The following is a 54,443-nucleotide window of genomic DNA, read 5'->3' as shown; positions in this document are numbered from 1 at the left end:
GCAGTGGGCGCCGCGTCTGGCACTGGGCCACGACGGCCTGACCGCCTCGGCGATCGCCGGCAAGAACGCGATGCCCCCGCGCGGCGGCGCCGCCGACCTGACCGACACCGAAGTGGCGCGTGCGGTGGCCTACCTCGCCAACCTCGCCGGCGCCAAGTTCACCGAGCCGCCGGTCGAACAGTAAGCGCCGGGCTGCGTCCCGGCAGCCGATCGGATCAGCAAAGGCAGCCCGCGCGGCTGCCTTTTTGTTGCCGGTCGCCAGGCCTGCAAACGCGGCCTCAAGCCTTGCCGCGGTTCTCGAACATCGCCATCAGGTTCGCCAGCCGCGCCTTGCCTTCTTCCTTCGACACCGGCTGCGCGGTCTTGCGGTCGTTCATGCGGATGTCGCCGCCCATCTCGGCGATGAAGCGGCTCGGCTCGCAGGGGCGGAACTCCTTGCCCGACTTGCGCCGCTCGCACCAGGTGAGGTTGAGGCTGCGCTGGGCGCGGGTGATGCCGACGTACATCAGGCGACGCTCCTCGTCGACCTTGTCCTCGTCGACACTGCTCTGGTGCGGCAGCAGCCCTTCCTCGACGCCGACCAGGAACACGTGCGGAAACTCCAGCCCCTTGGAGGCGTGCAGGGTCGCCATCTGCACGCCGTCGAAGTCGGGGTCTTCCTTGTCGAGCATGGACATCAGCGCGATGGTCTGGGTGAGCTCGAGCAGGTTCTTGCCGTCCTCCTCGCCCTTGCGGCCGAGCCAGCCGACGAAGTCGCGCACGTTGCTCCACTTGGATTCGGCCTCGCGGGTGTCGCAGTGCTCGAACAGCCAGGCCTCGTAGCGGATCGCGGCGAGCAGGTCTTCCAGCAGCTGCGCCGCAGGCTCGCGCGGGGCGCGGTACTGCAGGCGGTTGATGTAGGCGGCGAACTCCTGCACCCCTTGCAGCTGCTTGGCATTCAGGTGCTGGGTGAGGCCTTCCTCGAACACCGCGGTGAACAGGCTGCTGTGGCGGTGCCCGGCGTAGGCGCCGAGCGCCTCGATGGTGGCGGCGCCGATGCCGCGGCGCGGGGTGGTGATGGCGCGGATGAAGGCGAGGTCGTCGTCTTCGTTCACCAGCAGGCGCAGCCAGGCGATCAGGTCGCGGATCTCGGCCTTGTCGAAGAAGCTCTGCCCGCCCGACATCACGTAGGGGATGCGGTTGTTGCGCAGCTGCTGTTCGATGAGGCGGGCCTGGTGGTTGCCGCGGTAGAGGATGGCGTAGTCCTTGAAGCGGGTGCGGTGCTCGAACTTGTGCGCGGCGATCTTGGTGGCCACCCACTCGGCCTCGTGCTCCGCATCGCGGCAGTTGGTGACGACGATCTGCTCGCCCTGGCCGTGCTCGGACCACAGGCGCTTGTCGAAGAGCTTCTCGTTGTTGGCGATGACGGTGTTGGCGGCCTCGAGGATGCGGCGCGAGGAGCGGTAGTTCTGCTCGAGCTTGATGACCTTGAGCTTGGGGTAGTCCTGCTGCAGCAGCTTCAGGTTCTCGACGTCGGCGCCACGCCAGGCGTAGATCGCCTGGTCGTCGTCGCCCACCGCGGTGAAGGCGCCGCGCACGCCGGAGAGCAGCTTCAGCAGCCGGTACTGGGCGCGGTTGGTGTCCTGGTATTCGTCCACCAGCAGGTAGCGCAGCTTGTTCTGCCAGCGCTCGCGCACCTCGGGGTGCTCGTCGAACAGGCGCACCGGCAGCGAGATGAGGTCGTCGAAATCCACCGCCTGGTAGGCGCGCAGCGTACGCTCGTATTCCTTGTAGAGCTTGGCGGCGACCGAGGCGATCTCGTTGTCGGCGAGCTGCGCGGCCTCCTCGGGCGTGATCATCGCGTTCTTCCACGACGAGATCTGCCACTGCATCTGCTTGGCGATGCCCTTGTCGCTGTCGCCGGCGACGTCGGAGACGATCTGCACGGTGTCGGACGCATCGAGGATGGAGAACTGCGGCTTGAGCCCGCAGTGCTTGGCCTCCTGGCGGATGATGCGCACGCCGAGCGCATGGAAGGTGCACACCGTGAGCCCGCCCGGTGCCCGCCCGCCCATGATGTGGGCGACGCGCTCCTGCATCTCCTTGGCCGCCTTGTTGGTGAAGGTGATGGCGGCGATGTTGGTCGGGCTGAGCCCGCACTCGTTGATCAGGTGCGCGATCTTGTGCGTGATCACCCGCGTCTTGCCGCTGCCGGCGCCTGCCAGCACCAGGCAGGGGCCGTCGAGATAGCGGATCGCTTCGCGCTGCGGGGCGTTGAGGAGGGCGGACATCGTGGCCTGGGATCGCAAAAAACAAAGCCGCCCTGCCGGGCGGCGTGGAGGCCGATTCTATCCGATCGGGTGGCCGTGCCGTCGGCCCGGCGTGTTACTCAGAGGTGTTCCTTGCGCCGCAGCACGAGCGGACGGCCGTCGTGCGCCTTCTTGACCAGCCAGGTGGCGAGCGCCGAGTCCATGTAGTCGGCGTGGCCGGGGAACCAGTCCATCAGCGCCTGCGCGAGCTCGCGCGCAATCTCCACCTCGCCCTGGGCGACGAGCTCCTGCACCTCGCGCACCGAGGCCATCACCTTGGCGTGCTCGCCGATGTGGCATTCGCCGCCGCCAGGAAAGTCGGCCGCTGCCAGCCACTTGTTCTCCTGGGCGAAGTGGGACTCGGCGTGGCGCGCGAAGGCCTCGAGTGCGGCGGGAATCTCCGCGTCGCTCGCCCGCAGCAGGGCATCCACGCAGTCGACGAACTCCCTGTGGGTCTCGTCGATGGTGCGATGGCCGAGCAGGAAGCGGTCGCTCCAGGAAAAAACGGGCTGGCTGGTCATTGCGGTGGAACCTCGGCTTGAATGTATCGAAAGGGCGGCAGCGATCGGGACGCGCCAGCCGGATGGGCACAGTCTAGCAAGCCGGGCACCTTCGGCGACAGCGCCGGTCCGAAAGCCTGCACGTGACAAGCCCCGCGTGCGCCCTCAAAATCGCCGCGCAACCTGGCCAGCAGCCCCTCATTCACCCCTTTGCGGAATCCGCCATGAAATTCAAGATCGTGGCCGCCGTCGTGGTCATCGCCCTCGTCGTCGGCGCACTGTTCATGTTCACCCAGAAGCCCCCGGCGCCCGATGTCGCGTTCTCCACGCTGCAAGGGGAGCGCTTCCGCACCGCGGACCTGCGCGGCCAGGTGGTGCTGGTGAATTTCTGGGCGACGAGCTGCGGCGTCTGCATCGAGGAGATGCCGGCGCTGAAGGCGACCCAGGAGAAGTTCGAGGCGCGCGGCTACCGGACGGTCGCGGTGGCGATGGATTACGACCCGCCCGCCCGGGTGTCCGCCTTCGTCGCCCGCAACCCGCTGCCCTTCACCTTCGTGCACGATCGCGACGGCAGCATCGCGCGCGGCTTCGACAAGGTGCGCCTGACGCCGACCAGCTACCTCATCAACCGGCACGGCGAGATCGTGCACAAGTTCCTCGGCGAGCCGGACTTCGACAAGCTTCATGCGCTGATCGACCGCCTGCTCGCCGAGGCGGCCTGAACACGCCGTGCGGAACCATCCGCCCCCTCGCGCCCTCGGTAACTGAGACCGACCTCCCTTCCGCGGCCTCCACCATCAGGACAGTCAAGATCCAGACCATGCCCACGACCCGCATCGAGCCGTCCGCCATCCTGGCGGCCGCCCTGCTGCTCGCCCTCGCCCTGATGCCCCGCCCCGCCGACGCCCAGCGCGCCGGCAACATCGGCGGCTGCGACATCCGCCGCGGCACGCTGTGCACCAACCTGAACCTGAACGGCGCGGCGCTCGAAGGGGTGAACCTGGCCAACTCGCAGTTCACCCGCTCCGACCTGTCGGGGGCGAACCTGCGCGGCGCAACGCTGAACGAGGCGAACTTTTCGCAGGCGGAGATGGCCGGCGCCACGCTGGACGAGGCCTCGATGCTGCGCACCAACCTGCGCGGCACCCGGCTCACCGGCGCCAGCCTGAAGGGCACGAACCTGCGCAACGCGATCCTGCAGAACGCCGACCTCCATGACGCCGATCTGTCGGCGGCGCAGCTCGGCGGCGCCGACCTGACCAATGCGCGCGCCGAACGCAGCCGCTTCGACGGTGCCGACCTGCAGCGCACCAACCTGCGCGCGGCCAAGCTGTCGGGCGCGTCCTTCGTCGGCGCCAACCTGCAGGGCGCCAACTTCACCCGCGCGCAGCTCACCAACGCCGACCTCACCGGGGCGAACCTGGAACAGGCGATCTTCCTGAACGCGCAGACCGAGGGCTGCAAGGGCTGCCCCTGAGCCGAAACGGCGGGCGTAAACGCACGGGAGCGGGCAAGCCCGCTCCCGTGCCAGCACCGCGATCAGCCGCGGCGGATGCGGTCCAGGTTCAGACCACCCCGGCGCCGTGCGCCTGCTGGTCGGCCCAGTAGCTCGAGCGCACCATCGGCCCGCAGGCGGCGTTCTTGAAGCCCATCTTCAGCGCCTCGGTCTCGAACATCTTGAAGGTGTCCGGATGCACGTAGCGCAGCACCGGCAGGTGGCCGCCGGAGGGTTGCAGGTACTGGCCGATGGTCAGCATGTCGACGTCGTGCGCGCGCAGGTCGCGCATGACCTCGAGGATCTCCTCGTCGTTCTCGCCCAGGCCGACCATCAGGCCGGACTTGGTCGCGACCTCGGGGTGGCGGGCCTTGAACTCCTTCAGCAGCTTCAGCGAATAGGCGTAGTCCGAGCCCGGGCGCGCCTGCTTGTAGAGGCGCGGCACGGTCTCGAGGTTGTGGTTCATGACGTCGGGCGGCGCGGCATCGAAGATGTCGAGCGCGATCTCCATGCGACCGCGGAAGTCCGGCACAAGCACCTCGATGCGGGTCTTGGGCGCGGCGGCGCGGGTCTCGCGGATGCAATCCACGAAGTGCTGGGCGCCGCCGTCGCGCAGATCGTCGCGGTCCACCGAGGTGATCACCACGTAGTTCAGGCGCATCGCGGCGATGGTCTTGGCGAGGTCGCGCGGCTCATCCGGGTTGAGCGGCTCGGGACGGCCGTGGCCGACGTCGCAGAACGGGCAGCGCCGGGTGCAGATGTCGCCCATGATCATGAAGGTCGCCGTGCCCTTGCCGAAGCATTCGTGGATGTTCGGGCAGGAGGCTTCCTCGCACACGGTGTGCAGCTTGTGCTCGCGCAGCGTGTCCTTGATCTCGTTGAAGCGTTCGGCTTCCATGCCGGCGCCGAGCTTGATGCGGATCCACTCCGGCTTCTTCAGGCGTTCGGCGGGAACGATCTTGATCGGGATGCGGGCGGTCTTGTCGGCGCCGCGCTGCTTGCGCGCAGGGGTTTCCATGGTCGCTGTTCTCAGTGGGTTTCCGGGTGGGAAAGGTGTTCGAGCCGGTCGTGGGCCAGGGACGCGATTATGAACCGGCGCGGGCCGCTGCGGCAGGCCCGGCCGGCGGATTCGCGTTATCGGTTTCCCCAATGTCCGCTGCCAGGGCCGGCAGCAGGCGCTGCAGGTGGCCGAGAAGGCATTCGCCGACCGCGTCCACGCTGGCGTCGATGCCGAAGTCCTTCATGCGGATCGTCTTCAGGCCCTCGTAGCCGCAGGGGTTGATCCAGCCGACGGGGGCGAGGTCGGCGTCCACGTTGATCGCCAGGCCGTGATAGCTGCAGCCGTTCCTGACCCGCAGGCCGAGGGCGGCGATCTTGTCGCCGGCGACGTAGACGCCCGGCGCGCCGTCCTTGCGCTCGGCCTCGAGGCCGTAGTCGGCCAGGGTGTCGATGATCGCCTGCTCCATCAGCCACACCAGCTCGCGCACCTTGAGCTTGCGCCGGTGCAGGTCGAGCAGCAGATACGCCACCAGCTGGCCGGGGCCGTGGTAGGTGATCTGGCCGCCGCGGTCGACGTGCACCAGCGGGATATCGGCCGGGTTCTGCAGCAGGTGCTCGGGCTTGCCGGCCTGGCCGAGCGTATACACCGGCGGGTGCTGCAGCAGCCAGATCTCGTCAGCGGTTTCGGCGCCGCGTCCGGCGGTGAACACGCGCATCGCCTCGAGCACCGGCGCGTACTCCACCAGGCCGAGGCGCTTGACGATCACAGCACCACCTTGACCATCGGATGCGCGGTCAGCTCGCGATACATCGCATCGACCTGCACCTGCGAGACCGCACGGAAGGTGCAGGTCACCGCGAGGTAGTTGCCCTTGCTCGACGGCCGCATCTCGGCCCCGGCGGGCTCGAAGTCGGGCGCGTGGCGCAGCACGACCTCGATCACCGCCTGGGCGAAGCCGTCGACGCGGGCGCCCATGACCTTGATCGGGAAGTCGCAGGGGTATTCGATCAGGGTCTGGCGCGTCTGCGCCTGTTGCGTGTCAGCCATTGCGCATCACCGTGTTCTTGAATGCCTGGTACCAGGCGTACATCTGCCGCCCCATCGGGCCGGGCCTGCCATCGCCGACCGGTCGCCCGTCGAGCGTGGTGATCGGCAGCACTTCCTTGGTGGAGGACGCCATCCACAGCTCGTCGGCGCCGCGCACCTCGGCCTCCAGCACCTCGCGCACCGCGTGCTTCATGCCGTGCTCGCGCGCGAGCTCGAGCACCACGTCGTAGGTGATGCCGGGCAGCATCAGGTGGCTCTTGGGCGGCACCAGCAGCACGCCGTTCTTGCACACGAAGATGCTCGACGCCGAGCCCTCGGTCAGAAAGCTGTCGCGGAACAGCACGGTCTCGGCGCAGCCGTGGTCGATCGCGTGCTGGCGCAGCAGGCAGTTGGCGAGCATCGACACCGTCTTCAGGTCGCAGCGCAGCCAGCGGATGTCGGCGGCGCTGACCGCCGCGATGCCGGTGGCGAGCTGCTCGGCGCTCGGGGTGACGAGCGGCTCGCTCATCAGGAACACCGTGGGCTTCACCTCCGGACCGGGGAAGGCGTGGTTGCGCCGGGTGTCGGCGCCGCGCGTCACCTGCAGATACACCGACTGGTCGTCCCAGGGATTGCGGGCGACGATCTCGCCGATGATCGCCTTCCATTCCTCCGCACCGTGCGGATTGGCCAGGCGCATCGCGGCCAGGGTGTTCGCCAGCCGCGCGACGTGCTCGTCGACGCGGAAGCAGCGGCGCGAATACACCGGGATGACCTCGTAGGCGCCGTCGCCGAACAGGAAGCCGCGGTCCATCGGCGACACGCGCGCTTCCGCGAGCGGCAGGTAGGTGCCATCGACATAGGCAGTGATCACGTCCGCGCCTCCCATCGGCTTACAGGCTCTTGAAGAACATCACGATCGCGTCCCACAGGCGGCCGAAGAAGCCGGCGATCTCGATCTCCTGCAGCGCGACCACCGGGTACTGGCCGAAGGGCTTGCCATCGACGGTCAGCGACAGCGTGCCGACGGGCTGGCCCTTGCCGATCGGGGCGACCAGCGGCTGGCGGCTTTCGAGCGTGACCTGGATCTTGTCCGCCGACTCCTTCGGCAGCGACAGCACGAAGTCCTGGGTGAAGCCGACCGGCAGCTCGTTGAGCTTGCCCTTCCACACGCGGAACTGCGACAGCGCCTGGTCCGCGGCATACAGCTTCACCGTCTCGTAGAACTGGAAGCCGAAGTTCAGCAGCTTGAGCGACTCCTGCGCGCGCACGGTGTCGGAGGCGGCGCCGAGCACCACCGAGATCAGCCGGCGCTCGCCGCGCTGGGCGGTCGACACCAGGCAGTAGCCGGCGCTGCTGGTGTGGCCGGTCTTCATGCCGTCGACCGTCGGATCCATGTACAGCAGGCGGTTGCGGTTGGGCTGCTTGATGCCGTTGTAGGTGAATTCCTTCAGCGAATACAGGTTGTAGTACTCGGGGAAGTCGCGAATGATCGCGGCCGCGAGGATGGCCAGATCCTTGGCCGAGGTGTAGAGCTGCGGATCGGGCAGGCCGGTGGAGTTGGTGAAGTGGGTGTTGCTCATGCCCAGGCGCTGGGCCTCGCGGTTCATCAGCGCGGCGAAGGCCTCCTCGCTGCCGGCGATGGTCTCGGCGAGCGCGACGCAGGCGTCGTTGCCCGACTGCACGATCACGCCGCGGATCAGCTCGTCCACGGTGACCGGCTTGTTGGGCTCGATGAACATGCGCGAGCCTTCCATGCGCCAGGCCCTGGTCGACACCGGCACCACCTGATCGGGCTTGATCGTGCCCGCCTTCAGCGCGGCGAAGGTCAGGTAGGCGGTCATCAGCTTGGTCAGCGAGGCGGGCTCGATGCGGGCGTCAGGATCCTTGCCGGCCAGCACCTGGCCGGTAGCGTGGTCGACCAGTACCCAGGCGTTGGCGGCGAGCGCCGGCGGCGGCACCGACTGCGCCAGCGCGCTCAGGGAAAACAGGGAAACGAGTACGGCAATCAGAAAACGCATTGGGAAAACCTGGGGAGAATTGAGGAAAGGCGGGAGTGCCCGATTATAGGCGCCACCCCCGGACGGACCAAAAACCGAAAGCCTTTGTTGCAACCCGGCGCCGGCCGGGTCCGGCTCAGCGCACGATCACCACCGGCTTGAGCTTGAGCAGCGTGCCCATGCGCGCGGCGGCGCTGCGCGCGGCATCCATCGATTCGTAAGGACCGGCATGGAGGCGGAAACGTTCGCCGTCGGCCAGCAGTTCGAAGCGCTCGGCCAGCGAACCCGCCCGGCCCTGGACGGTGTCGCGGAAGCCCTCGGCGTTGGCATAGGACGAGAAGGCGCCCAGTTGCAGGAAGATGCCCGCGCTCGCCGAGGCGATCGGCGGGGCCAGGCCTTCGGCGGCCCCGCAGGCCGGGACCGGACCGCATTCGACCGCCGGCGCAGCCGCATCCGCCACCGCGGCTTGCGCGGCCGCGGGCGCATCGGCCGCGGCCTGGGCGAGCGGCGGCAGCGCCCGCGCTTCCGGCGGCGGCGCATCGGCCGCCACCACGCCCTCGTTCGCGCGCGCGCGCAGCGGCGGCACCTCGCGCGTGGCGACCATCAGCGGCGCCTCGGTCGGCAGGATCTGCTCGACCTCGACCTGCGCGCTGCCGGCATTGACGTAGCCGAGCTTGTGCGCGGCGGCGTAGGACAGGTCGATGACCCGCCCGCGCAGGAAGGGTCCGCGGTCATTCACCCGCACCACCACCGAGCGCCCGTTGCCGAGGTGGGTCACGCGCACATAGCTCGGGATCGGCAGCGTCGGGTGGGCGGCGGTCATCGCGTACATGTCGTAGGGCTCGCCGCTCGAGGTCGGATTGCCGTGGAAGCGGCGGCCGTACCAGCTGCCATGACCGCGCTGGCGGAAGGGGCGGACCTCGGTGGCGGGCACGAAGCTCTGCCCCATGACGTGGTAGGGCCGGTTGGCGAAGCGGTGCAGCGGTTCCGCGCGCGGCTCGGCGTCGGGGATGTCGTCGAGGTTCTCGGGCACGACCTCGTCCGGGCCGTCGTCCTTGTAGTAGCCGCCGCCACGGCGCGTGCCCGGCGGACGCCCGCCTGCCTGCGCGCTCGCCTCGCCGGCGGGCGCGCCCGCCTGTTCCGCGTCGCGCTTCGGCGTCGAGCCGCAGGCGGACAGCAGCACCGCGGCGCAGCCGAGGCCGAGGGCGAGGGCGAAACGGCGCAGCAAGGGGTTGCGATCGATCAGGCGCACGTCGCGGCGTGCGACCGGCGGTGTGGAGTGCTCGGGATTCATGCGGTTCTCGGGCCTTCAGTTCTTGTCGGCGAAACGACTGCGCTGGATGCTCATCAGGATGCCGATACCCAGACAGAGCGTGACGAGCGCGGTTCCGCCGTAGCTGATGAAGGGCAGCGGCACGCCCACCACCGGCAGGATGCCGCTCACCATGCCCATGTTCACGAAGGCATAGGTGAAGAAGATCATCGTGATCGCGCCGGCGAGCAGGCGCGAGGCGTGGGTGGGCGCGTTGGCGGCGATGTGGAAGCCGCGCAGCAGCAGCACGACGTAGGTCGCGAGCAGCACCAGCGCGCCGACCAGGCCGAACTCCTCGGCGAGCACGGCGAAGATGAAGTCGGTGTGGCGCTCGGGCAGAAAAGCGAGGTGGGTCTGCGTGCCGTCCATCCAGCCCTTGCCCATCACCCCGCCGGAGCCGATCGCGATCGTGGACTGGATGATGTGGAAGCCCTTGCCGAGCGGATCGCGTGTCGGATCGAGCAGGGTGCACACGCGCTGCTTCTGGTACTCGCGCAGCACCTGCCAGTCCACCTCGGGCTGGCACAGGGTATCGCCGAAGGCGACGATCGAACCCAGCCCGATGATCGCCACCAGCACCAGCGGGATGATCAGCTTCCACGACAGCCCGGCGAAATAGATCACGTACAGGCCGGACGCCGCCACCAGCAGGCTGGTGCCGAGGTCGGGCTGGATCAGGATGAGACCTACCGGCACCACCAGCAGCACGCCGGAGACGAGGAAGTCGACGAAGCGCGTCTGCCCCTCGCGCACCTGGAAGAACCAGGCCAGCATCAGCGGCATCGCGATCTTCATCAGCTCGGAAGGCTGGATGCGCGCCACGCCGAGGTCGAGCCAGCGCTGCGCGCCCTTGGACACCTCGCCGAACAGCTCCACCGCGATCAGCAGCAGCACCCCGAGCAGGTACAGCGGCACCGCGAACGACAGCAGACGCTGCGGCTTGAGCCAGGCCAGCACCCACATGCCGGCGAGCGCGATGCCGATATGGGTGACCTGTGCATCCAGGCGCTCCGGGGAGGCGCTCTGCATCAGCACGTGGGCGTAGCCGAGCAGGACCGCGAGCACCAGCATCAGCGCCGGATCGATCGGGCGCAGGAAACCGCGCACCAGCGCGAGCGGATTGAAGCGGCTCTCGTTCATCGGGCACTCCTCGCCGGCGCGGCGGGCGCCGGGGCAGGCAGCGCGGCAGGCGCACGCGGCGCCGGCACGGGCGGCGGCGCGTCGTCCGCGTGCGCCACGGCAGGGCCCGCCGCCTCGTGGTCGTGGTCATGCGCGCCGGCCTCGTCGTCGCCCTCCACCGCCTCCGCGTCCTCGACCGCCGGCGCGGCCACCGGCTGGTTGAGCAGGTAGTAGTCGATCACCTGGCGCGCGATCGGCGCTGCCGACTGGGCGCCGAAGCCGCCGTTCTCGACCAGCACGGCGAGCGCGATCTTCGGATTCTCCGCCGGGGCGTAGGCGACGAACCAGGAATGGTCGCGCAGGCGCTCGCGCACCCGGCCCTCGACGTAGCGCTGGCCGCGCAGCGAGAACACCTGCGCCGTGCCGGTCTTGCCGCCGACGCTGTAGGGCGCGCCCTTGAACGCGCGCTTGCCGGTGCCGCTGACGTTGACGTCGACCATGGCGTCGAGCACCGCCTTCAGGTTCGCCTCCCGCAGCGGGATCTCGCGCAGCGGCTCGGGCTCGATCGCGCGCCGCTCGCCGGTGCGCGAATCGACCACGTACTTGACCACGTGCGGGCGGAACAGCCTGCCCTCGTTCACCAGCGCGGCGAGCGCGTTGGCCAGCTGCAGCGGGGTGTAGGCGTTGTAGCCCTGGCCGATGCCGACCGAGATCGTCTCGCCGCCGAACCAGCGTTGCTGCTCGGGCCTGCGGAAGCGGCCGCGCTTCCACTCCGGCGAGGGCAGCACGCCGGCGGCCTCGCCCGGGAGGTCGATGCCTGTCCGCTCGCCGAAGCCGAAGGGCGCCATGAAGCCGGCGATGCCGTCGATGCCGAGGTCGTTGGCGAGCTGGTAGTAGTAGGTGTTGCACGACACCACGATCGACTTGTGCAGGTCCACCATGCCGTGGCCGCCGATCTTGTCGTCCATGAAGCGGTGGCCACCGAAGTTGAAATAGCCGACGTCGTACATCGCCTGCTTGGCGCTGCGCTTGCCCGTCTCCAGGCCGGCGAGCGCCATGAAGGGCTTGAAGGTGGAGCCGGGCGGATAGGTGGAGTAGATCGCGCGGTGCAGCATCGGGTGGTCCGGCGAGTCGTTGAGCGCCTTCCAGTCCTGGGTGGAGATGCCGTCGACGAAGAGGTTGGGGTCGTAGGTCGGCATCGACGCCAGCGCGAGCACGCCACCGGTCGAGGGCTCGATCGCCACCAGCGCGCCACGGCGGTCGCCGAAGGCCTTCTCGGCGACCTTCTGCAGCTCGATGTCGAGGGTGAGCTCGAGGTCGTTGCCCGGCGTCGCCGGGGTGTGCGACAGCGCGCGCACCGCCCGCCCGCCGGCGTTGACCTCGACCTGCTCGACCCCGGTCGTGCCGTGCAGCTCCTGCTCGTAGGACTGCTCCAGCCCCGCCTTGCCCATGTGCTGGGTGCCGCGGTAGTTGGCGGTCTGGCCGTCCTCCTCGATGCGCTCGACGTCGCGTTCGTTGATGCGGCCGATGTAGCCGATCACGTGCGAGGCGGTGGTGCCCTGCGGATAGTCGCGCAGCAGGCGGGCCTTCACGTCCACGCCCGGCAGGCGGTAGCGCTGCGACACCACGCGCGCGACCTCGTCGTCGCTCAGCCGGCTGCGCAGCGGGATGCTCTCGAAATTGCGGCTCTCCTCGACCAGCTTGCGGAAGCGGCGCCGGTCGCGGGCGTCGATCGCCACCAGGGTGGCGAGCTCGTCGAGCGTGGCCTCGAGGTCGCGCACCTGCGAGGGCGTGATCTCGATCGTGTAGGTGGCGTAGTTGCGCGCCAGCACCACGCCCCGGCGGTCGACGATGGTGCCGCGATGCGGCACCACCGGCAGCAGCGCGATGCGGTTGTCCTCGGCGCGGGTCAGGAAGTAGTCGTGGCGCTGCACCTGCAGGAAGTGGAAACGGGCGGCGAGCAGGCCGAGGCAGGTGAGCACGAACAGCACCGCCACCACGACCCGCAGGCGGAAGCGGGCGAGATCGACCGCCGGGGCGCGGAACTCGGTCATCGGCCGCCGACCTCAGATCGGGCGGTTGTCATCGCGCTCGACCGGCTGGTACTGCGGCAGCAGCAGCAGGAAGGAGAGCGGCGCCCACAGCAGCGCACTGCTGAAGCTCGACAGGAAGTACGACCAGCCCGGGAACTCCGCCCCGGCGAGCAGGCGCACCGCCACCATCAGCGCCTGGGCGAACAGCAGCAGCGGCAGCACGTGCAGCGCCTGCTGCCAGGCCGGGAACCAGAGCACACGGCGCGCCAGGCTGTTGGCGAGATGGGCGAGCACGACGTAGGCGAGCGCATGCTGCCCCATCGCCGCGCCGAGGCCGACGTCCATCAGCAGGCCGAAGGCGAAGCCCGCGCCCAGGCCGATGCGCAGCGGCTCGCGCACGCACCAGAACGCCAGCACCAGCGCCACCCAGTCGGGCAGGCCGGGCGTGCGCCCGGTGGGGATGTATTCGAGGCCGAGCGCGACGAACAGGCTCAGGTACACGAACCACAGCTTGACCGGCAGCAGGATGCGGCTGGAGCGGTTGGTCGGCTGCATGGGCTCAGCGTCCTCCCTCGTTTTCGGGCGGCGGCGGAGGCGGCGGATAGGCGGCGCGGCCGACCACCAGCACCTGCACGCTGCGCTCGATCGCCGCCAGCGGCTCGCACTCGATGCGGGCGAAGGCGTCGGCATCGCGATCGACGCGGGTCACGGTGGCCACCGGCAGGCCGGGCACGAAGACGCCGTCCAGGCCCGAGGTCACGAGCTGGTCGCCGGGCCGGATGTCGACGTCGGCGAGCACATGACGCATCTCCAGCGTGCCGCGGCCGACGCCGTAGAGCACGCCGCGCACGCCGTTGCGCACCACGCTGACCGGGAGCGACTGGTTGCGGTCGGTCAGCAGCGTGACCTCGGACTGGATCGGATGCACGCGGGTGACCTGGCCGATGACGCCGTGCGCGTCCACCACCGCCAGCCCCGCCTCCACGCCCTGCTGGGCGCCGCGGTCGAGGATGACCTTGCGCGCGAAGGGGTCGGGGGCGTTGTACAGGATGTCGGCGGCGATGCTCCGGGTCTGCACGCGCTGCGACATCTGCAGCAGCTCGCGCAGGTGGGCGTTCTCCTGTTCGAGCTGGGCGAAGCGCAGCAGGCGCTCGCCGGCACCGAGCTGCTGCCGGCGCAGCTCGGCGTTCTCGAGCTGGACGTCGATCAGGGTGCCGAAGTAGCGCGCGGCGTTGCGCACCACGTCGGCGGGCGTCGCCGCCGCCATCTGCAGCGGATAGGTGACCACCGACAGCGCGTTGCGCATGACTTCCAGGTAGCGGAAGCGCAGGTCGGCCACCAGCAGCAGCAGGCAGACGGCGACGAACACGAACAGGCGCGCCAGTGGCGCCGGTCCGCGCTTGAAGATCGGGGGAGGCTGATGGCCGACGAGAGACATCCGCAAAACCAGGGGCCGTCAGATGGGAGGCAGGGTGCCCCGGCGCGGCTGCCGGGGCGGGCCCTCACTCGGAGGTGAAGATGGAGGCGAGCTTGTCCATCTTGTCGAGCGCCATGCCGCAGCCGCGCGCGACGCAGGTCAGCGGCTCCTCGGCCACCACCACCGGCAGGCCGGTCTCTTCCATCAGCAGGCGGTCGAGGTCGCGCACCAGGGCGCCGCCACCGGTCAGCATCATGCCGCGCTCGGCGATGTCGGCGCCCAGTTCGGGCGGGGTCTGCTCGAGGCCGATCTTGACCGCGGACACGATCTGGTTGAGCGGCTCGGTCAGCGCCTCGAGGATCTCGTTGGACGAGATCGTGAAGCTGCGCGGGATGCCTTCGGCCAGGTTGCGGCCCTTGACCTCCATCTCGCGCACTTCGGAACCGGGGAAGGCGGAACCGATCTCCTTCTTGATCTTCTCGGCGGTGGTCTCGCCGATCAGCATGCCGTAGTTGCGGCGGATGTAATTGACGATGGACTCGTCGAACTTGTCGCCGCCGACGCGGATGCTGCCCGAATACACCATGCCGCCCAGCGAGATCACGCCGACCTCGGTGGTGCCGCCGCCGATGTCGACCACCATCGAGCCGGTGGCGTCCGACACCGGCAGGCCGGCGCCGATCGCCGCCGCCATCGGTTCCTCGATCAGGAACACCTGCGAGGCGCCGGCCGCGAGCGCGGCGTCGCGGATCGCGCGGCGCTCGACCTGGGTCGAGCCGCAGGGCACGCAGATGATGATGCGCGGGGATGGCGACAGCAGGCGCGAGTCGTGCACCTTCTTGATGAACTGCTTGATCATCTGCTCGGTGACGACGAAATCGGCGATCACGCCGTCCTTCATCGGGCGGATGGCGGTGATGTTGCCCGGGGTCTTGCCGAGCATCTGCTTGGCCTGGTGGCCGACCGCCTGGATCGAGCGCTTGGCGTTCGGACCGCCTTCGGTGCGGATCGCCACCACCGAAGGCTCGTCCAGCACGATGCCCTTGCCGCGCACGTAGATCAGCGTGTTGGCGGTGCCGAGGTCGATCGCGAGATCGTTGGAAAAATAGGAGCGCAGGAAACCGAACATGAAACCTTCCGAAACCGGTGGAGTGGTCGAGCCGCGTGCCGCCGCGCCTGTATTCCGCGCGGCAACGCGAATACCCCGCCCGCTACCGCGAAGCGGCGCAGCCCCGGGCGGGGCAAAGACAGTTATGATAACCTACAAACCTTTGTGGATTCAGCAGGTTTTGTTACCTCATGTCGCTGTCCAATGAACAAGTCGGGCACATCGCCCGCCTCGCGCGCATCGCGCTTTCCGACACCGAACTGGACGCCACCCGCGCCAAGCTGAACGGCATCTTCGGCCTCATCGAGCAGATGCAGGCGGTCGATACCACGGGCGTCGAGCCGATGAGCCATCCGCAGGAACTCGCCACCCGCCTGCGCGCCGACGTGGTCACCGAGGCCGACCGCCGCGACGCCTTCCAGAAGGTCGCGCCGCAGACCGAAGCCGGGCTCTACCTGGTGCCGAAAGTCATCGAATGATCCGCCCCGCGGCCCCTCGACGCCGTCAGTCCCGACGACCCCGACACCCCGCGGCGCCAACCTGCCTGACCGAAAGATGATCAACGCCTCCCTTCCGGAACTGCGCCGCGCGCTCGACGCGCGGCAGATCTCCGCCGTCGAACTCGCGAGCCTGTTCCTCGACCGCATCGACGCGCTGAACCCCGCACTCAACGCCTTCATCACCGTGGACCGTGAGGGCGCGCTCGCCGCCGCGCGCGCCGCCGACGCCCGCATCGCCGCCGGCAGCGCCGGAGCGCTGACCGGCATCCCGCTCGCGCACAAGGACGTGTTCTGCACCGAAGGCGTGCTGACCACCTGCGGCTCGAAGATGCTGGCGAACTTCGTCAGCCCCTACGATGCCCATGTGGTGAGCCTGCTCAAGGCCGCCGGCGCGGTGAGCCTGGGCAAGGCCAACATGGACGAGTTCGCGATGGGCTCGTCGAACGAGAGCTCGTACTACGGCGCGGTGAAGAACCCGTGGAACCTCGAGCGCGTGCCCGGCGGTTCGTCCGGCGGCTCGGCCGCCGCGGTGGCCGCGCGCCTGGCGCCGATCGCCACCGGCACCGACACCGGCGGCTCGGTGCGCCAGCCCGCGGCCTTCTGCGGCATCACCGGCATCAAGCCGACCTACGGTCTGGTGAGCCGCTGGGGCATGATCGCCTACGCCTCCTCGCTCGACCAGGGCGGCGCCTTCGGCGCCAGCGCCGAGGACTGCGCGCTGCTGCTGGGCGCGATGACCGGCTTCGACGAACGCGACTCCACCAGCCTCGAGCGCCCCACCGAGGACTACGCCGCCGAGCTCGCCGCGCCCGCCTCGGCCAAGCCGCTCGAAGGCCTGCGCATCGGCCTGCCGCGCGAGTTCTTCGCCGAGGGCATGGCCGACGACGTGCGCGCCGCGGTCGAGGCCGCGCTGGCGCAGTACCGCGCGCTCGGCGCCACCACCGTCGAGGTCTCGCTGCCCAACGCCAGGCTGGCGATCCCGGCCTACTACGTGATCGCGCCCGCCGAGTGCTCGAGCAACCTGTCGCGCTTCGACGGCGTGCGCTACGGCCACCGTGCCGCCGACTACGGCGACCTCGCCGACATGTACGCCAAGAGCCGCGCCGAGGGCTTCGGCGCCGAGGTCAAGCGCCGCATCCTGGTGGGCACCTACGTGCTGTCGCACGGCTACTACGACGCCTACTACCTGCAGGCGCAGCGCCTGCGCCGCCTGATCGCGCAGGACTTCCAGGCCGCGCTGCAGCACTGCGACGTCATCGCCGGCCCCACCACGCCGCGTACCGCGTGGGCGCTGGGCGAGATGGCCGACGACCCGGTGCAGATGTACCTGTCGGACATCTACACCATCGCGGTGAACCTCGCCGGCCTGCCCGGCCTGTCGCATCCGGCCGGCTTCGGCGCCAATGGCCTGCCGGTGGGCCTGCAGCTGATCGGCGACTACTTCGCCGAGTCCCGCCTGCTCGAGGCCGCCCACCGCTTCCAGCAGGCCACCGACTGGCACGTCCGGCGGCCGGCCTGCGCCGCCTGAGCCGCACACGCGCATGAACCCGCGCCCGCTTCACGGCCGGCTCGCGACCCTGGCGGCCACGGTGGTGCTGGGCGCCTGCGCGCTGCCCGGCGTGCCTCCCGCCGACGCGCCGGTCAGCGACGAGGTGCTGGCAAGCCCGAGTTCGGCGGGCAAGCGCCTGCGCCCGATGCCCTGGCGGCCGCTCGACGTGCGCGCCGACTGCCGCTTCCGCGACGAGGCCGGCTACGTCACCCGGATCACCCTAGACGTCCTGCAGTCCAAGGTCAGGACCTTCAACGCCGACGTGGACATCCCGCGCCGCGGCAGCTGCCGCTTCGACGGTCCCTTCACCCAGACGCGCGAGAAGCCCAGCATCCAGCTGCGCGCCGCCGACGGCTGCCAGGTCAACATCTGGGAACAGGGCAAGGCCGTCACCGTCGGCTTCGCCAACTGCGCCGCGCGCTGCAGCCGCGGCGCCTTCGACTACCTGTGGCCGATCATCATCGACCGCTCCAGTGGCCAGTGCCATTGAGCCCGGTGAGCGGCCACGCGCAACACGAGAACAGACCATGAGCCGATCCGATTGGGAAGTCGTCATCGGGCTGGAAGTCCACGCCCAGCTCAACACCGCCAGCAAGATCTTTTCCGGGGCCAGCACCGCCTTCGGCGCCGAACCCAACCGCCAGGCGAGCGCGGTGGACATCGCGCTCCCCGGCGTGCTGCCGGTGCTCAACCGCGGCGCGGTCGAGCGCGCGATCCGCTTCGGCCTGGCGATCGGCGCCCACGTCGCCGACAAGAGCGTGTTCGCACGCAAGAACTACTTCTACCCCGACCTCCCCAAGGGCTACCAGATCAGCCAGTTCGAGCTGCCGGTGGTGCAGGGCGGCGAGATCACCATCCGCGTCGGCGAGGGCGAGCAGGCGTACGAGAAGACGGTGCGCCTGACCCGCGCCCACCTCGAGGAAGACGCCGGCAAGAGCCTGCACGAGGACTTCCACGGCATGACCGGCATCGACCTCAACCGCGCCGGCACGCCGCTGCTGGAGATCGTCTCCGAGCCGGACATGCGCTCCTCGGCCGAGGCCGTGGCCTATGCGCGCGCGCTGCACGCGCTGGTGCGCTGGATCGACATCTGCGACGGAAACATGCAGGAAGGCTCGTTCCGCTGCGACGCCAACGTCTCGGTGCGCCGTCCCGGCGGGCCGCTCGGCACGCGCCGCGAAATCAAGAACCTCAACTCCTTCCGCTTCCTGCAGCAGGCGATCGACTACGAGGTGCAGTGGCAGATCGACACCATCGAGGACGGCGGCACCATCCACCAGGCCACGGTGCTGTTCGACCCCGACAGCGGCGAGACGCGCATGATGCGCAGCAAGGAAGACGCCCACGACTACCGCTACTTCCCCGACCCCGACCTGCTGCCGCTGATGATCTCGCCGGAGTGGAAGGCGCGCGTACAGGCGGAAATGCCCGAGCTGCCGGGGGCGATGAAGGCGCGCTTCATGGACGCCTGGGGCCTGTCCGCCTACGACGCGACCACGCTCACCGCCTCCAAGGAAGTGGCCGATTTCTATCAGGCGACGGTGTCGGCGGCCGGCGCGGCGCAGGCCACTCAGTTGCCAAAACTGTGCGCCAACTGGGTCATGGGCGACCTCGCCGCGCGCCTCAACAAGGCCGAGCTCGAGGTCTCCGCCTCGCCGGTTTCGCCCGCGCAGCTCGCCGGGCTGGTGGCGCGCATCGCCGACAACACGATCTCGAACGCCATCGGCAAGAAGGTGTTCGAGGCGCTGTGGAACGGCGACGGCGCGACCGCGGACGAGGTCATCGACAAGCAGGGCCTGAAGCAGGTCACCGACAGCGGCGCGATCGAGGCCATGATCGACGAGGTGCTCGCCGCCAACCAGAAGTCGGTGGAGGAGTTCCGCGCCGGCAAGGAAAAGGCCTTCAACGCCCTGGTCGGCCAGGTCATGAAGGCCAGCAAGGGCAAGGCCAGCCCGGCCCAGGTCAACGAGCTGCTGAAGAAAAAGCTCGGCGCCTGAACCCGCCCACGGCCGCCGCGGGGACGCCCAGGCGGCCGATCCTTCCTGTGCATGCTTGCGCGGGGTCAAAGTCTTCTTCTGTAATTGGTCACATTCTTATATTGTTGAATGAAGACCAGACCCGGCTCATGTCCGGGCACAGGAGGAGACCTTGGAGACGATCGTCGCGTTCGTCGAGTGGCTGGGAGAGGACCGCGGCCTCGCCCTCGGCGGCCTGCTGATCGGCGCCGCCTTCGGCTTCTTCGCCCAGCGCTCGCAGTTCTGCCTGCGCGCCGCGGTGATCGAGGTGGCACGCGCGCAGTTCGGCCCCAAACTCGCGGTCTGGCTGCTCGCCTTCTCCGCCGCCATCCTTCTCACCCAGTCCCTGCAGCTCGCCGGCCAGTTCGACACCGGCGCCGTGCGCCAGCTCGCCAGCCAGGGCAGCGTGTCCGGAGCGGCCATCGGCGGACTGCTGTTCGGCATCGGCATGGTGCTCGCGCGCGGCTGTTCGAGCCGGTTGCTGGTGCTGGCGGCGAACGGCAACCTGCGCGCGCTGCTGTCCGGGCTGATCTTCGCGGTCACCGCGCAGGCCTCGATGAACGGCATCCTGTCGCCCTGGCGCGAGGCGCTCGCCGGGCTGTGGACCATCGACGGCGGCGCGGCGCGCGACCTGCTCGCCCTCACCGGCATGGGACACGCGGGCGGCCTGCTGTTCGGTGCGCTCTGGCTCGCCGCCGGGGTCTGGTTCGCCCGCCGGCACCAGGTGAAGGCCTGGGGCTGGATCGGCGGCATCGGCGCCGGACTGATGGTCGGCGTGGCCTGGTGGTTCACCTGGCGCCTGGCCGGCCTGCTGTTCGTGTCCACGCCGGTGCAGAGCCTGTCCTTCACCGGCCCCTCGGCCGACGTGCTGATGCTGGTGCTGTCGCCCCCGGGCCAGTCCCTGAGCTTCGACCTCGGCATGGTCCCGGGCGTGTTCCTCGGCTCCTTCGTCGCCGCCTGGTTCGCGCGCGAACTCAAGCTCGAGGGCTTCCAGGGCGGCCATGCGATGCGACGCTACATCGTCGGTGCGGTGCTGATGGGCTTCGGCGGCATGCTCGCCGGCGGCTGCGCGGTGGGCGCGGGGGTTTCGGGCGCGGCGGTGTTCGCCATCACCGCCTGGATCACGCTCACCGCGATGTGGATCGGCGCGAGCCTGACCGACTGGCTGGTCGATCGCCAGGGCGCGGCCAGCTTCCGCAACCTGTCCGCACCCGCCGCGCCGTGACGCGCTGAGGGGGTCCGGGCAGGCCCCGCCGCGGCAAGGCGCGCCGCTTGGTTATACTCTCCGTCATTCCCTGTCCGCGCGGAGCGCACCGCCATGTGTCAGTTGCTGGGCATGAACTGCAACGTGCCGACCGACATCTGCTTCTCCTTCACCGGCTTTCGCGCCCGCGGCGGCCTCACCGACCACCACCGCGACGGCTGGGGCATCGCCTTCTTCGAAGGCAAGGGCGTGCGCGTCTTCCTCGACCCCGCGCCAAGCGCGCATTCACCGGTGGCCGAGCTGGTCAAGCACTATCCGATCCGCTCGCTGAACGTCATCGCCCACATCCGCAAGGCCACCCAGGGCGAGGTGCGGCTGGAGAACACCCACCCCTTCCAGCGCGAACTGTGGGGCCGCTACTGGATCTTCGCCCACAACGGCAACCTGAAGCATTTCACCCCGCCGCTGTCGGGGCGCTTCCTGCCGGTAGGCACTACCGACTCGGAGCACGCCTTCTGCCACATCCTGGACGCGCTGGCGACACGCTTCCCGCAGGGCAGGCCGGCGGCGGCCGAGCTCCACGCCGCGCTGCGCGAACTGGCCTGCGAGATCGGCAGCCTGGGCGAATTCAACTTCCTGCTCTCGGACGGCGACTGGCTGTTCGCGCACTGTTCCTCGCGCCTGTCCTACATCATCCGCCAGGCGCCGTTCACGATCGCCCACCTGTCGGACGAGGACCTCGCCCTCGACTTCAACCAGGTCACCCAGCCGCAGGACCGCGTCGCCATCATCGCGACCACCGCGCTCACCGACAACGAGCGCTGGATCGCCATCCCGCCCGGCAACCTGCTCGCCTTCCACGACGGCATGCCGGTGGCGCTCGGCGAGACGCGCACGATCGCCCAGGATTTCCCGCGTCCGCCGTCCGATGCGTAAGAATTCCTCGCCACCCATGAGCGGCCGGGCTAGATTGGGCTGCCGTTTTCACGTTTGCTGAAGCTCGAGACCGAACATGGACTGTCCGCTGTGCGCGCTGCCCCCCGAACACGTCATCTGGGAAGACGACCGCTGCCGCGTCATCCGCGTCGATGATCCCGCCCACCCGGGCTTCTGCCGCGTGGTGTGGGGCGAGCACGTCGCCGAGATGACCGATCTCTCGCCCGCCGACCGCAGCCATCTGTTCGCGGTCGTGATGGCGACCGAGGCGGCGTTGCGCACGCTGCTGCACCCGGCCAAGATCAACCTCGCCAGTTTCGGCAACATGGTGCCCCACCTGCACTGGCACGTGATCCCGCGCTACCGCGACGACCGCCATTTCCCGGAGGCGGTGTGGGGCCCGGCGCAGCGCGAAGGCCGGCCATATCCGGCCGCCGACCCGGTGGCGCTCGCACGCGCCATCGATGCCGCGCTGAACCCCGGCACGCCGGACTGAGCGACGGGCGCGCCCATGGACTACGCCCAGCCCGCGGCCTGCCTCGACCAGTTGCGCAGGCTGCACCCGATCGACTTCAGGGCCACCCACGACACGCTCACGCACATCGTGCACGGGCTGCTCGCCGCGCGGCCGGCGCCCAACCAGCACCTCGAGGTGCTCGAAGCCGCGCGCGACACGCTGGGCTTCGCCCAGGGCGAGATGGCGCGCACCTACACCGCCCGCCCGCTGCCGCCGGGGCGGGACGAGACGCAGGCGCTCGAGCGCGTCGTGGCCCTGTGGCAGGCGATGGCGCGCTCCTACGCCGCGATCGCCGAGGCCGACGCCCGCGCCGGCACGCTCGACGACCAGCGCGCGCTGCTCGCCCAGCGCCGGCTGAGCTACGACGGCCTGGCGCTGATCGAATACTTCCGCGCCCATCGCGAGCTTCCCGCGGGCATGTGGCAGGCCGTGCATGCCGGCTACCGCGACGCGGTGCGCGCCGGGCTCGCCCGCGTGCGCGTCACCGACGGACTCAACGAGGTCTGGCGCGCCCAGAGCCCGCACGAGGCCTACATCGCGGCACTGCTGGTCGAGCTCGCCAACCCGTACGGCCGCAGCGCGCGCGAGCTCGACTGGATCATCCGCTGGGCGCAGCGCTTCGCGCCCTATTGCAGGCTGGATGAAGACATCGAGGGTCAGAAGCCGACCACATACGGGGTCGACACCGCCGGCGACGGCGGCCTGCGTCCTCTCGGCCTGTTGCCGCGTGCACCCACGCTGCTGCGCTTCGACGGCAGCGAGCTGGCGCTCCAGATCCAGTCCGTGCTCGCGCAGTTCCGGCGCGGGGTGACGCCCGCCTCGCTCGGCCTCGGCGAGGACTGCCCGACCAGCGCCAGCGCGCGCCTGCTGCTCTCGCTCTACCGCCCGTGGGGGCTGGCCTCGTCCGGGCGCCGCTTTCCGCGGCGGGCGAAGGGGGGACGGGTCGAGCTCACCGGCGACTGGCTGGCGATCGGCTTCGCCATCAACGGCGAACTCTTCCACCAGCCCCATGGCGGCCCCATCCACGGCCGGCTGAACGAGGACATCTCGCTGCTCACCTTCGGCGAGTCCGCACAGCTGGCCGCGGGCAGCCGGGGCTCGGCGCACGGGCACGGCCTGCATCCGGTCTTCGACACCGAACACTGGGAGGTGCTCGACCAGTCGGTGGCGGGCTTCCGCCTGCAGCACGCAGGCGACGGCGTGCGCCTGGAGCATCACCAGCTGGTCGGGCTCCGCCCGCTCGACGCCGAGCAACTGCTGATCGCGGACCTCAGCTGGCTGATGTATCGCGGCGAGGGGACGCTGGAGATCGGCGTCAATATCCTGCCCGGCATTCCGCGCGTGGTCTCGGTCCGCCCGCCGGTGGCGCCCGGCCGGCGCGAGCCCTTCCATCAGGCCTTCCTGCTGCCGCCGGCGCCGGCGCTGAACTCGGCCGGCGCGCTGGTGCTGCCGGCGATGTGGTTCCAGACCGACCGCGTCATCGAGCTGCGGGAAGGCGAGCGCTCGCGCCACGTGCATCTGCGCAAGCTGCTGCTGCGGGGCAGCAATTTCGACCAGTGCAGCTTCGACGACGCGGCGGAGCTCAGTCCAGCCTGACGCGCGCGGGCGGGAAGCGCATCGCGAAACGGCTGCCACTGCCCAGCTCGCTGTCGACGACCAGTTCGCCCTGGTGACGGGTGACGATGTGCTTGACGATCGCCAGCCCGAGGCCGGTGCCGCCGGTCTCGCGCGAGCGCCCGCGGTCAACGCGGTAGAAGCGCTCGGTCAGGCGCGGAATGTGCACCGCATCGATGCCGATGCCGTCGTCCCTGACCCAGTATTCGCCGCCCTCTTCGCCGCTGCGCCAGCCGATCTCGACATGGCCCCCCGCCGGGGTGTAGCGCACCGCATTGCTGGCGAGGTTGGAGAACGCGCTGTGCAGCTCCTTGCGGCTGCCGAGCAGCACGCCGCCGCCTTCGAGCACGAGGCGGACCTGGTGGCGGCCGGCGGACAGCAGATCGGTCTCGCGGAACACCTCCTCGACGAGCGCAGCCGCATCGACCCGTTCATCGACCTGCGCCGGCGCACCGGTCTCCAGCGCCGACAGGGTCAGCAGCTCCTCGATCAGGCGCTGCATGCGGCTTGACTGCTCGCTCGCCAGCGTCAGGTAGTGGACGACCTCGTCGCGCGAAAAGTCGTCCATGCCGTCGATCAGCGTCTCCAGGAAGCCCCCGACCACGGTCAGCGGCGTGCGCAGTTCGTGCGACACGTTGGCGACGAAATCGCGTCGCATGGTCTCGAGGCGCTCGAGCTGGGACACGTCGCGCGACAGCACCATGCGGCGGTTGCCGGCGAAGGCGATCACCTGCACCTGCAGGGTGCGGTCGCGTCGGCGCAGCGAGCGCATCGTCAGCGGCTCGGCGTAGTCGTGTGCGGCCAGGTAGGCAAGGAACTCCGGCTGGCGGATGAGATTGGGCAGCGGCGTGCGCACATCCTGGCGACGATCGAGGCCGAAATGCTGTTCGGCCATCGGGTTCATCCACTCGATCAGGTCGTCATCGGCGAGGTAGATCACGCCGTCCGGCATCGCCATCGCCGCCTGCTGGAAGCGCCCGAGCTCGGCCGACAGGCGCTCCTTGACCTCGCATTCGCGCTGGAAACGCGTACCGATCTCGTCGAACACGCTGCCCCACAAGCCTTCGCCCTGCGGCGCCGGGGTGCCGATCGGCTGCCGTGCCCAGGCCACCAGCAGGCGAAGGTTGCGTGCGAGCATGATCGCGGTGCCGATCAGGCCGAGCACGATCAGGCCGAGCGCGCCGTCGCTGCCGCGATAGATCCCCCCCAGCACGGCGAGCAGCAGCAGGGCGATCACCGGCACGGCGACGCCGAGGGTGACGTAGGAGAGCGGTCGGTTGATCACATGCGGTCCGTGGCGGCGTGGCGACGACTGACGAGGCGACTCAGGAGGCGACCGCCGACTGCTGGGCGTGCACCGAGAAGCGGTAGCCGCTGCCGCGCACGGTCTGGATCAGGCCGTCGTGGCGGCTGGGTTCGAGCGCGCAGCGCAGACGGCGGATGTGCACATCGACGGTACGCTCCTCGACGAAGACGTGGTCGCCCCACACCTGGTCGAGCAGCTGCGCGCGCGAATGCACACGCTCGGGATGGGTCATGAGGAAATGCAGCAGGCGGAACTCGGTCGGCCCGAGCGCCAGCGCCTTGTCGCTGGCGGTCACGCGGTGGGTGGCGGGATCGAGGCGCAGGCCGCCGAGTTCCACCGCATCCTCGGTGACCTGCGGCGCACGCCGGCGCAGCACCGCCTTGATGCGCGCCACCAGCTCGCGCGGGCTGAACGGCTTGGTGACGTAGTCGTCGGCGCCGATCTCCAGCCCGGTCACCTTGTCCTGCTCCTCGCCGCGCGCGGTGAGCATGATGATCGGGATCTCGCGGGTACGCTCCTCGGCGCGCAGGCGGCGGGCGAACTCGATGCCCGAGGCGCCGGGCAGCATCCAGTCGAGCAGGACCAGATCGGGCAGGGCCTCGCGCACGATGCGCTGGGCGGATTCGGCATCGGAGGCGCGCACGACGTGATGGCCCGCGCGCGCGAGGTTGGCGGCGATCAGTTCCTGAATCGCCGGTTCGTCTTCCACAAGCAAGATGGTCGCTGGCATGCCTGGACTCCCTGTGAGCATTGGCGCGAGTGTATTGCAGGTCCTTGAAGCTTTGATGACACGTCATCGAAGCGCAATACGCACCCGAGGGCGGCCGCCGGGAACGCCGCCACGGCGATTCGGGTATGATTGTGGCCCTTCCCGCGGGACTGATGTCATGGCCGGACTCGACGAAAACACCCCGATCCCCACCGAAATCACCGTACATCGCGCCTCGAGGCGCCTCGAGCTCGCATTCGACGACGGCAGCCGCTTCGAGCTGCCGTTCGAATTCCTGCGCGTGTACTCCCCGTCCGCCGAAGTGCGCGGCCACGGCCCGGGCCAGGAGACCCTGCAGCAGGGCAAGCGCGACGTCGACATCGTCGACATCGCCCCGGTCGGCAACTACGCCATCAAGCCCACCTTCTCCGACGGCCACGACAGCGGCCTGTACTCCTGGGACTACCTGTACGCGCTCGGCCGCGACCAGGAGACGCTGTGGAGCGCCTACCTCGAGGCCCTCGAGCGCGCAGGCGGCACCCGCGACCCCGCCAAGGCGCCGCCGCCCGCCCCCAAGGGTGGCTGCGGCCATCACCACTGAGCACATCATGAGCGACAAGACGACCCACTTCGGCTTCCAGACGGTTGACGAGGAGCAGAAGGAAAAGAAGGTGGCCGAGGTGTTCTCCTCGGTCGCGCAGAAGTACGACGTCATGAACGATCTGATGTCGTTCGGCCTGCACCGGATCTGGAAGCACTTCACGATCCAGATCTCGGGCGTACGCGAGGGCGACCGCGTGCTCGACGTCGCCGGCGGCACCGCCGACCTCTCGCTCGCGTTCGCGAAGAAGGTCGGGCGCAGCGGCCAGGTTTGGCTGACCGACATCAACCACGCCATGCTGTCGCGCGGCCGCGACCGCATGGTCGACCACGGTTTCGCGATGCCGGTGGCGCAGTGCAACGCCGAGAAGCTGCCCTTCCCCGACGACTGGTTCGACTGCGTCACCGTCGCCTTCGGCCTGCGCAACATGACCCACAAGGACGTCGCCCTCGCCGAGATGCGCCGCGTGCTGCGTCCCGGCGGGCGGCTGCTGGTGCTGGAGTTCTCCCGGGTGTGGAAGCCGCTGTCGCCGATCTACGACCTGTATTCCTTCAAGCTGCTGCCGTGGATGGGCGAGAAGGTCGCCAACGACGCCGACAGCTACCGCTATCTCGCCGAGTCGATCCGCATGCACCCCGGCCAGGAAGAATTGAAGGCCATGATGGAACAAGTGGGCCTCGGCCGGGTCGACTACTTCAACCTCAGTGCCGGCGTGGTTGCCCTGCACCGTGGCTACAAGATCTGAACCAGGAGACCCCGACCCAATGAAGAGCTTCATCCTTTCCCTGATCGTCGCCGTGATGTCCTTCGGCTTCGCCGCTTCCGAGGCCGAGGCCAAGCGCCTTGGCGGCGGCAGCAGCTTCGGCATGCAGCGCCAGGCCACGCCGACCACCCAGCCGCGCCAGCCGGCGGCCACGCAGCAGCAGGCGCCGACCGCCGGTGCCGCGACCGCGGCCCAGCCCAAGCGCTCGTGGATGGGCCCGATCGCCGGCCTCGCCGCCGGTCTCGGCCTCGCCGCGCTGTTCTCGTCGCTCGGCCTCGGCGAAGGCTTCGCCAACTTCGTGATGATCCTGCTGCTGGCCGCCGCCGCCTTCTTCGTCTTCCGCCTGATCTTCCGCCGTGGCGCCAATGCCGCAGCGCAGGGCAACCGCGGCCTGCAGTACGCTGGCGCTCCCGCCGGCGGTGCGCAGGCACCGAACCAGGCCTTCCAGGCCAGCCAGCCGCTCGGCGGTGCCTCGGCCGCGCCGGCGAGCGGTGTCGACAAGGCGGTGGCTTCCGGTTTCGACGCCGAAGGCTTCGCCCGCCAGGCCAAGCTGAACTTCATCCGCCTGCAGGCTGCAAACGACGCCGGCAACCTCGACGACCTGCGCGAATTCACCACCCCGGAAGTGTTCGCCGAAATCTGCATGCAGCTCAACGAGCGCCGCGGCGCCGAACAGCGCACCGACGTCGTCGAACTCAATGCCGAGGTGATCGACGTGGCAGAAGAGGACAACCGCTACATCGTCAGCGTGCACTTCACCGGCCTGCTGCGCGAGGAAGCCGATGCCGCGCCGGCTGCCTTCGACGAGATCTGGCACCTGACCAAGCCGCTCACCGGCAATGGCGGCTGGCTGATCGCCGGCATCCAGCAAGCCCGGTAAGTACGGATCGCAGTCTTCCGCAGCACACAGCGGGCCTGTCCGCGACGCCCGATCGGGGCTTCGCCGGCAGGCCCGCTGCGTTCCAGCTTCCCTTCCATCCGCTTCGCCCGGAGTGCAGCCATGATCTCCAGCCTGTTCCTGTCGGCCACCAACCACCTGCTGTCGCAAGCGGGATGGGCACGCCAGCGCCTGCAGCCGCATGCGGGGCGGACCGCGCGGCTCGCACTCGCACCGGTGGTCGAGATCGACTTCTCGGTCGCCGCCGACGGTCAGCTCGCCGAATGGAGCGGCGAGGAGGCGCCGGAGGTCACGCTGCGCCTGGCGGTCGCGGACCTGCCACGGCTGCTCGCGGACGGACTGGAAAGCGCGATGCGCCACGTCCGCATCGAAGGCAATGCCGAGTTCGCCGAGGCCCTCGGCTTCGTGTTCCGCCACCTGCGCTGGGATGCCGAGGAGGATCTGTCGCGGGTGTTCGGCGACATCGCGGCCCATCGCCTGGTGGAGGGCGGGCGCAAGGTCGTGGACGAGGGCCGACGTTCGCTCGCGCGCGCCGGCGGCAATCTGGCCGAGTATCTCACCGAGGAATCGCCGCTACTCGTCACCCGCAAGGCGCTGCCCGGATTCATGGAAGAGGCGGTGGCGCTGCGCGATGCGGTGGCACGCCTCGACAAGCGCGTGGCGCGTCTGGAGAAGGGGCGTTGAGGGGGGTCGATCCGCGGCGCCTGACGGGCCCGAAGGCGAGCGCAACGGGCGCACAAACAAAAAAAGCAGCTCGGCGAGCTGCTTTTTCCTTTGCGACCCCGGGGATCGCTACGCTCAGTGACCGCGCTTGCGCAGGCGCTGGATGGCGGCGAGTTGTGCCACCGCTTCCATGAGCTCGGCCTGGGCCTTGGCGTAGTCCAGACGCGCGGTCTGGTTGGCCATGGCTTCCTCGGCCTTGCGCTTGGCTTCGAGCGCCTTGGCTTCGTCCAGATCCTTGCCACGGATCGCGGTGTCGGCAAGCACCGTCACCAGACCCGGTTGAACCTCCAGCAGGCCACCCGCGACGAAGATCAGTTCCTCCTCGGTCGCGTTCTGGGCACGCACGCGCACGGCACCCGGCCTGATCCGGGTCATCAGCGGCATGTGGCCGGGCAGGATGCCCAGTTCGCCCGCTTCGCCCGGCAATGCGACGAATTCTGCGAGCCCGGAGAAGATCTGCTCTTCCGCGCTGACGATGTCGACATGTACCGTCATAGCCATTGTGTTTCCCCTTGATGTCCCGCGCACCGCCGCAGCGGCGCGCGGGCGACCTCGTTACTGGAGCTTCTTCGCCTTCTCGATGGCCTCGTCGATGTTGCCGACCATGTAGAAAGCCTGTTCCGGCAGGCTGTCCAGTTCGCCGGAAACGATCATCTTGAAGCCCTTGATCGTGTCCTTCAGCGAGACGTACTTGCCCGGCGAGCCGGTGAACACTTCCGCGACGTGGAAGGGCTGCGACAGGAAGCGCTGGATCTTGCGCGCGCGCGCCACCGACAGCTTGTCTTCCGGCGACAGCTCGTCCATACCGAGAATCGCGATGATGTCGCGCAGTTCCTTGTACTTCTGCAGGGTCTGCTGGACCTGACGCGCCACGCCGTAGTGCTCTTCGCCCACGACCAGCGGATCGAGCTGGCGCGAGGTGGAGTCGAGCGGATCGACGGCGGGGTAGATACCCAGCGCGGCGATGTCACGCGACAGCACGACGGTGGAGTCGAGGTGCAGGAAGGTGGTCGCAGGCGACGGGTCGGTCAGGTCGTCCGCGGGCACATACACGGCCTGGATCGAGGTGATCGAGCCGACCTTGGTGGAGGTGATGCGCTCCTGCAGACGGCCCATTTCCTCGGCCAGCGTCGGCTGGTAACCCACCGCGGAAGGCATACGACCCAGCAGCGCGGACACTTCGGTACCGGCCAGGGTGTAGCGGTAGATGTTGTCCACGAAGAACAGGATGTCGCGGCCTTCGTCGCGGAAGCGCTCGGCCATGGTCAGGCCGGTCAGCGCGACGCGCAGACGGTTGCCCGGGGGTTCGTTCATCTGACCGAACACCATCGCGACCTTGTCCAGAACGTTGGAGTCCTTCATCTCGTGGTAGAAGTCGTTGCCCTCACGGGTACGCTCACCCACGCCAGCGAACACCGACAGACCGGAGTGCTGCTTCGCGATGTTGTTGATCAGCTCCATCATGTTCACGGTCTTGCCGACGCCGGCGCCACCGAACAGGCCGACCTTGCCGCCCTTGGCGAACGGGCAGATCAGGTCGATCACCTTGATGCCGGTCTCGAGCAGTTCCACGGAGGGCGACAGCTCGTCGAACTTCGGCGCCTTCTGGTGGATGGCGCGCAGTTCGTCGGTCTCGATCGGGCCGGCTTCGTCGATCGGGCGACCGAGCACGTCCATGATGCGGCCCAGCGTGCCGTGGCCGACCGGCACCGAAATCGGCTTGCCAGTACCGGAAACCTTCATGCCGCGGCGCAGGCCGTCGGAAGAACCCAGCGCGATGGTGCGCACCACGCCGTCGCCAAGCTGCTGCTGGACCTCGAAGGTCAGGCCAGCTTCGGCGAAGGAGTCGGCAGCGTCCTCGAGCTTCAGGGCGTCATACACCTTGGGCATCGAATCGCGCGGGAACTGGATGTCCACCACGGCGCCGATGCACTGAACGATCGTACCTTGACTCATCGTCATATCCTTAAATCAATAATCCGTTACACCGCGGCGGCGCCGCCGACGATTTCCGACAGCTCCTTGGTGATCGCGGCCTGGCGGGTCTTGTTGTAGACCAGCTGCAGTTCGCCAATCACGTTCTTGGCATTGTCGGAAGCGGCCTTCATTGCCACCATGCGCGCGCTCTGTTCGGATGCCATGTTCTCGGCCACGGCCTGGTAGACCAGCGCCTCGACGTAGCGCACCAGCAGCTCGTCGATGACGACCTGCGGATCCGGCTCGTAGAGGTAGTCCCACGAGCTGTCGGGCGTGCCCAGCTTGTCGCCGGTGAGCGGCAGCAGCTGCTCCAGCACCGGCTCCTGCTTCATGGTGTTCACGAAGCGGGTGTAGGCCAGATAGACCGCGTCGAGCTCGTCGTTCTGGAACGCGTCGAGCATGACCTTGACCGGACCGATCAGCTTCTCCAGGTGCGGCGTGTCACCCAGCTGGGTGACGTGCGACGCGACCTTGACGCCCATGCGCTGCATGAAACCCAGACCCTTGTTGCCGATGGCGCAGGCACGGATCTCGGTCACGCCCGAGGACTCCCAGTCCTTCATGGCGTTGACAGCGATACGCTGGACGTTGGTGTTGAGGCCACCGCACAGACCCTTGTCGGTGGTCACCAGGATCAAGCCCACCCGCCTGACCTGGTCCTTGCGGACCAGGAAGGGGTGCTTGTAATCGGTCACATTGGCCTGGGACAGGTTCGCGGCGAGTCGGCGGATCTTCTCGGCAAAGGGACGGGCAGCGCGCATCCGGTCCTGCGCCTTGCGCATCTTGGACGCGGCCACCATCTCCATGGCCTTGGTGATCTTGCGCGTGTTTTGCACGCTCTTGATCTTGGTACGGATTTCCTTACCGCCAGCCATATTCCGTCTCCCTCGCCGGCCTTAGGCCCAGCTCTTCTTGAACTCGGCGATCGCGGCAGCCAGGGTCTTCTCGCCGTCGGCGTCGAGTTCCTTCTTGCTCAGGATCGAGGAGACCAGATCGGCCTGCTTGGTCTTGACGAACTGCAGCAGCGCGGCTTCGAAAGCGAGCACACGACCGACCTCGACGTCGTCGAAGTAGCCGTTGTTCACCGCGTACAGCACGATGGCCATGTCGGCGATCGACATCGGCGAGTACTGCGCCTGCTTCATCAGTTCGGTCACGCGGCGGCCGCGCTCGAGCTGCTTGCGGGTCGCATCGTCCAGGTCGGAGGCGAACTGGGCGAACGCGGCGAGTTCGCGGTACTGCGCGAGGTCGGTACGGATACCGCCGGACAGCTTCTTGACGACCTTGGTCTGCGCGGCACCACCGACGCGGGACACCGAGATACCGGCGTTGATCGCGGGACGGATACCAGCGTTGAAGAGGTCGGTCTCGAGGAAGATCTGGCCGTCGGTAATCGAGATCACGTTGGTCGGAACGAACGCGGACACGTCGCCGGCCTGGGTCTCGATGACCGGCAGGGCGGTCAGCGAACCGGTCTTGCCCTTGACTTCGCCGTTGGTGAACTTCTCGACGTAGTCTTCGTTGACGCGCGCGGCGCGCTCGAGCAGACGGGAGTGCAGGTAGAACACGTCGCCCGGGTAGGCTTCACGGCCCGGCGGACGGCGCAGCAGCAGGGAGACCTGACGATAGGCCCAGGCCTGCTTGGTCAGGTCGTCATAGACGATCAGGGCGTCCATGCCGCGATCGCGGAAGTATTCGCCCATCGTGCACCCGGCGTAGGCGGCCAGGTACTGCATGGCGGCCGATTCCGACGCGGTGGCGGCGACGACGATGGTGTATTCCATCGCGCCGTTCTCTTCCAGCTTGCGCACGACGTTGGCGACGGTCGAGGCCTTCTGGCCGATGGCCACGTACACGCAGTACATGTCCTGGCCCTTCTGGTTGATGATCGCGTCGACAGCGACCGCGGTCTTGCCGGTCTGGCGGTCGCCGATGATCAGCTCGCGCTGGCCACGGCCGATCGGCACCATGGAGTCGACCGACTTCAGACCGGTCTGCACCGGCTGCGAGACGGACTTGCGGGCGATGACGCCCGGCGCGACCTTCTCGATCTTGTCGGTGAGCTTGGCGTTGATCGGGCCCTTGCCGTCGATCGGCTGACCCAGGGCGTTCACGACGCGACCGACCAGCTCGGGGCCGACGGGCACTTCGAGAATGCGGCCGGTGGCCTTGACGGTATCGCCTTCGGTGATGTGCTCGTATTCACCGAGCACGACCGCGCCGACGGAATCGCGCTCGAGGTTCAGCGCCATGCCGTAGGTGTTGCCGGGGAACTCCAGCATTTCGCCCTGCATGACGTCGGTCAGGCCGTGGATGCGGGTGATGCCGTCGGTGACGGAGACCACCGTGCCCTCGTTACGCGACGTGGCGGCGAGCTGCAGGTTCTGGATCCGGCTCTTAATCAGACCACTGATTTCAGAGGGGTTGAGTTGCATAGACATTTATGCTCCTAGTTCTTTAGCGCAGCGGCCATGTTCGCGAGCTTGCCGCGGACCGAGGCGTCGATGACTTCGTCGCCCACGGCGATGCGGACCCCACCGATGAGTTCGGGGTCGATGCTGACCGTAACGTTGATGGCGGCCTTGAAGCGGGCTTCGAGGTCGGCCTTCAGTGCGGCCAGGGCTGCATCGTCGAGCGGGAAGGCGGAGGCGATTTCGGCCTCCAGGACGCCTTCGTGTTCGTTCTTGAGTGCAACGAACAGGTCACGGATCTCCGGAAGCACCAGCAGGCGTTCGTTGTCCACGAGCACGCGGACGAAGTTCTGCTGCTCGGCGGTCAGATCACCCGAAACTTCCTTGATCAGCGTGAAGCACTGGTCGGCGGAAAGCTTGGGATCCTTGAAGCACGCCTTCATGTTCGGATCGGCCGCCACGGTGGCGAGCCGATCCAGCGCTTCCGACCAAGGCCCCAGCGCACCAGCCCCGCGAGCCAGCTCGAAGGCGGCATCGGCATAGGGGCGCGCGATGGTGACGTTCTCGGCCATGACTTAGTGCAGTTCCTGTTTCAGGTTGGCAAGCAGCTCGGCATGCACCTGGGCGTTGATCTCGCGGCGCAGGATCTTTTCGGCGCCGGCAACGGCCAGATGGGCGACCTGGTCGCGCAGGGCTTCCTTGGCGCGCTGGGAAGCGGCACCGGCTTCAGCTTCGGCGGCCTCGCGCGCGGCGGCGATGATGCGGGTGGCTTCGGCGCGGGCCTCGTCGATCAGCTGGCTCGCCTGCTTTTCAGCGGAGGTACGCACATCGCCCGCGGATTCGCGGGCCTTGCGCAGTTCCTCGACGACCTTCTTCTCGGCGAGTGCCAGATCAGCCTTGGCCTTGTCCGCAGCTGCCAGCCCGTCTGCGATTTTCTTCGCACGCTCGTCCAGTGCCTTCACGATGGGCGGCCACACGAATTTCATCGTGAACCACGCCAGAATGAAGAACACAACGAGCTGGGCTATCAGGGTTGCGTTCAAATTCACGGTTCTTGGCCCTCAGGTTGGTTCAAGGATGGATGAACTCGAACCGATCAGAGCTGGAACGGGTTGGCGAAGGCGAACATCATGGCGATACCGACACCGATCAGGAACGCGGCGTCGATCAGGCCGGCCAGCAGGAACATCTTGGTCTGCAGGGCGTTCATCAGCTCGGGCTGGCGAGCCGAGGCTTCGAGGTACTTGGAACCCATGATGCCGATACCGATACAAGCGCCGATCGCACCCAGACCGATGATCAGACCAGCAGCCAGAGCAACAAAACCCAGAACGTTTTCCATGACGACTCCTTAGTGGGGAAGGTGAGTTTAAAAACCAGGTACTACGCTGAAGATGAAACTTGAACTTAGTGGCTTTCGTGCGCCTGACCGACATACACCAGGGTCAGCATCATGAAGATGAAGGCCTGGAGGGTGATGATCAGGATGTGGAAGATCGCCCAGATCGAACCCGCGATCACGTGGCCGAGGAAGCCGAACACGGTTGCGGTGCTGCCGAGCAGCGCGATCAGGATGAAGATCAGCTCGCCGGCGTACATGTTGCCGAACAGTCGCATGCCGTGCGAGACGGTCTTGGCGACGAACTCGATGATCTGCATCGCGAAGTTGATCGGGTAGAGCAGCGGGTGGCTGCCGAAGGGCGCGGTGAAGAGCTCGTGTACCCAGCCGCCCACGCCCTTGATCTTGACGTTGTAGTAGAGGCAGAGGAGCAGCACGCCGACGGACATGCCGAGGGTCGCGGACAGGTCGGCGGTCGGAACCACGCGCATGTAGGCATGGGCCGGATCACCGCCGCCGGCGGCATACACGCCTTCCCAGATGCGCGGCAGCAGATCGACCGGCAGCAGGTCCATCGCGTTCATCAGGAAGATCCAGACGAACACGGTGAGCGCGAGCGGGGCGACGAACTTGCGCGATTCGGCACTATGGACGATGCCCTTGGCCTGGTCGGCGACCATGTCCACGAGGATCTCGACGATGCCCTGGAAACGGCCGGGCACGCCGGAAGTGGCCTTGCGCGCGGCAAGCCAGAGCAGGAAGACGGTGAGCGCACCAATCACGACCGAATAGAACATCGAGTCGAGGTTGATCACGCTCCAGTCCACGATGTTCTCTTGCGCGTGGCCGGTGTTGTTGAGGTGCGTCAGGTGGTGAATGACGTACTCGGATGCGGTGGGGGCGTGCCCTTCTGTAGCCATGGTCAGGTCTTTACCAAAAATGCAAACAAATTCGCCTTAAGTGCAAGGATCAGACCGATCAGCATGCCCCCCCAGTGGAGGTCAGGATATACGGCCCACACCAGCACCAACAATCCCACAATCGAGGCGATCTTGATGAACTCGCCTGCGACGAAAGCGGTCACACTTGCCGTCCCCGCCCGCCGCGTCATCGCCGACAGGCGAATCGCGAACAGCCAGCTGGGCAGCACGCATGCCAAGCCCGCCCCTGCGGCGGAGATCGCACCGGGAACACCGAACAGTGCGCCGGAAAGCAGCACCGCGATGAGTGTCGCGATCACCTGCAGTATGACAGCTTTAAGCATGGGTTTTATCGCACATGCGTGTCGAGACGCTGGCGACCGCCTAAAATCCCGCGGATAGTAGGGGTTAACCGCAGCAAAGTCAAACCTTGGTTGCATTGCAGCACGACTCTTCGACGTGGTCCCATATCTTATAAAAGACAATACATCCATCGGCGCTGGAAACCGGCCCGCGCACGCCCTTCCGGACCCCGCCCGCCCCCGACCACGACCCCATCGTCCGCATGATAGAGACCCACAAGGCGCGCCGGCGCGAAATCTTCGGCTGGTGCATGTTCGACTTCGCCAACCAGGCGTACACGCTGCTGATCATCACGGTGATCTTCGGCGACCTGTACACCCGGATCATCGTGGGCGATGCGCCCGACTACCGCCTCGGCAACCTGCTGTGGAGCCTCGCCCTATGCGTGAGCTATGCGCTGGTGGTGGTCAGCGCGCCCCTGCTGGGCGCCGTCATGGACCATGCGCGGGCGAAGAAGCGCATGCTGTTCGCGAGCTACCTGCTCACCGTGGGCAGCACCGCGCTGCTGTATTACGTGCAGCCGGGCTATGTCTGGCTCGGCTTCGCGCTGATCGTGGTGTCGAACACCGCCTACGCGGCGGGCGAATCCTTCGTCGCCAGCTTCCTGCCCTTCCTCGGCGAACGTCACGAACTCGGCCACATCTCCGGCCTGGGCTGGGCGCTGGGTTATGCCGGCGGACTGGTCTCGGCAGGATTCGTGCTCGTCTTCCTGGGCGAGGCGAGCGCGGAGAACTTCGAGCGCATGCGCTGGGTCGGCCCCTTCGCCGCGGCCTTCTTCCTGCTGGCGGCAATCCCCACCTTCGTCTGGCTGCGCGAACCGGTCGTCGGCGAACGCCGGCGCCTGCGCATGGCGGTGGTGGGGACCGCCTACCGGCGCCTGCTGCACACGGTGCGCACGGTGGGCGACTTCCCGGACCTCGCCTGGCTGTTCCTCTCGATCCTGTTCGCGATGGCGGGCGTCTATGTGATCGTCGCCTTCTCCTTCATCTACGGCGCGCAGGTCATCGGCTGGAGCGAAGCGACGCGCAACCTGATGTTCATCGTCGTGCAGATCACCGCCCTGCTCGGCGCCCTGGTGTTCGGCGCGCTGCACGGCCGGCTCGGCGGGCGCAGCACCTACGCGCTGACCCTGGTGCTGTGGATCGCGGCCATCCTCGCCATCCATTTCGTCGCGCCGATGACGGCGGCGCTCAATGGCTGGCTGGGCCTGGCGCTGCGCCCCGAGCAGGTGTTCCTGTTCGCCGGCCTGCTGTCCGGGCTGAGCCTGGGCTCGAGCCAGTCGGTCGGGCGCGCGCTGGTGGGCATGTTCGCGCCGGAGAGCCGGGCCGCCGAGCTGTTCGGCTTCTGGGGCCTGTTCAGCAAGCTGGCGGCGATCTTCGGCATCTTCGGCGTCGGTCTGCTGCAGTGGCTGCTCGGCCTTCAGGGCGCGGTGCTGTTCTGCATCCTGCTGTTCGTGCTGGCACTGCTGCCGCTGGCCGGCATCGACGAGGCCCGCGGGGTGGCGAGGGCGCGGCTCGCCGACGAGGATGCGCGCGCCGACGGGACCTAACGCAGGCGGCCGAGCACGCCGTCGAGCTGGTCCAGACTGCCGAAGCGGATCGTGACCTCGCCGGCCCCCTTCTTGTTGGCCTTGATCTTCACCGTGGCGCCGATCGCGTCGGCGATCTCCTCTTCCAGCCGCAGCAGGTCGCGATCGGGCTGGGGGACGGGCTTCTTCAGGCGCGGATTGAGGATCTGCTGCACCAGACGCTCGGTGTCGCGCACCGACAGCTGCCTCGCCGCCACCTGGTTGGCGAGCTGGATCTGGCTGGCGCCATCGAGCGGCAGCAGCGCGCGCGCGTGTCCCATGTCGATGTCGCCCGCCATCAGCAGCTCCTGGACCGGCTTGGCGAGGTTGAGCAGGCGCAGCAGGTTCGAGGCCGCCGGCCGCGAGCGCCCGACCGCGTCGGCCGCCTGCTGGTGCGTCATCTCGAACTCGTCGATCAGGCGCTGGATGCCGGCCGCCTCTTCGAGCGGGTTGAGGTCCTCGCGCTGGATGTTCTCGATCAGCGACATCGCCAGCGCGGCATCGTCGGGGATCTCGCGCACCAGGCAGGGCACCTCGGTCAGGCCGGCGATCTGCGCCGCGCGCCAGCGCCGTTCGCCGGCGATGATCTCCCAGGCGTCCTCCGCCACCGGGCGCACCAGGATCGGCTGCATCACACCCTGGGCCTTGATCGACGCCGCCAGCTCCTCGAGCGAACCCGGATCCATGCGCGTACGCGGCTGGTACCTGCCCGGCTGCAGCGCGATCGTGGCCAGCGACTGCAGCGCGCCCTTCTCGGCCTCTTCTTCGTGGTTGGCCGCCAGCAGCGCATCGAGGCCGCGGCCGAGGCCCTTGAGTCTGGGTTTGTTCATGTCGATCCCGAATGTCAGAAGGTCTTCGCGCGCTCGATCATCTCGTGCGCGAACGCCATGTAGGCCTGGGCGCCCTTGGCGGCCTTGTCGAACACCACGCCGGGGATGCCGTGGCTGGGCGCCTCGGCCAGGCGCACGTTGCGCGGCACGATGGCGCGGAACACCTTGTCGCCGAAATGGCCCTCGAGCTGCGCCGAGACCTGCTGCTGCAGGGTGACGCGCGGATCGAACATCACCCGCAGCAGGCCGATGATCTTGAGCTCGCGGTTGAGGTTGGCATGCACCTTCTTGATCGTGTTGACCAGGTCCGACAGCCCCTCGAGCGCGTAGTACTCGCACTGCATCGGGATGATCACGCCGTTGGCACAGCACAGGCCGTTCAGGGTCAGCATCGACAGCGAGGGCGGGCAGTCGATGAGGACGAAATCGTAGTCGGCAGCGAAGGCCTTCAGCGCGTTGCGCAGGCGCTTCTCGCGCTGGTCGAGGTTGACCAGCTCGACCTCGGCGCCGGCCAGATCGCGGTTGGCGGGCAGCACGTCGTAACCGCCGGAGGGCGAGGCGACGCGCACGCCGGCCAGGTCCACGAGGCCGACGAGCAGGTGATACACCGAGTGCTGCAGCCCGCGCTTGTCAATGCCGCTGCCCATGGTGGCGTTGCCCTGCGGGTCGAGGTCGATCAGCAGCACACGTTGTCCGGCCTGGTGCAGCGCGGCGGCGAGGTTGACGCAGGTGGTGGTCTTGCCCACCCCGCCCTTCTGGTTGGCGACGCAGAAAATCTTGGCCATGTTCGGTTCAGGCTATTCCGTTTGCAGGGGCTGCGCACGCGGCGCGGAACCCGGAGTGTACTTCAATGCGGCGGCGCAACATGCGGGGCATGTTCAGCCTCCTGTCGCACCGCAGGCGCTTCGTCTGCGTGGGAGCGGGCCTGCACTAGGATCCCGCGCGGCGGATGACGAGCAGATGACGCTCGGCATCCAGCCCCGGGACGCTCAGCGCATGGGTTTCGGTGATGGTCCAGCCAGATGGCAGCGCCGCAATCTCGTCCAAGGGATTCACGCCCTTCATCGCATACAGCGCACCGCCCTCGGCAACGAGGTGGCCGGACAGGTTCACGAAATCCGCCAGGCTGGAGAAGGCGCGCGAGATCACGCCCTCGGCCGCGCCGCCGGGCAGGCTCCCGGCCTGCACCTGCTCGACGCGCTTGTTGAGCACCGAGAAGTTGCCCAGCCCGAGCTCGATCTTCGCCTGCTGCTGGAAGCTCGCCTTCTTGCCCACGGTCTCGATCGAGCTCACGAGCAGCCCGGGGCGGACGATCGCCAGCGCCACACCGGGCAGGCCACCACCGGAGCCGATGTCGGCGAGCCGGTTCACGCTTTCCAGGTGCGGCAGCACCGCCAGCGAGTCGAGCAGGTGGTGGGTGATCAGCTCCTGCGGGCTGCGGATCGCGCTCAGGTTATAGACCTTGTTCCACTTCAGCAGCAGTTCGCCGAAGGCGAGCAGGCGGTCGACGGTCTCCTGCGCCAGGGCGAGGCCGAGCGTGGCGATGCCGTCGGCAAGTTGGTTGGCGTAAGGCTGCAGGCGTCCGCTCATGCTGCCGGCCTCCGCGCCGCATCGACGCCGTCGCCGGCCGGCTCGCTGGCCCGCCCGGCGCGCGCCGCCAGCTCGCGGCGCTTGAGCCACACCAGCAGCAGCGAGATCGCCGCCGGGGTCACGCCCTGGATGCGGCCGGCCTGGCCGATGGTCTCGGGCATGTGCTGGTTGAGCTTCTGCTGCACTTCCTTGGACAGGCCGCGCACCTGCGCATAGTCGAGGTCGGCCGGCAGGCGGGTGGCCTCGGCCTGGGCCTGCTTCGCCACCTCTTCCTGCTGGCGGTCGATGTAGCCCTGGTACTTGGCGGCGATCTCGATCTGCTCGATGACCTGGACATCGGTCTCGCGCTCGTCCGGCGCGCCGGGCAGGCTCATCAGCGATTCGTAGCTGGTCTCCGGCCGGCGCAGCAGTTCGAAGTAGCGTTGCTCGCGCTCGAGCGCCTTGCCGAGCACGCGCTGCTGGTCCTCGCCGGGAATCGCCTCCGGCCGCGCCCACGCCGCCTTGAGCTGCGCCGTGCCACGCTCGATCGCCTCGCGCTTGGCGCAGAAGGCGGCCCAGCGTTCGTCATCGACCAGGCCGAGTTCGCGGCCCTTCTCGGTCAGGCGCAGGTCGGCGTTGTCCTCGCGCAGCGACAGGCGGTACTCGGCGCGCGAGGTGAACATGCGGTAGGGCTCGGACACGCCGCGGGTGATCAGGTCGTCCACCAGCACGCCGAGGTAGGCCTCGTCGCGGCGCGGGCACCAGGGCTCGCGCCCCTGCACCTGCAGCGCGGCGTTGGCGCCGGCGAGCAGGCCCTGCGCGGCGGCCTCCTCGTAGCCGGTGGTGCCGTTGATCTGGCCGGCGAAGAACAGCCCGCCGATCGACTTGGTCTCCAGGCTGGACTTGAGGTTGCGCGGGTCGAAGTAGTCGTACTCGATCGCGTAGCCCGGGCGCAGGATGTGCGCGTTCTCCAGGCCGCGGATGCTCTGCACGATCTGCAGCTGCACGTCGAAGGGCAGCGAGGTCGAGATCCCGTTCGGGTAGATCTCGTGCGTCTCCAGGCCCTCGGGCTCGAGAAAGATGTTGTGGCTGTCCTTGTCGGCGAAGCGGTGGATCTTGTCCTCGATCGACGGACAGTAGCGCGGCCCCACACCCTCGATCACGCCGGAATACATCGGCGAGCGGTCGAGGTTGGCGCGGATCACGTCGTGGGTGCGTTCGTTGGTGTGCGTCATCCAGCACGGCAGCTGGCGCGGATGCTGCCCGCCATGGCCGAGGAAGCTGAACACCGGCACCGGGTCGTCGCCCGGCTGCACCGTCATCACCGAGAAGTCGATCGTGCGCGCGTCGAGCCGCGGCGGCGTGCCGGTCTTGAGCCGGCCCTGCGGCAAGGCCAGCTCCTTCAACCGCGCGCCGAGCGAGATCGCCGGCGGATCTCCCGCGCGCCCGGCGGAGTAGTTCTGCATCCCCACATGCACCAGGCCATTGAGGAAGGTGCCCGCGGTCAGCACCACCGCCGGCGCCTCGAAGCGCAGGCCGATCTGGGTGACGACACCGGTGACGCGGTCGCCCACCACGGTAAGGTCATCCACCGCCTGCTGGAAAAGCCACAGGTTCGGCTGGTTCTCCAGGCGGCGGCGGATCGCCGCCTTGTACAGCACGCGGTCGGCCTGGGCGCGGGTGGCGCGCACCGCCGGCCCCTTGGAGGCGTTGAGGATGCGGAACTGGATGCCGCCCTCGTCGGTGGCGGCCGCCATCGCGCCGCCGAGCGCATCGACCTCCTTGACCAGGTGGCCCTTGCCGATGCCGCCGATCGAGGGATTGCAGCTCATCGCCCCGAGCGTCTCGATGTTGTGGGTGAGCAGCAGCGTGGCCGCGCCCATGCGCGCCGCGGCGAGCGCGGCCTCGGTCCCGGCGTGACCGCCGCCGACCACGATGACATCGAAACGGGTGGGGTAGAGCATGGCGCGCTCCGTGCTGCAATGCGTGAACAAGGGGCAGGATTCTACGCCTTCAGCGTCCGAACGGCCAGGTTCCGCGCTGATGTTTCACGGAATTTTTCAATTCAAACATCGGCTTATTGATCGACCTTGCGATCGCCTCTGCCTCCGCCGCCACGCCTCCCGAAACGCCACCACGGCAGCACGCGGCTCATCGACAGCACCTCGCCACTCTGCATCGGCGCATAGCCGGGGAGCTGCGCCAGGCGTTGCTGCCATTCGGCGGTACGCAGCACGGCGAGCAGGGCGCGGGTGGCGGGCTGCTCCAGCGTCGACTTGAGGCAGGCGAGGAAGTAGGCCTCCTCCGCCAGGGGCACGAAATCCAGCCCGCGGCTGCGCGCGCTGGCCTCGATACCGAAGCCGGCATCGGCCTGGCCGCTGGCCACCGCCTGCGCGACCGCGGCGTGCGACGGCTCGTCGGCGGCGTAGCCGTGGATGGCCGATCCGCTCAGTCCCAGCTCGCCGAGCAGCTCATCCAGCACCACCCGGGTGCCGGTGCCGCGCGCACGATTGACGAAGCGCACACCCGGCCGCGCGAGGTCGCTCAGGCCGCGCAGGCCGAGCGGGTTGCCGCGGGCGACGATCAGGCCCTGGCTGCGGCGGGCGAAACCGATCAGCTTGTGCAGGCCGGGGCGCAGCAGCGGCTTGTAGCTGCGTTGCGAGAGTGAGCCCGGCGCCGCCGGCAGGCGCACATGGAAGCCGGCCATCGTGCACCGGCCCTCGTTGAGCGCGCGGATCGCATCCACGCTGCCGGTGAAGCGAACGTCGAGGTGCAGCCCGCCGCCGCGCGCCTCGTCGCCGAGCGCGGCCAGCGCGTCATCGTGACTGGCGTGGAAGGACAGCACATGCACCGAATCGTCGAAGGCGATCGCGAACGCACGCTCGAGGTCCGCGCGCAGCGCCTCGATCTGCGGCAGCAGGCGCGCCTGCACCTGGCGCTCGGCGAGCAGCAGCTTGGCGCCGAACTCGGACAGGCGCGCGGCCTGGCCCTTCTCCCACAGGATCAGCGGCTGGCCCAGTGCGGCCTCCCAGCGCTTGAGCTCGCCCCAGACGTGGCGGTAGGAGAGATCGACCGCGCGCGCCGCCGCCGAGATCGAACCGCAGTCATCGACCGCCTGCAGCAGGTCGAGCAGCGGATTGCGGACCAGCGCCGGCGCAGCGGCGGTACCCAGCGTGTAGTGGAGGCTGATCCTATGCATTTCTGTTCATATTGATCGGGTCGGACGGGGCCAATAGATTGCGCCAATCCGACCGCGGACGGCAATCGCACGTCCCGCGGCGCTTCCCGCCCGCAGATTCCCGAGGAGACTCCCCCGATGCTTTCCCTTGCCCGCAAGCAGCTCGCCCGTTTCGCCGCCGCCGCCTTCGCCTTGCTGCCGCTGGCCGTCCACGCGCAGGCGTCCTCGATCGTCGTCGCCTCGACCACCTCCACCGAGCAGTCCGGCCTGTTCGGCCACATCCTGCCGCAGTTCAAGCAGGCCAGCGGCATCGAGGTGAAGGTGGTCGCGCTCGGCACCGGCCAGGCACTCGACATCGGCCGCCGCGGCGACGCCGACGTGGTCTTCGTCCATGACGAAGCGGCGGAGAAGAAGTTCGTCGACGAAGGCCACGGCATCGAGCACCGCAAGGTCATGTACAACGACTTCGTGCTGATCGGCCCGAAGGCCGATCCCGCCGGCACCAAGGGTCAGGACATCACCGCGGCGCTGCAGAAGCTTGCCGCCGCAAACGCCAACTTCGTCTCCCGCGGCGACAAGAGCGGCACCCACGCCGCCGAGCTGCGCTACTGGAAGGCCGCCGGCGTCGACGACAAGGGCACCGGCTACAAGGAATGCGGCTGCGGCATGGGCCCGGCGCTGAACATGGCGGCCTCGAGCGGCGCCTACGTGCTCGCCGACCGCGGCACCTGGCTCAGCTTCAAGAACCGCGCCGACCTCGCGGTGCTGGTCGAAGGCGACAACCGGCTGTTCAACCAGTACGGCGTGATGGTGGTGAATCCCGAGCGCCACCCGCACGTGAAGACGGCCGAGGCGCGCAAGTTCGTCGAATGGGTGGTGTCGCCCGCAGGGCAGGACGCGATCGCCGCGTACAAGATCGAGGGCGAACAGCTCTTCTTCCCGAACGCCGGAAACTAAGGCGGCCGAGAGGGTCGAAGCCCCCAAAGCGCAAGGCCGCGGGGCCGGGGTGGCGCTCGCCAACTTCATGAGCGCCGAGGCGGAGGGCGTCGCGGGGGAAACAAGGCGACGCATGTTTGAGGCGCGCAGCGCCGAGTTTGCGTCGCCGCCACCGCGCCATCCTCCGCCGAGGGCAGCCCCGAGCGCACGCGAGGGGCCGCGAGTGCAGGCGGCGAGCGCCACCCCGGCCCCGCGGCCGAATCGAAGCCGCGCCCGGCCCCGCGGCCGAATCGAAGCCGAAGCCGCGCCCGGCCTTTCAGGTCGCGATACCACCCGTGTCGAACAGCTCCGCATGGATGCGCGCCGACTCCACCCCCAGCTCGTGCAGCGTCGCGATCTGCGCCTCAAGGAAGCCGAGCGGACCGCACAGGTAGTAATCGGCCCCTTCCGCCAGCACCTCGCCCGCAAGCGCGCGCAGGTCGACCCGACCGGACTGCACCGGCGCGGCGACCGGACCCTCGTCGTGGAACAGATGCAGCTTCACCTGCGGATTGCGCTCCGCCACCTTCGCCAGATGCGCGCCGAAGGCGAACACCGCGGCATTGCGGCAGGCATGCACGAACTGCACCGGGCGCGACGGCGCGCTCGCCACCAGGCGGTCGAGCATCGCCATCATCGGCGTGATGCCGACCCCGCCGCTGATCAGCACCACCGGCCCGTCGTGGGTCTCGTCGAGGAAGAACTCGCCGAAGGGCGGCGCCAGCTCGAGCATGTCGCCGACCTGGTAGAAGTCGTGCAGGCGGTTCGACACCCGGCCGGCCGGCGACGTCGCGCCCGCGGGCTCGCGCTTGACCGAGATGCGGAAGTGCATGGCTCCCGGCGCGATCGACAGCGTGTACTGGCGCAGCTGCATCACGCCCAGTTCGGGCACGAACACGCGTGCGGTGGTGTATTGGCCGGCACGATAGCCCGGCAGCGGGCCGCCGTCGCAGGGCACGAGGTGGAAGGAGGTGATCTCCTCGCTCTCGCGCACCTTGTCGATGATGCGGAAGCTGCGCCAGCCGCTCCAGCCGCCATCCGCGTTGCAGGCCTGGTCGTAGAGCTTGGACTCGGCCTCGATGAAGACGTCGGCGAGCGCGCCGTAGGCCACGCCCCAGGCGGCGATCAGCTCGTCGCTGGCGGCGTCGCCCAGCACCTCGCGGATCGAGGCCAGCAGGTGCTTGCCGACGATCGGGTAGTGCTCGGCACGGATGCCCACGCTGGCGTGCTTGTTGGCGATCAGCGTGATCACCGGCGCCAGCACCGAGGGGTCGTCGATGTTCTCGGCGTAGGCCAGCACCGCCATCGCCAGCGCCACCGGCTGCTTGCCGGTCTCGTTGTGCGACTGGTTGAAGATGTTCTTCAGTTCCGGGTTGTGGCGGAACAGGCGCTGGTAGAAATAGGTGGTCAGCGCCACGCCGTGCTCCTTGAGCACCGGGATGGTGGCCTTGACCAGTTCGCGAACGCGGGCGTCCATATCGTCTCCTTGGGGTCCGCGCACGGCGGACTTCATGTCGGTTTGGCTCGAGCGCAGCGCGAGCGCCACGCAGGCCACGGATCATGGACGCCGACGGCCGCAGGCGCTATCCACTCACAGCGTGACATATATCCAGTTTGTGCACGCGCCGCCCTCAGGCGCCGGGCAGCGGCAGCGCGGTCTTGTCGATCACCCGCCGCAGCACGAAGCTCGAATGCACCCCGGTCACGCCGGGGATGCGGGTGATGCGCTCGAGCAGCAGCTCCTGATAGGCGTCCATGTCGGCGACCACCACCTTGAGCTGGTAGTCGGCGTCCTGGCCGGTGATCAGCAGGCACTCCAGCACTTCGGGAATCGCGCCGACCGCGGCCTCGAAATGGCCGAAGCGCTCGGGCGTGTGGCGGTCCATCGAGATGTGGATCAGCGCCATCAGCGACAGGCCGAGCTTGCGCGCGTCGAGCAGCGCACGGTAGCCGCGCACGAGGCCGGACTCCTCCAGCGCGCGCAACCGGCGCAGGCAGGACGAGGGCGACAGCGCGATGCGGTCGGCGAGATCCTGGTTGCTGATGCGGCCGTCCTGCTGCAGCAGCTCCAGGATCTGGCGGTCGTAGCGGTCGAGTTGCATGATCGGGCCCCGTTCGTTTCAAGATCGGCAGATCATTTCACTTATTAGTACATTAGTGAACTTTTCTGCACCAAAACACCCTATCGCAGCACAACAACGCAATCGTCTGCCACGGCCTCCGGCGTAAACTTTCGTCCATCGAATCACGCCATGCCCACGAGGACCGCGCCATGATGTTGCAGACCCCCGCCGCCAAGTACCGCCCCTTCGCCCCGATCGCGCTCGCCGACCGCCAATGGCCGAACAAGGTCATCGAGCGCGCGCCGATCTGGATGAGCACCGACCTGCGCGACGGCAACCAGGCGCTGTTCGAGCCGATGAACGTCGAGCGCAAGATGCGCATGTTCCGCACCGTGTGCGACATCGGCTTCAAGGAGATCGAGATCGGCTTCCCGTCCGCCTCGCAGACCGACTTCGACTTCGTGCGCACCCTCATCGAGGGCGGCCACATCCCGGCGGACGTCACCATCCAGGTGCTCACCCAGGCGCGCGAGGACCTCATCCGCCGCACCATGGAGTCGGTACGCGGCGCGCCACGGGCGATCATCCACGTCTATAACGCCACCTCGCCCACCTTCCGCGAAGTGGTGTTCGGCATGGAGAAACCGCAGGTCGTGGCACTCGCGGTGTCGGCGGTGCGTTTGATCAAGCAGATCGGCGCGGAAATGAAGAAGGAATGCGGCACCGAGATCCGCCTCGAGTACAGCCCCGAGACCTTCTCCGCCACCGAGCTCGACTTCGCCCGCGAAGTCTGCGACGCCGTCACCGCCGAGTGGGGCGCGACGCCGGACGACAAGGTCATTCTCAACCTCCCGGCCACGGTCGAAGTGTCGACGCCCAACGTCTATGCCGACCAGGTGGAGTGGATGCACCGCAATCTCGCCCGTCGCGACAGCGTCGTGCTCTCGCTCCACCCCCACAACGACCGCGGCAGCGGCGTGGCCGCCGCCGAGCTCGGCATGATGGCCGGCGCCGACCGCGTCGAGGGCTGCCTGTTCGGCAACGGCGAGCGCACCGGCAACGTCGACATCGTCACCCTCGCCTTGAACATGTACACCCAGGGCGTGTCTCCCGGGCTCGACTTCTCCGACATCAACGCGGTCGCGCGCACCGTCGAGTACTGCAACCAGTTGCCCATCCACCCACGCCACCCCTATGTGGGGGATCTCGTATTCACGGCCTTCTCCGGCTCCCACCAGGACGCCATCAAGAAGGGATTCGCGGCTCAAAAGGCCGATCAACCGTGGAACGTGCCCTACCTCCCGATCGACCCCGCCGACGTCGGCCGCAGCTACGACTCCGTGATCCGGGTCAATAGCCAGTCCGGCAAGGGCGGCATCGCCTACCTGCTCGAGACCGAGTACGGCATCGTCATGCCACGCCGCCTGCAGGTGGAGTTCTCGCGCGAGGTGCAGCAGGTCACCGACGCCACCGGCGGCGAGATGTCGGCGGCGGCGATCTGGGACCTCTTCCGCGCCACCTACCTCGACAGCGTCGAGCCGGTGCGCTACGTCGAGCACCACCTGTTCGAACACGGGGCGGCGCAGGGCATCCGCCTGATCGTCGAGATCGGCGGCACCCGCCACCTGCTCGTCGGCGAGGGCAACGGCCCGATCGACGCCGCGATCCACGCCTTGCGCGGCGCCGGCATCGACGTGCAGGTGCGCAGCTACGAGGAGCGCTCGATCGCGCCCAGCGAGGACGGCGGCAACGCCCAGGCCTGCGCCTTCCTCGAGCTCACCGAGGCGGGCGGACAGGGCGGCGATCGCTACGGCGTGGGGGTCGACAGCAACATCGTCACCGCCTCGATCCGCGCCATCCTCAGCGGCGTCAATCGCCTGCAGCCGGCGCTCGATGCGGCGCCGGCGGTGCGCGCGGCCTGAGGGCGGGCGTCACCGAGGTGGGGGCGCGGCGCGCCTGATCCGGTCGGGGAGCCTGGGTGGCGGGCGGGAAGTCATGAGCGCCGAGGGGCGGGGCGCCGAAGGGGAAACAAGGCGACGCATGTCCGAGGAGCGCAGCGACGAGTTTGCGTCGCCGCCCCTTCGGCGTCCTGCCCCGAGGGCAGCCGAAGGCCGCGAATGTCGCCCCGCCCGCCACCCAGGCTCCCCGACCTCGCGCACACGACCGCTCGACCGTTCGATCGCCCCGGAAGGGCTGTCAAACGGGCATCATTCCGCCAATGGATACCGTCGACGACACTCCGGCCTCCCTTTCCCGGCACCCCCTGTTCGAGCCGATCGCGCCCTGGCTCGCGCGCTTCACCGCACCCGGGGTTCCCTCGCATGCAGCGCTCGACGCCCTGCTCGCCGGGACCGCAGCCGGCGCGCGCAGCGGTGGCGGGGCGCCGATCCGCTTCGTGCCGCCCGGGGATGATCCCGCCGGCTACGAGGCGCAGATCTTCTCCAGCGGCGAGGTGCCGACCCGCGACGGCGACTGGCACGACTTCTTCAATGCGCTCGCCTGGTGCGCCTGGCCACACACCAAATCGGCCTGCAACCGCCTGCATCTGGCCGAACTGCGCGTCCGCGAAGGCGCCGGTCTGCCCGGGCGCGGGCCGCGGCGCGACGCGCTGACCCAGTTCGATGAATGCGGCATCGTCGTGGTGTCGGCCGACGCCGAGATCCCCGCGCTGCTGGCGGCGCACGAATGGGAAGAGGCGTTCTGGAACCGGCGCGCGCACCTGCAGCGGACCACCCGCTTCCTCGTCCTCGGCCACGGCAGCTGGGACCAGCTGCGCGCCCCCTTCGTCGGCCTGTGCGCGAAGGCGATCTACCGCGTGGTCGAGCCCGCCTGGCTGGCCCTGCCCATGGCGGCGGCGCTCGCGGAAACCGACGCCTGGCTCGCCGATCACCTCGCGGCGGCCCTCGACACCCTGAGCCCGCGCAGCCTGTCGCCACTGCCGCTGCTCGGCATCCCGGGCGTCACGCCCGACAACGAGGTCGTGGGCTACTACCGCGACACCCGCCAGTTCCGCCCGCGGCGCAACGCCCTCGGCGCCGCCGCGAGCGGAACGAGCAGGGCCTGAACCGGCACCGAGCGCGACCAGCGGGCGGCCGGCAATGCGGGCACCTCGACGCAATGGCGCTCGCGTTCAGGATCCGGCGCCTGCCGCAGCGACTCGACGACGAATACCATTGGCATCGACCGGACACGGCACCTACAATCCAATCATCATTTTCCGGATGATTGCCGATGCCTTCTCCTCCGCCCCGCCGCTCGCGGGACGCTTCATCGCCGTACCAACGCCCCGTCCCCGTGGCGGAATCGCCATCGCGCCCGGAGGCCCGCCGCTTCGGCCGGACGCTGGCGCTGTGCGCGACCGCGCTCGCGCTTTGCCTCGCCACGCCGGCAAGCCACGCGACCGCGGACACCCCGGCGCCGGCGATGCTCGCCGAACGCTACACGGACGCCATCGATCCTGCCGCCTACTGGGTCAGCGAGAAGCTCGACGGCGTGCGTGCGCTGTGGGACGGCCAGCGGCTGCGCTTTCGCAGCGGGCGCGAGATCGTCGCCCCGGCATGGTTCCTGGCGGCGCTGCCGGCCACGGCGGTGGACGGCGAGCTGTGGATCGGGCGACGACGCTTCGACGAACTGTCCGGCCTGATCCGCCGCGAGGACCCGCAGGACCCCGCGTGGCGCGAGGTGCGCTACATGCTCTTCGACCAGCCCGGCGCCACCGGCGACTTCAGCGCCCGCCTGCACACGCTGCGCGCCATCGTCACCGCCGCCGCCGTGCCCTGGCTGCAGACGATTCCGCAGCGGCGCGTCCCCGACCGCGCCGCCCTGCAGCGCCTGCTCGACGAAATCGTCGCCGGCGGCGGCGAGGGCCTGATGCTGCACCGCGCCGACGCCCGCTGGCAGCCCGGGCGCAGCGCGGCGCTGCTCAAGCTCACCCCCTGGCAGGACGCCGAGGCGCGCGTGGTCGGCTACGCCCCCGGCAAGGGCCGGCTGCAGGGCAAGGTCGGTTCCCTGTTGGTGGAGGCGGACGACGGCCGGCGCTTCCGCATCGGCAGCGGCCTCAGCGACGCTATTCGCGCCGCACCGCCGCCGATCGGCGCGCTCGTCACCTACCGCTACCGCGAGCTCACTCCCGCCGGCATGCCACGTTTTCCGCGCTACCTGCGCGAGCGCACGCTGCCTTGACCCGGTCGGAGACAGCCTGAAGCCGGCCGCGGCACGCTTGCGCGAGCGGCCCGCCAGCGTGCCGACGAACCGCCACCCCCGCGAGGCCCCGCTCAAGCCTCGAGCTGCAGCGCCGCTAGGCGTGCGTAGAGCCCGCCCCGGCGGCGCAGGTCGGCCGGCGTGCCGGTCTCGACGATGCGCCCGCCGTCCATCACCACGATGCGGTCCACCTTCTGCACCGTCGCCAGGCGGTGGGCGATGATCAGCGTGGTACGGCCCTGCATCGCCGCCGCCAGGCCCTGCTGGACGAGGATCTCGGACTCGGCGTCGAGCGCGCTGGTGGCCTCGTCGAGCAGCAGGATGGGCGCGCCCTTGAGGATCGCGCGCGCGATCGCGATGCGCTGGCGCTGGCCGCCCGAGAGCCGGGTGCCGCGCTCGCCGAGGAAGCTCGCGTAGCCTTCGGGCAGGCGGGCGATGAACTCGTCCGCGGCCGCGGCACGCGCGGCCGCGATCACCTCCTCGTCGCCGGCGTCGGGGCGGCTATAACGGATGTTGTCGAGCGCGCTGGCGGAGAAGATCACCGGGTCCTGGGGGACGATCGCGATGCCGGCGCGCAGGGTGCGCAGCGGCAGTTCGCGGATGTCGCGGCCGCCGATGCGGATGCGACCCTCGCTCGCCTCGTAGAAGCGCAGCAGCAGCTGGAACAGGCTCGTCTTGCCGGCGCCGGACGGGCCGACCAGCGCCACCTTCTCGCCCGGCGCGATGCGCAGGGAGATATCGTCGAGCGCGCGCACGCCCGGGCGAGCCGGGTAGCGGAAGACCACGCGGTCGAGTTCGATGCCCGCCTCGCCGGCCGCCGCGGCCGGACAAGCCATCCCCGGATCGCGGATCACCGGCTCGGCGCGCAGCAGCTCGAGCAGCCGCCCGCTCGCACCGGCGGCGCGCATCACGTCGCCCCACACCTCGGCCAGCGTCCCCGCGCCGCCCGCCACCAGCGCGGCATAGATCACGAAGGCGCCGAGCTCGCCCATCGACAGCGCGCCCGCCTGCACCTGGCGCGCGCCGATCCACAGCACGAAGATGATCGTGCCCATCACCGCGGCGATGATCAGCCCGGTGAGCGCCGCGCGCACCCGGGTGCGCCGCACCGCAGTATCGAAGCTGGTCTCGGCGCGGGCGGCGAAACGCGCGGCCTCGCTTTCCTCCTGGCCGAAGGCCTGCACCGTCGGCATGGCGTTGAGGATCTCGCCGGCGAGCGCCGAGGCGTCGGCGATGCGGTCCTGCGCCTCGCGCGAGAGGCTGCGCACGCGGCGGCCGATGAGGGTGATCGGCAGCGCGAGCAACGCCATCAGCCCGAAGATGAGGCCGAACAGCTGCACGCTGGTCACCGCCAGCATCACCATGCCGCCGACGAACTGGAACAGGCTGCGCAGCCCCATCGAGATCGAGCTACCCACCACCGTCTGCACCAGGGTGGTGTCGCCGGTCAGCCGCGACAGCACCTCGCCGGTCTGCAGGGTCTCGAAGAACTGCGGCGACTGGCGCAGCACGCGCGCATAGACCGCGCCGCGCAGGTCGGCGGTGACGCGCTCGCCGATCCACGACACCATGTAATAGCGCGCCGCCACCGCCGCCGCCCACAACACCGCGAGCCCGAACAGCGCGACGAAGCGGCCGTCCAGGCCCTGGGCGCCGAACAGCCCGCCACCGTCCGCAGCCCCACTCGCTGCCTCACCGCCCGCCGGAACCCCGCCGAATCCGGCATCGATCAGGTCGCGAAAGGCCAGCGGCACCACCAGGATCGCCGCCGAGCCCAGGCACAGCAGCGCGAAGGCGAGCGCCACCCGCGCGCGGTAGGGACGCAGGAAGGGCAGCAGGCCGCGCAGGGCGGAGAGCGGGGCGGTCGTGGCGCTTGGGCGGGACATGATCCGATTATTGCCCCATCCCCACCGGGGCGGTGCACATCGAAGGCCACGAGGCCGGGCAATCGCGGAACGGCGCCTCGGGCACGCATCGGCAGCCCCAACAACAAGCCGTCCGGCGCTCCCGCAGCCCGTGGAGACCCGCGCTGGGCTATGCTTCGGTGACGCAGGCCGTTCGCACGGAGCCCCGCATGGACACGCCCGACACGATCCACGCCTTCTGGTTCGGCCCCGCGGCCGACACCGCGACCGAGACCGACATCATCGACCGCCAGTCGGCACTGTGGTGGAAGAAGCAGCCCGCGGTCGATGCCGAGATCCGCGAGCGCTTCACGCCGCTGGTGCGCCGCGCCGCGGTGGGCGAGCTGGACGGCTGGGTCGGCTCGACGCGCGGGCGGCTGGCGCTGATCCTGCTGACCGACCAGTTCCCGCGCAACATCTGGCGCGGCGAGGCCGCGGCCTTCGCCTTCGACGTGCTCGCGCTGCGCTGGGCGAAGGAGGCGCTGCGGCTCGGCCTGGATGGCGCCGCGCGCCCGATCGAGCGCGTGTTCCTGTACCTGCCGCTGGAGCATTCCGAGGACCTCGCCGACCAGCGCGAGGCGGTGCGCCTGTTCGACGCGCTCGCCGCGGACGTGGCGCCGGCGGCGCAGCCGGCCTTCGCGGGCTACCTCGACTACGCCCGCCGCCACCTCGAGATCGTCGAGCGCTTCGGGCGCTTTCCGCACCGCAACCTCGCCCTCGGACGGGAGACGAGCGCCGAGGAGGCGGCCTTCCTGCGCGAACCGGGCTCGGGATTCTGAGCGCCGCAGGCATTGGCCGGGCGGGTTGTTAGAATCGCAGCACAGGTGCCGCCACCGGCGTGCCCGCTCACCGCTGGAGATCGTCGCCATGCACAGCCATCCTGCCCTGCCTCGCCCGAACACCCTGCGCAGCTTCCTGCTGCTGCTCGGCGCCCTGCTCGTGCTCGGCCTCGCCGGCTGCGCCAGCCTGGTGCATCGCGAGCCGGTACGCATCAACGTCGTCGGCCTCGAGCCCATCCCCGGCGAGGGCATGGAGATGCGCTTCAAGGTCAAGCTGCGGGTGCAGAACCCCAACGAGACCGCGATCGACTTCGACGGCCTGGCGCTCGACCTCGACCTCAACGGCCGCCCCTTCGCCAGCGGCGTCAGCGACCGCGCCGGCAGCGTGCCGCGCTTCGGCGAGACGCTGATCGAGATCCCGGTGTCGGTGTCGGCGATCGCGGTGGTGCGCCAGGCGCTCGGCGTCATCGAGGGCGAGGGCAAGGCCGAGGTGCCCTACGCGCTGCGCGGCCGGCTCGCCGGCGGCCTGCTCGGCGGCATGCGCTTCTCCGATTCCGGTACCCTGAAGCTGCCCGACCCGCTCAAGACCCCGCGCTGAACCCGCGCGCACAAGGAGACCGAACGATGACCCTGCCCACCGTCCACGACGCCCGCCTGCAACTCGACAACCGCGTCGCCACCCTCACGCTGGCGCGCGACGACGTGCGCAACGCGCTCACCGGCACCGCGCTGATCGACGACATCGTCAACGTCGCCGACTGGGTGAACACCTGCGACGAGGTCTCGGTGCTCGTCATCACCGGCGAAGGCTCGGCTTTCTCGGCCGGTGGCAACGTCAAGGACATGGCTGCGCGCGGCGGCGACTTCGCCGGCGACGTGGCCGAGGTCGCCACCCGCTATCGCCGCGGCATCCAGCGCATCCCGCTGGCGCTGCAGGCGGTCGAGGTGCCGATCATCGCCGCGGTCAATGGCCCGGCGATCGGCGCCGGCTTCGACCTCGCCAACATGGCCGACATCCGCATCGCTTCCACCCGCGCGAAGTTCGGCGAGACCTTCCTCAACCTGGGCATCATCCCCGGCGACGGCGGCGCCTGGTTCATGCAGCGCCTGATCGGCTACCAGCAGGCCTTCGAGCTCACGCTATCGGGCCGCATCGTCGGCGCCGAGGAGGCGAAGACGCTGGGCATCGTGCTCGAGGTGGTCGAGCCCGAGCAGCTGCTGACGCGCGCCCACGAGCTGGCCGCGCGCTTCGCCGCCCAGCCGCCGAAGGCCCTTCGCCTGACCAAGCGCCTGATGAAGATGGCGCAGCGCATGGAACTCAAGGACTTCCTCGACCTGTGCGCCGCCTTCCAGGGCATGTGCCACAACGAGCCCGAGCACCTCGAGGCGGTCAACCGCATGCTCGCGCGCTCCTGAACCACGAGCACACGCAAACGATGGACGGCCACGCCCCCCAGTTCGACGTCGAGGATTTCGCCGATCCGGCGGCGGCATTGACCCGGGTGCACGAGATCTACGACCTCGCGGTCGACCACCTGCGCCGCGGCCTGCAGCACTACGTCGATGGCGCCGACGTCGGCCGCCACGTGCGTGCCTGCTATCCGCTGCTGCGCGTGCGCACCGACACCGTGGCGCGCGCGGATTCGCGCCTGTCCTACGGTTTCGTCGCCGGGCCGGGCGTGTTCGAGACCACGCTGACGCGACCGGACCTGTTCGCCGACTACTACCTGGAGCA

The 54,443-nt window shown here is 68.9% G+C and carries 56 protein-coding genes (2 of these 56 running past the window's edge); 24 read left to right on the top strand and 32 right to left on the bottom strand.

The genetic code is table 11. The features are described 5' to 3' along the window. Positions 1–184 carry the final stretch of a c-type cytochrome gene (locus CKCBHOJB_RS00765; RefSeq protein ID WP_281050176.1) on the top strand. It extends 266 nt beyond the left edge of the window, so the window shows 184 of its 450 coding nt (coding positions 267–450); its start codon lies off the left edge, out of view; it ends in the stop codon at positions 182–184. Between the two features lie 94 nt (positions 185–278). Here CKCBHOJB_RS00765 and CKCBHOJB_RS00760 read toward each other — a convergent pair whose 3' ends face one another. Both CKCBHOJB_RS00760 and CKCBHOJB_RS00755 read right to left on the bottom strand, forming a co-directional pair. Then, positions 279–2,270, bottom strand: coding sequence for a UvrD-helicase domain-containing protein (locus tag CKCBHOJB_RS00760; RefSeq protein ID WP_281050175.1), 1,992 nt, complete (start codon positions 2,268–2,270; stop codon positions 279–281). 98 nt (positions 2,271–2,368) lie between these two features. Further along, positions 2,369–2,809 (bottom strand): hemerythrin domain-containing protein, encoded by a 441-nt coding sequence (locus CKCBHOJB_RS00755; protein ID WP_281050174.1) that lies wholly within the window; start codon positions 2,807–2,809, stop codon positions 2,369–2,371. A gap of 203 nt (positions 2,810–3,012) precedes the next feature. On the opposite strand from CKCBHOJB_RS00755, the gene CKCBHOJB_RS00750 reads away from it, so the two are divergent. Continuing rightward, positions 3,013–3,510, top strand: coding sequence for a TlpA disulfide reductase family protein (locus tag CKCBHOJB_RS00750; RefSeq protein WP_281050173.1), 498 nt, complete (start codon positions 3,013–3,015; stop codon positions 3,508–3,510). 98 nt (positions 3,511–3,608) lie between these two features. Next, positions 3,609–4,265 carry a pentapeptide repeat-containing protein gene (locus tag CKCBHOJB_RS00745; RefSeq protein ID WP_281050172.1) on the top strand — a complete coding sequence of 219 codons (657 nt, stop codon included), beginning with the start codon at positions 3,609–3,611 and terminating at the stop codon, positions 4,263–4,265. Between the two features lie 88 nt (positions 4,266–4,353). On the opposite strand, the gene lipA is transcribed toward CKCBHOJB_RS00745, so the two are convergent. The 11 genes from lipA to CKCBHOJB_RS00690 form a co-directional block, all read right to left on the bottom strand. Continuing rightward, on the bottom strand, positions 4,354–5,301 hold the full coding sequence (gene lipA, locus CKCBHOJB_RS00740; RefSeq protein WP_281050171.1) for a lipoyl synthase: 948 nt from the start codon (positions 5,299–5,301) through the stop codon (positions 4,354–4,356). 67 nt (positions 5,302–5,368) lie between these two features. Then, a complete protein-coding gene (gene lipB, locus CKCBHOJB_RS00735; RefSeq protein ID WP_281050170.1) occupies positions 5,369–6,049 on the bottom strand; it encodes a lipoyl(octanoyl) transferase LipB in 681 nt (226 codons plus the stop codon). Further along, positions 6,046–6,330 (bottom strand): DUF493 domain-containing protein, encoded by a 285-nt coding sequence (locus CKCBHOJB_RS00730; RefSeq protein ID WP_281050169.1) that lies wholly within the window; start codon positions 6,328–6,330, stop codon positions 6,046–6,048. The genes lipB and CKCBHOJB_RS00730 overlap by 4 nt, the downstream gene beginning before the upstream one ends. Beyond that, positions 6,323–7,183 (bottom strand): D-amino acid aminotransferase, encoded by an 861-nt coding sequence (locus CKCBHOJB_RS00725; protein WP_281050168.1) that lies wholly within the window; start codon positions 7,181–7,183, stop codon positions 6,323–6,325. The genes CKCBHOJB_RS00730 and CKCBHOJB_RS00725 overlap by 8 nt, the downstream gene beginning before the upstream one ends. 19 nt (positions 7,184–7,202) lie before the next feature. Beyond that, positions 7,203–8,330, bottom strand: coding sequence for a D-alanyl-D-alanine carboxypeptidase family protein (locus CKCBHOJB_RS00720; RefSeq protein ID WP_281050167.1), 1,128 nt, complete (start codon positions 8,328–8,330; stop codon positions 7,203–7,205). 115 nt (positions 8,331–8,445) lie between these two features. Beyond that, a complete protein-coding gene (locus CKCBHOJB_RS00715; RefSeq protein ID WP_281050166.1) occupies positions 8,446–9,603 on the bottom strand; it encodes a septal ring lytic transglycosylase RlpA family protein in 1,158 nt (385 codons plus the stop codon). Positions 9,604–9,618: 15 nt separating this feature from the next. Beyond that, positions 9,619–10,761, bottom strand: coding sequence for a rod shape-determining protein RodA (gene rodA, locus CKCBHOJB_RS00710; RefSeq protein WP_281050165.1), 1,143 nt, complete (start codon positions 10,759–10,761; stop codon positions 9,619–9,621). Further along, positions 10,758–12,794, bottom strand: a complete 2,037-nt coding sequence (mrdA, locus tag CKCBHOJB_RS00705) for a penicillin-binding protein 2 (protein ID WP_281050164.1) — start codon at positions 12,792–12,794, stop codon at positions 10,758–10,760. The genes rodA and mrdA overlap by 4 nt, the downstream gene beginning before the upstream one ends. A gap of 12 nt (positions 12,795–12,806) precedes the next feature. Next, positions 12,807–13,328, bottom strand: a complete 522-nt coding sequence (gene mreD, locus CKCBHOJB_RS00700; RefSeq protein ID WP_281050163.1) for a rod shape-determining protein MreD — start codon at positions 13,326–13,328, stop codon at positions 12,807–12,809. Positions 13,329–13,332: 4 nt separating this feature from the next. Next, positions 13,333–14,211 (bottom strand): rod shape-determining protein MreC, encoded by an 879-nt coding sequence (gene mreC, locus CKCBHOJB_RS00695; protein WP_281050162.1) that lies wholly within the window; start codon positions 14,209–14,211, stop codon positions 13,333–13,335. 64 nt (positions 14,212–14,275) lie between these two features. Continuing rightward, entirely contained in the window at positions 14,276–15,319 is a 1,044-nt protein-coding gene (locus CKCBHOJB_RS00690; RefSeq protein WP_004261950.1) for a rod shape-determining protein, read from the bottom strand. Between the two features lie 170 nt (positions 15,320–15,489). Here CKCBHOJB_RS00690 and gatC point away from each other — a divergent pair, with 170 nt between their 5' ends. From gatC to CKCBHOJB_RS00650, 8 genes are all read left to right on the top strand, one after another. Beyond that, positions 15,490–15,777, top strand: a complete 288-nt coding sequence (gatC, locus tag CKCBHOJB_RS00685) for an Asp-tRNA(Asn)/Glu-tRNA(Gln) amidotransferase subunit GatC (protein ID WP_281050161.1) — start codon at positions 15,490–15,492, stop codon at positions 15,775–15,777. 76 nt (positions 15,778–15,853) lie between these two features. Further along, a complete protein-coding gene (gene gatA / locus CKCBHOJB_RS00680; protein ID WP_281050160.1) occupies positions 15,854–17,326 on the top strand; it encodes an Asp-tRNA(Asn)/Glu-tRNA(Gln) amidotransferase subunit GatA in 1,473 nt (490 codons plus the stop codon). A gap of 13 nt (positions 17,327–17,339) precedes the next feature. Further along, the gene (locus CKCBHOJB_RS00675; RefSeq protein WP_281050159.1) at positions 17,340–17,837 is read left to right on the top strand and encodes a hypothetical protein; all 498 of its coding nucleotides are present in this window, start codon (positions 17,340–17,342) and stop codon (positions 17,835–17,837) included. A 37-nt stretch (positions 17,838–17,874) separates the two neighbouring features. Further along, entirely contained in the window at positions 17,875–19,344 is a 1,470-nt protein-coding gene (gene gatB / locus CKCBHOJB_RS00670; protein ID WP_281050158.1) for an Asp-tRNA(Asn)/Glu-tRNA(Gln) amidotransferase subunit GatB, read from the top strand. 151 nt (positions 19,345–19,495) lie between these two features. Next, positions 19,496–20,587, top strand: a complete 1,092-nt coding sequence (locus CKCBHOJB_RS00665; RefSeq protein ID WP_281050157.1) for a YeeE/YedE family protein — start codon at positions 19,496–19,498, stop codon at positions 20,585–20,587. 93 nt (positions 20,588–20,680) lie between these two features. After that, positions 20,681–21,502, top strand: a complete 822-nt coding sequence (locus CKCBHOJB_RS00660) for a class II glutamine amidotransferase (RefSeq protein ID WP_281050156.1) — start codon at positions 20,681–20,683, stop codon at positions 21,500–21,502. 76 nt (positions 21,503–21,578) lie between these two features. After that, positions 21,579–21,998, top strand: coding sequence for an HIT family protein (locus tag CKCBHOJB_RS00655; RefSeq protein WP_281050155.1), 420 nt, complete (start codon positions 21,579–21,581; stop codon positions 21,996–21,998). A gap of 15 nt (positions 21,999–22,013) precedes the next feature. Continuing rightward, on the top strand, positions 22,014–23,615 hold the full coding sequence (locus CKCBHOJB_RS00650) for a hypothetical protein (RefSeq protein WP_281050154.1): 1,602 nt from the start codon (positions 22,014–22,016) through the stop codon (positions 23,613–23,615). Here the strand turns inward: CKCBHOJB_RS00650 and phoR are convergent. Further along, positions 23,602–24,918 carry a phosphate regulon sensor histidine kinase PhoR gene (gene phoR, locus CKCBHOJB_RS00645; protein ID WP_281050153.1) on the bottom strand — a complete coding sequence of 439 codons (1,317 nt, stop codon included), beginning with the start codon at positions 24,916–24,918 and terminating at the stop codon, positions 23,602–23,604. The two genes, CKCBHOJB_RS00650 and phoR, sit on opposite strands and share 14 nt — an antisense overlap. A 40-nt stretch (positions 24,919–24,958) precedes the next feature. Further along, positions 24,959–25,669 carry a phosphate regulon transcriptional regulator PhoB gene (phoB, locus tag CKCBHOJB_RS00640; RefSeq protein ID WP_281050152.1) on the bottom strand — a complete coding sequence of 237 codons (711 nt, stop codon included), beginning with the start codon at positions 25,667–25,669 and terminating at the stop codon, positions 24,959–24,961. 157 nt (positions 25,670–25,826) lie between these two features. Here phoB and CKCBHOJB_RS00635 point away from each other — a divergent pair, with 157 nt between their 5' ends. The 4 genes from CKCBHOJB_RS00635 (at position 25,827) to CKCBHOJB_RS00620 (ending at position 28,594) form a co-directional block, all read left to right on the top strand. After that, positions 25,827–26,249 (top strand): DUF971 domain-containing protein, encoded by a 423-nt coding sequence (locus CKCBHOJB_RS00635; RefSeq protein ID WP_281050151.1) that lies wholly within the window; start codon positions 25,827–25,829, stop codon positions 26,247–26,249. 7 nt (positions 26,250–26,256) lie between these two features. Further along, entirely contained in the window at positions 26,257–26,994 is a 738-nt protein-coding gene (ubiE, locus tag CKCBHOJB_RS00630; RefSeq protein ID WP_281050150.1) for a bifunctional demethylmenaquinone methyltransferase/2-methoxy-6-polyprenyl-1,4-benzoquinol methylase UbiE, read from the top strand. 19 nt (positions 26,995–27,013) lie between these two features. Then, the gene (locus CKCBHOJB_RS00625) at positions 27,014–27,892 is read left to right on the top strand and encodes a TIM44-like domain-containing protein (protein WP_281050149.1); all 879 of its coding nucleotides are present in this window, start codon (positions 27,014–27,016) and stop codon (positions 27,890–27,892) included. Between the two features lie 120 nt (positions 27,893–28,012). Then, positions 28,013–28,594, top strand: coding sequence for an SCP2 sterol-binding domain-containing protein (locus CKCBHOJB_RS00620; protein WP_281050148.1), 582 nt, complete (start codon positions 28,013–28,015; stop codon positions 28,592–28,594). 114 nt (positions 28,595–28,708) lie between these two features. Here CKCBHOJB_RS00620 and CKCBHOJB_RS00615 read toward each other — a convergent pair whose 3' ends face one another. The 9 genes from CKCBHOJB_RS00615 to CKCBHOJB_RS00575 all read right to left on the bottom strand — a co-directional run bounded on the left by CKCBHOJB_RS00615 (position 28,709) and on the right by CKCBHOJB_RS00575 (position 35,624). After that, positions 28,709–29,134 (bottom strand): F0F1 ATP synthase subunit epsilon, encoded by a 426-nt coding sequence (locus CKCBHOJB_RS00615; RefSeq protein WP_281050147.1) that lies wholly within the window; start codon positions 29,132–29,134, stop codon positions 28,709–28,711. Between the two features lie 54 nt (positions 29,135–29,188). Continuing rightward, complete coding sequence (atpD, locus tag CKCBHOJB_RS00610; RefSeq protein WP_004340954.1) at positions 29,189–30,589, bottom strand: F0F1 ATP synthase subunit beta; 1,401 nt, start codon at positions 30,587–30,589, stop codon at positions 29,189–29,191. Positions 30,590–30,615: 26 nt separating this feature from the next. After that, positions 30,616–31,485, bottom strand: a complete 870-nt coding sequence (gene atpG / locus CKCBHOJB_RS00605) for a F0F1 ATP synthase subunit gamma (RefSeq protein WP_281050146.1) — start codon at positions 31,483–31,485, stop codon at positions 30,616–30,618. A gap of 21 nt (positions 31,486–31,506) precedes the next feature. Continuing rightward, positions 31,507–33,045, bottom strand: coding sequence for a F0F1 ATP synthase subunit alpha (atpA, locus tag CKCBHOJB_RS00600; RefSeq protein ID WP_281051731.1), 1,539 nt, complete (start codon positions 33,043–33,045; stop codon positions 31,507–31,509). Positions 33,046–33,059: 14 nt separating this feature from the next. Beyond that, positions 33,060–33,593: a F0F1 ATP synthase subunit delta gene (locus CKCBHOJB_RS00595; protein WP_281050145.1), complete on the bottom strand. Its 534-nt coding sequence runs from the start codon at positions 33,591–33,593 to the stop codon at positions 33,060–33,062. Positions 33,594–33,596: 3 nt separating this feature from the next. Further along, positions 33,597–34,070 carry a F0F1 ATP synthase subunit B gene (locus CKCBHOJB_RS00590; protein ID WP_281050144.1) on the bottom strand — a complete coding sequence of 158 codons (474 nt, stop codon included), beginning with the start codon at positions 34,068–34,070 and terminating at the stop codon, positions 33,597–33,599. A 47-nt stretch (positions 34,071–34,117) separates the two neighbouring features. Further along, positions 34,118–34,363: a F0F1 ATP synthase subunit C gene (atpE, locus tag CKCBHOJB_RS00585; RefSeq protein ID WP_002925444.1), complete on the bottom strand. Its 246-nt coding sequence runs from the start codon at positions 34,361–34,363 to the stop codon at positions 34,118–34,120. Positions 34,364–34,428: 65 nt separating this feature from the next. Continuing rightward, positions 34,429–35,280: a F0F1 ATP synthase subunit A gene (atpB, locus tag CKCBHOJB_RS00580; protein WP_281050143.1), complete on the bottom strand. Its 852-nt coding sequence runs from the start codon at positions 35,278–35,280 to the stop codon at positions 34,429–34,431. 2 nt (positions 35,281–35,282) lie between these two features. Further along, on the bottom strand, positions 35,283–35,624 hold the full coding sequence (locus CKCBHOJB_RS00575; RefSeq protein WP_281050142.1) for an ATP synthase subunit I: 342 nt from the start codon (positions 35,622–35,624) through the stop codon (positions 35,283–35,285). A gap of 221 nt (positions 35,625–35,845) precedes the next feature. On the opposite strand from CKCBHOJB_RS00575, the gene CKCBHOJB_RS00570 reads away from it, so the two are divergent. Beyond that, positions 35,846–37,192: an MFS transporter gene (locus tag CKCBHOJB_RS00570; protein WP_281050141.1), complete on the top strand. Its 1,347-nt coding sequence runs from the start codon at positions 35,846–35,848 to the stop codon at positions 37,190–37,192. Here the strand turns inward: CKCBHOJB_RS00570 and CKCBHOJB_RS00565 are convergent. The 5 genes from CKCBHOJB_RS00565 to CKCBHOJB_RS00545 form a co-directional block, all read right to left on the bottom strand. Beyond that, positions 37,189–38,040 carry a ParB/RepB/Spo0J family partition protein gene (locus tag CKCBHOJB_RS00565; RefSeq protein WP_281050140.1) on the bottom strand — a complete coding sequence of 284 codons (852 nt, stop codon included), beginning with the start codon at positions 38,038–38,040 and terminating at the stop codon, positions 37,189–37,191. The two genes, CKCBHOJB_RS00570 and CKCBHOJB_RS00565, sit on opposite strands and share 4 nt — an antisense overlap. A gap of 14 nt (positions 38,041–38,054) precedes the next feature. Continuing rightward, positions 38,055–38,825: an AAA family ATPase gene (locus CKCBHOJB_RS00560; RefSeq protein ID WP_281050139.1), complete on the bottom strand. Its 771-nt coding sequence runs from the start codon at positions 38,823–38,825 to the stop codon at positions 38,055–38,057. Positions 38,826–38,970: 145 nt separating this feature from the next. After that, a complete protein-coding gene (rsmG, locus tag CKCBHOJB_RS00555) occupies positions 38,971–39,630 on the bottom strand; it encodes a 16S rRNA (guanine(527)-N(7))-methyltransferase RsmG (protein WP_281050138.1) in 660 nt (219 codons plus the stop codon). Then, a complete protein-coding gene (gene mnmG, locus CKCBHOJB_RS00550) occupies positions 39,627–41,573 on the bottom strand; it encodes a tRNA uridine-5-carboxymethylaminomethyl(34) synthesis enzyme MnmG (protein ID WP_281050137.1) in 1,947 nt (648 codons plus the stop codon). Before mnmG ends, rsmG begins: the two co-directional genes overlap by 4 nt. A 113-nt stretch (positions 41,574–41,686) precedes the next feature. After that, on the bottom strand, positions 41,687–42,808 hold the full coding sequence (locus tag CKCBHOJB_RS00545; RefSeq protein ID WP_281050136.1) for a substrate-binding domain-containing protein: 1,122 nt from the start codon (positions 42,806–42,808) through the stop codon (positions 41,687–41,689). A gap of 117 nt (positions 42,809–42,925) precedes the next feature. Here CKCBHOJB_RS00545 and CKCBHOJB_RS00540 point away from each other — a divergent pair, with 117 nt between their 5' ends. Then, positions 42,926–43,744, top strand: a complete 819-nt coding sequence (locus CKCBHOJB_RS00540) for an extracellular solute-binding protein (protein ID WP_281050135.1) — start codon at positions 42,926–42,928, stop codon at positions 43,742–43,744. 295 nt (positions 43,745–44,039) lie between these two features. On the opposite strand, the gene hmpA is transcribed toward CKCBHOJB_RS00540, so the two are convergent. After that, a complete protein-coding gene (gene hmpA, locus CKCBHOJB_RS00535; protein WP_281050134.1) occupies positions 44,040–45,239 on the bottom strand; it encodes an NO-inducible flavohemoprotein in 1,200 nt (399 codons plus the stop codon). A 154-nt stretch (positions 45,240–45,393) separates the two neighbouring features. Next, positions 45,394–45,864, bottom strand: a complete 471-nt coding sequence (locus CKCBHOJB_RS00530; RefSeq protein ID WP_281050133.1) for an Lrp/AsnC family transcriptional regulator — start codon at positions 45,862–45,864, stop codon at positions 45,394–45,396. A gap of 170 nt (positions 45,865–46,034) precedes the next feature. On the opposite strand from CKCBHOJB_RS00530, the gene leuA reads away from it, so the two are divergent. The 3 genes from leuA to CKCBHOJB_RS00515 all read left to right on the top strand — a co-directional run bounded on the left by leuA (position 46,035) and on the right by CKCBHOJB_RS00515 (position 50,007). Further along, entirely contained in the window at positions 46,035–47,747 is a 1,713-nt protein-coding gene (gene leuA, locus CKCBHOJB_RS00525; RefSeq protein ID WP_281050132.1) for a 2-isopropylmalate synthase, read from the top strand. 296 nt (positions 47,748–48,043) lie between these two features. Then, complete coding sequence (locus CKCBHOJB_RS00520; RefSeq protein ID WP_281050131.1) at positions 48,044–48,889, top strand: DUF3025 domain-containing protein; 846 nt, start codon at positions 48,044–48,046, stop codon at positions 48,887–48,889. Positions 48,890–49,173: 284 nt separating this feature from the next. Next, complete coding sequence (locus tag CKCBHOJB_RS00515; RefSeq protein WP_281051730.1) at positions 49,174–50,007, top strand: DNA ligase; 834 nt, start codon at positions 49,174–49,176, stop codon at positions 50,005–50,007. Between the two features lie 92 nt (positions 50,008–50,099). On the opposite strand, the gene CKCBHOJB_RS00510 is transcribed toward CKCBHOJB_RS00515, so the two are convergent. Beyond that, positions 50,100–51,911 (bottom strand): ABC transporter transmembrane domain-containing protein, encoded by a 1,812-nt coding sequence (locus tag CKCBHOJB_RS00510; RefSeq protein ID WP_281050130.1) that lies wholly within the window; start codon positions 51,909–51,911, stop codon positions 50,100–50,102. Positions 51,912–52,099: 188 nt separating this feature from the next. On the opposite strand from CKCBHOJB_RS00510, the gene CKCBHOJB_RS00505 reads away from it, so the two are divergent. From CKCBHOJB_RS00505 to CKCBHOJB_RS00490, 4 genes are all read left to right on the top strand, one after another. Continuing rightward, positions 52,100–52,708, top strand: a complete 609-nt coding sequence (locus tag CKCBHOJB_RS00505; protein ID WP_281050129.1) for a DUF924 family protein — start codon at positions 52,100–52,102, stop codon at positions 52,706–52,708. Positions 52,709–52,796: 88 nt separating this feature from the next. After that, the gene (locus tag CKCBHOJB_RS00500) at positions 52,797–53,306 is read left to right on the top strand and encodes an LEA type 2 family protein (protein WP_281050128.1); all 510 of its coding nucleotides are present in this window, start codon (positions 52,797–52,799) and stop codon (positions 53,304–53,306) included. Positions 53,307–53,332: 26 nt separating this feature from the next. Then, a complete protein-coding gene (locus tag CKCBHOJB_RS00495; RefSeq protein ID WP_281050127.1) occupies positions 53,333–54,124 on the top strand; it encodes an enoyl-CoA hydratase-related protein in 792 nt (263 codons plus the stop codon). Between the two features lie 20 nt (positions 54,125–54,144). Beyond that, a protein-coding gene (locus CKCBHOJB_RS00490) for an AMP nucleosidase (protein ID WP_281050126.1) crosses the window boundary here: on the top strand, positions 54,145–54,443 show its beginning. Its footprint extends 1,201 nt past the window's final position; the window shows 299 of its 1,500 coding nt (coding positions 1–299); it begins with the start codon at positions 54,145–54,147; its stop codon lies beyond the right edge, outside the window.

The organism is Thauera sp. GDN1 (assembly GCF_029223545.1).
In the GTDB taxonomy this organism is placed as follows: Bacteria; Pseudomonadota; Gammaproteobacteria; order Burkholderiales; family Rhodocyclaceae; genus Thauera.
The sequence above is the reverse complement of the archived record's forward strand: the minus strand, read 5'-3'. Positions and strand labels throughout refer to the sequence as shown.

Bases quoted from the DNA above. Each gene is read 5' to 3' on its own strand.
- CKCBHOJB_RS00615 (WP_281050147.1), bottom strand. From the start codon at position 29,134: ATGGCTATGACGGTACATGTCGACATCGTCAGCGCGGAAGAGCAGATC.
- rodA (WP_281050165.1), bottom strand. From the start codon at position 10,761: ATGAACGAGAGCCGCTTCAATCCGCTCGCGCTGGTGCGCGGTTTCCTG.
- CKCBHOJB_RS00750 (WP_281050173.1), top strand. From the start codon at position 3,013: ATGAAATTCAAGATCGTGGCCGCCGTCGTGGTCATCGCCCTCGTCGTC.
- gatA (WP_281050160.1), top strand. From the start codon at position 15,854: ATGATCAACGCCTCCCTTCCGGAACTGCGCCGCGCGCTCGACGCGCGG.
- lipA (WP_281050171.1), bottom strand. From the start codon at position 5,301: ATGGAAACCCCTGCGCGCAAGCAGCGCGGCGCCGACAAGACCGCCCGC.
- CKCBHOJB_RS00500 (WP_281050128.1), top strand. From the start codon at position 52,797: ATGCACAGCCATCCTGCCCTGCCTCGCCCGAACACCCTGCGCAGCTTC.
- CKCBHOJB_RS00570 (WP_281050141.1), top strand. From the start codon at position 35,846: ATGATAGAGACCCACAAGGCGCGCCGGCGCGAAATCTTCGGCTGGTGC.
- hmpA (WP_281050134.1), bottom strand. From the start codon at position 45,239: ATGGACGCCCGCGTTCGCGAACTGGTCAAGGCCACCATCCCGGTGCTC.
- leuA (WP_281050132.1), top strand. From the start codon at position 46,035: ATGATGTTGCAGACCCCCGCCGCCAAGTACCGCCCCTTCGCCCCGATC.
- CKCBHOJB_RS00720 (WP_281050167.1), bottom strand. From the start codon at position 8,330: ATGCGTTTTCTGATTGCCGTACTCGTTTCCCTGTTTTCCCTGAGCGCG.
- CKCBHOJB_RS00690 (WP_004261950.1), bottom strand. From the start codon at position 15,319: ATGTTCGGTTTCCTGCGCTCCTATTTTTCCAACGATCTCGCGATCGAC.
- CKCBHOJB_RS00510 (WP_281050130.1), bottom strand. From the start codon at position 51,911: ATGTCCCGCCCAAGCGCCACGACCGCCCCGCTCTCCGCCCTGCGCGGC.
- CKCBHOJB_RS00520 (WP_281050131.1), top strand. From the start codon at position 48,044: ATGGATACCGTCGACGACACTCCGGCCTCCCTTTCCCGGCACCCCCTG.
- CKCBHOJB_RS00625 (WP_281050149.1), top strand. From the start codon at position 27,014: ATGAAGAGCTTCATCCTTTCCCTGATCGTCGCCGTGATGTCCTTCGGC.
- rsmG (WP_281050138.1), bottom strand. From the start codon at position 39,630: ATGAGCGGACGCCTGCAGCCTTACGCCAACCAACTTGCCGACGGCATC.
- mrdA (WP_281050164.1), bottom strand. From the start codon at position 12,794: ATGACCGAGTTCCGCGCCCCGGCGGTCGATCTCGCCCGCTTCCGCCTG.
- CKCBHOJB_RS00565 (WP_281050140.1), bottom strand. From the start codon at position 38,040: ATGAACAAACCCAGACTCAAGGGCCTCGGCCGCGGCCTCGATGCGCTG.
- CKCBHOJB_RS00660 (WP_281050156.1), top strand. From the start codon at position 20,681: ATGTGTCAGTTGCTGGGCATGAACTGCAACGTGCCGACCGACATCTGC.
- phoB (WP_281050152.1), bottom strand. From the start codon at position 25,669: ATGCCAGCGACCATCTTGCTTGTGGAAGACGAACCGGCGATTCAGGAA.
- atpA (WP_281051731.1), bottom strand. From the start codon at position 33,045: ATGCAACTCAACCCCTCTGAAATCAGTGGTCTGATTAAGAGCCGGATC.
- CKCBHOJB_RS00715 (WP_281050166.1), bottom strand. From the start codon at position 9,603: ATGAATCCCGAGCACTCCACACCGCCGGTCGCACGCCGCGACGTGCGC.
- CKCBHOJB_RS00495 (WP_281050127.1), top strand. From the start codon at position 53,333: ATGACCCTGCCCACCGTCCACGACGCCCGCCTGCAACTCGACAACCGC.
- CKCBHOJB_RS00755 (WP_281050174.1), bottom strand. From the start codon at position 2,809: ATGACCAGCCAGCCCGTTTTTTCCTGGAGCGACCGCTTCCTGCTCGGC.
- CKCBHOJB_RS00655 (WP_281050155.1), top strand. From the start codon at position 21,579: ATGGACTGTCCGCTGTGCGCGCTGCCCCCCGAACACGTCATCTGGGAA.
- atpG (WP_281050146.1), bottom strand. From the start codon at position 31,485: ATGGCTGGCGGTAAGGAAATCCGTACCAAGATCAAGAGCGTGCAAAAC.
- CKCBHOJB_RS00745 (WP_281050172.1), top strand. From the start codon at position 3,609: ATGCCCACGACCCGCATCGAGCCGTCCGCCATCCTGGCGGCCGCCCTG.
- gatB (WP_281050158.1), top strand. From the start codon at position 17,875: ATGAGCCGATCCGATTGGGAAGTCGTCATCGGGCTGGAAGTCCACGCC.
- atpE (WP_002925444.1), bottom strand. From the start codon at position 34,363: ATGGAAAACGTTCTGGGTTTTGTTGCTCTGGCTGCTGGTCTGATCATC.
- CKCBHOJB_RS00595 (WP_281050145.1), bottom strand. From the start codon at position 33,593: ATGGCCGAGAACGTCACCATCGCGCGCCCCTATGCCGATGCCGCCTTC.
- CKCBHOJB_RS00545 (WP_281050136.1), bottom strand. From the start codon at position 42,808: ATGCATAGGATCAGCCTCCACTACACGCTGGGTACCGCCGCTGCGCCG.
- CKCBHOJB_RS00530 (WP_281050133.1), bottom strand. From the start codon at position 45,864: ATGCAACTCGACCGCTACGACCGCCAGATCCTGGAGCTGCTGCAGCAG.
- gatC (WP_281050161.1), top strand. From the start codon at position 15,490: ATGTCGCTGTCCAATGAACAAGTCGGGCACATCGCCCGCCTCGCGCGC.
- atpD (WP_004340954.1), bottom strand. From the start codon at position 30,589: ATGAGTCAAGGTACGATCGTTCAGTGCATCGGCGCCGTGGTGGACATC.
- mnmG (WP_281050137.1), bottom strand. From the start codon at position 41,573: ATGCTCTACCCCACCCGTTTCGATGTCATCGTGGTCGGCGGCGGTCAC.
- CKCBHOJB_RS00635 (WP_281050151.1), top strand. From the start codon at position 25,827: ATGGCCGGACTCGACGAAAACACCCCGATCCCCACCGAAATCACCGTA.
- CKCBHOJB_RS00540 (WP_281050135.1), top strand. From the start codon at position 42,926: ATGCTTTCCCTTGCCCGCAAGCAGCTCGCCCGTTTCGCCGCCGCCGCC.
- CKCBHOJB_RS00730 (WP_281050169.1), bottom strand. From the start codon at position 6,330: ATGGCTGACACGCAACAGGCGCAGACGCGCCAGACCCTGATCGAATAC.
- CKCBHOJB_RS00760 (WP_281050175.1), bottom strand. From the start codon at position 2,270: ATGTCCGCCCTCCTCAACGCCCCGCAGCGCGAAGCGATCCGCTATCTC.
- ubiE (WP_281050150.1), top strand. From the start codon at position 26,257: ATGAGCGACAAGACGACCCACTTCGGCTTCCAGACGGTTGACGAGGAG.
- mreD (WP_281050163.1), bottom strand. From the start codon at position 13,328: ATGCAGCCGACCAACCGCTCCAGCCGCATCCTGCTGCCGGTCAAGCTG.
- CKCBHOJB_RS00675 (WP_281050159.1), top strand. From the start codon at position 17,340: ATGAACCCGCGCCCGCTTCACGGCCGGCTCGCGACCCTGGCGGCCACG.
- mreC (WP_281050162.1), bottom strand. From the start codon at position 14,211: ATGTCTCTCGTCGGCCATCAGCCTCCCCCGATCTTCAAGCGCGGACCG.
- atpB (WP_281050143.1), bottom strand. From the start codon at position 35,280: ATGGCTACAGAAGGGCACGCCCCCACCGCATCCGAGTACGTCATTCAC.
- CKCBHOJB_RS00575 (WP_281050142.1), bottom strand. From the start codon at position 35,624: ATGCTTAAAGCTGTCATACTGCAGGTGATCGCGACACTCATCGCGGTG.
- CKCBHOJB_RS00650 (WP_281050154.1), top strand. From the start codon at position 22,014: ATGGACTACGCCCAGCCCGCGGCCTGCCTCGACCAGTTGCGCAGGCTG.
- CKCBHOJB_RS00505 (WP_281050129.1), top strand. From the start codon at position 52,100: ATGGACACGCCCGACACGATCCACGCCTTCTGGTTCGGCCCCGCGGCC.
- CKCBHOJB_RS00560 (WP_281050139.1), bottom strand. From the start codon at position 38,825: ATGGCCAAGATTTTCTGCGTCGCCAACCAGAAGGGCGGGGTGGGCAAG.
- CKCBHOJB_RS00620 (WP_281050148.1), top strand. From the start codon at position 28,013: ATGATCTCCAGCCTGTTCCTGTCGGCCACCAACCACCTGCTGTCGCAA.